Raw genomic sequence first — 57,671 nt, forward strand, 5'->3', positions numbered from 1 at the left:
TCCCGCCACAGCCGACGCCGCGTGTCCCGGTCCTGCAGCGAGGACAGCACCGACGGCACCGCGAACAGGTCCTGCACCAGCAGGTAGCTTCCCGGGTGCCCGGCCAGCTGCGCCGCTTCGGCGGCCTGGCGCACCCGATCCTCGGGCAGACCGGCCAGCTGCCTCTCGTCCTCCAGCAGCAGGCCCGCCTGCTCAGCCCCGGCCAGCAGCCCGGCGCCGAACCGGGCGGACAGCTGCGCCAGCTCCTGCTCGATCCGCGCCACCTCGTCCCGGGCGGTCTCCTCGAGGAAGGCCCCGCGGTCCTCGAAGTCCTCGCGCCAGCGCCGCAGCACATGCCGCCGCACCGGATCCAGCCCCTCCTCCTCGACGGCGGCCAGCCGCCGGGCCAGGCGGGGATCCCGGGCGGAGGCCGCCTCATGCTCGGCCAGGGGGCCGGCCCAGCGGCGGTGCAGCTCGAGGACCTCCTCGGTGCCCATCGCACTGATGAAGGTGTGGAAGATCCCGGTGACCCGGGCAAACTGCGCGGCCGCCGTCTCCAGCGGCTCGATCACCGTGGCGAAATCCGCCGGGGCGGGATCTGCGGCGATCCGCTCCCAGGCATCCCGCTGCGCGGCCATCCCGGACCGCAGCAGCTCCTCCAGATCCTCCGGGCCGACCCCGGACAGGTCCGGCAGACCGCCGGGCAGCTCGGACGGGGACAGCAGGGTCGAGGGCGCGGGGGGCTCAGGGGTCACAGGAGTCATGGACCACACCCTAGCGGCTCACCCGCACCCGGCCTCTCGGTAGGATGGTCCCCATGCCTCACCCCCTGCGACCTCGAACCCTCACGCGACTTCTCGGGCAGGGCATCCGCGCCGCCTCCCGCCTGCGCGGCGGCGGCTCCGCCTTCCCCGGGCTGTTCATGGAGAAGGCCGACCCCGGCTTCGTCGCCCGGGAGCTGGCCCGGCTGCCCCACGGCGTCGTCGTGATCTCCGGGACCAACGGCAAGACCACCACCACCAAGATGACCGTGCAGCTGCTGGAATCCCAGGGGCTGCGGGTGTTCACCAACCGCACCGGCTCCAACTTCGTGCGCGGGGTCGCCGCGGCCCTGCTCGGGGAGATGGACCTGCGCGGGCGCCTGGAGGCGGACATCGCCGTGCTGGAGCTGGACGAGGCCCACGCGGTGCACTTCGTGCGGGCCGTGAAGCCCCGCCACGCCCTGCTGCTCAACGTCATGCGCGACCAGCTGGACCGCTTCGGGGAGATCGACACGACCCGCAAGATGCTCACCCAGGTCGCCCAGGCCACCACCGAGGCCGTGGTCCTCAACCGGGAGGACCCCCGGATCCGCCGGATCGCCGCGGACCTGACCCCCGGCACCCGCGCCGTCTACTACGGCCTGTCCGAGCAGCTGCGCGCCCGCTTCCCCTCGGATGATGAGATGCGGGACAAGGCCCCGGCCCGCCAGGCCGCGGACCTGCCCGAGGCCGACGTCGTGCTGGAGGCCTTCGAGGGCACCCGCAGCGTGCTGTCCATCGCCGGGCGGGAGGTCACCGCGCAGATCACCCTCTACGGCATCTACAACATCTACAACGCCGCCGGCGCCCTGGCCCTGACCCGCCAGATCATGGGGGAGCGCACCGACGAGGCGGCGCTGCTGCGCGCCCTGTCCGAGGTCACCCCGGCCTTCGGGCGCGGGGAATCCGTGCGGATCGGGCAGAGCACCCTGCAGCTGCTGCTGGTGAAGAACCCCGCCGGCTTCCGCCTGTCCCTGGCCTCGGCCACCGGGGACGACTGGGCCACGATGATCACCATCAACGACGAGTACGCCGATGGGCGCGACGTCTCCTGGCTGTGGGACGTGGACTTCGACGTCCTGCGCGAGGGCGGCGTGGACGTGGTCGGCGGGACCCGCGCCTGGGATATGGCCCTGCGCCTGGAGCACGACGACGTCCCCGTGCGCGAGGTGCACCCGGAGCTTCCCGAGGCCCTGCGCGCCTTCCTGGACGGGGCCGGGGACCGCCCGATGCGCGTGTTCTGCACCTACACCTCCATGCTCGTGCTGCGCCGCGAGCTGGGGAGGATCACCGACGTGGAGGAGATCTGACCATGACCGAGCGCACCGCGCCCGCCGCGCAGTCCCACCAGCCCGACAAGGTAGCGGCCAAGGGCCACCTGCGGATCCTGCAGCTGTACCCCCGGGACATGAACATCTACGGGGACTGGGGCAACGTGCTGTCCCTGTCCCGGCGCGCCCAGAAGCACGGATACACCACCGAGATCATCGACTACAACCCCGAGGACGAGTTCCCCGAGGACGTGGACATCGTCATCGGCGGCGGCGGCCAGGACTCGGGGCAGTCCGTGATCCAGGAGGATCTGCACGCCATCGCCCCCCGGCTGCGCCGGATGGCCGAGAACGGCGTGCCCATGCTGGTGATCTGCGGGCTCTACCAGCTGTTCGGCCACGAGTTCACCACCGTGGATGGGGAGGTCCTGGAGGGCATCGGGATCTTCGACGCCCGCACCGTGGGGGGCAGGCAGCGGCTGATCGGCAACATCGTCCTGGACACCCCGGAGTTCGGGCAGGTCGTGGGCTACGAGAACCACTCCGGGCTGACCTACCTCGGCCAGGACGTCCAGCCCCTGGGCACCGTGACCCTGGGACAGGGCAACAACCTCGACGACGCCGGGGAGGGCGCCCGGGTGCACCACGTCATCGGCTCCTACCTGCACGGCTCCCTCCTGCCGAAGAACCCCCGGATCACCGACTACCTGATCGGCCAAGCCGCCCGGCGCCGCTGCGGCTCCTTCGACCCCGAGCCGATCGACGACACCCTGGCCGAGCGCGCCCGCGAGGTCGCCGCCTCCCGGCCCCGCTGAGCACCCGGTCCGGCCTCGCCTCGGCCCGGGGCTGGACAGGCGCACTAGACTCGAGGAAGCCGTGCCCGCGGGTCCGCGCCCACCGGCGCGCCCGCGGCACCCCGACGATCCCCGACGCACGAAGGAGACCCCGTGTCCGGTCACTCCAAATGGGCCACCACCAAGCACAAGAAGGCCGCGATCGACGCCAAGCGCGCCAAGGCCTTCGCCAAGTACATCAAGGGCATCGAGGTCGCCGCGCGCATGGGCGGGGCCGACGTCGCCGGCAACCCGGCCCTGGACCTGGCCGTGTCCAAGGCCAAGAAGAACTCCGTGCCCAACGACAACATCGACCGCGCGATCAAGCGCGGCGCCGGGCTGACCGGCGAGGTCGTGGACTACTCCGAGATCCTCTACGAGGCCCGCGGCCCCCAGGGCTCGGCTCTGTACATCGAGTGCCTGACCGACAACAAGAACCGCGCCGCCGCGGACGTGCGCACCGCGGTGACCCGCTCCGGTGGCACCATGGCCGATCCCGGCTCCGTGTCCTTCATGTTCGAGCGCAAGGGCGTGGCCGAGGTGGCCAAGAAGGACGGGCTGACCGAGGACGACGTCCTGATGGCCGTGCTCGACGCCGGGGCCGATGAGGTCAAGGAGGAGGACGAGGTCTTCGAGGTCATCTCCGAGGCCTCCGACCTGCCCGAGATCCGCAAGGCCTTGGACGCCGCCGAGCTGGAGTACAACAACGACGACCCGCAGTTCCGGCCCACCATGACCGTGGACCTGGACGCCGACGGGGCGAAGAAGTTCCTCAAGCTCGCCGACGCGATCGAGGCGCTGGACGACGTGCAGAACGTCTACTCCAACGTGGAGATCTCCCCGGAGGTCATGGCCCAGCTCGAGGATGCCGAGTAGCACCCGATCCCTGCGCATCCTCGGGGTGGACCCGGGGCTGACCCGCTGCGGGTTCGGCGTCGTGGACATGGACGCCACCCGGAAGGCGAGCCTCGTGCGGGTGGGGGTGGCCGGGACCCAAGCCGCCGACTCCCTGGACGCCCGGGTGCTGCACATCCAGGAGCACGCCCTGGCCTGGATGCGCGAGCTGCGCCCGGACGTCATGGCCATCGAGCGGGTCTTCGCCCAGGAATCCGTGAACACGGTCATCGGCACGGCCCACGCCTCCGGGGTGGTCATCGCCGCGGCCGCCTCCCTCGGCATCCCCGTGGCCTGGCACACCCCCTCCGAGGCCAAAGCCGCGGTGACCGGCGACGGCCGGGCGGACAAGGCCTCGGTCGGGCGGATGGTGACCCGCATCCTGGGCCTGGAGGCCATGCCGCGCCCGGCCGACGCCGCTGACGCGCTAGCCCTGGCGATCTGCCACGGCTGGCGCTCCGGCGGGCTGGGCACCGGCTACGACATGACCGCGGGCGTGCAGACCCACCAGGGCTCGATCCCCGCCCGGGCGACCCGCACCGGGCTGACCCCGGCCCAGCGCGCCTGGCGGGAGGCCGAGCGCTCCGGGCGCCGCGGCGCAGGATCCGGCGGGGTCGGCCGCCGCTGAGCCCGCGGCCGACGCCGAGGCTGGGATTCGCAGATGTGTTCGAATAGGATGGGTCCATGATCTCCACGCTGTCCGGAACCGTGGCCCACGTGGGCCTGCACGAGGCCGTCCTCGAGGTGGGCGGCGTCGGCCTGCTCGTGGCCGCGACCCCGGCCACCCTCGCCGGCCTGAACGTGGGGGAGACGGCCCGGGTGCAGACCCACCTGGTGGTCCGGGAGGACTCTCTGACCCTGTTCGCCTTCCGCACCGCGGAGGAGCGGGAGGTGTTCACCACGATGCTCGGGGTCTCCGGAATCGGCCCGCGCATCGCCTTGGCCGTGCTGGCCGTGCACTCACCGGTCGACGTCGCCCGCGCGGTGGCCGCCGGAGACGACAAGGCCTTCTCCCAGGTCCCCGGCATCGGCCCCAAGGGCGCCCGGCGGATCGTGCTGGAGCTGGCCGGCAAGCTCGTGCTGCCCGAGGAGGAGCCCGCCCCGCAGGGCGGGACCGGCTCCGCCGACGGGCCCGCCTGGGCCCCGCAGGTCACCGAGGCGCTGATCGGGCTGGGCTGGTCGGAGAAGGACGCCGCGACCGCCGTGGACGGCTATGTGCGCACCGACCCGCAGGCGGCGGACCTGACGGTGCCGGCCGCGCTGAAGGCCGTGCTCGCCGGACTCGGCGCGGCCCGCCGCTGACCCACCGCCACCCAGAGCCCTGCCGCCGCGAGGTGCGGCGCAGGATCGACCACGCGGCGGACCCGCCGGCCCGCCAGGAGGAGCACCCCGCATGAGCCAGCAGCCAGCAACCGGCGGCCCGGCGCCGCACGAGCGCCTCGTGGACGCCCAGGCCGAACCCGAGGACCAGGCCATCGAGGCGGCCCTGCGCCCGCGCACCCTGGACGACTTCGTGGGCCAGCAGCGGGTGCGCGAGCAGCTGTCCCTGGTGCTGCGGGCCTCCAAGCTGCGCGGGCGCAGCGCGGACCACGTCCTGCTCTCCGGCCCGCCGGGGCTGGGCAAGACCACCCTGTCGATGATCATCGCCGAGGAGATGGGCGCCCCGCTGCGCATCAGCTCCGGCCCGGCGATCCAGCACTCCGGGGACCTCGCCGCGATCCTGTCCTCCCTGACCCCTGGGGAGGTGCTGTTCCTGGATGAGATCCACCGGATGTCCCGCCCGGCCGAGGAGATGCTCTACATGGCCATGGAGGACTTCCGGGTGGACGTCGTCGTCGGCAAGGGCGCCGGGGCCACCTCCATCCCGCTGGAGCTGCCCGCCTTCACCCTGGTCGGGGCAACCACCAGGGCCGGGCTGCTGCCGGGGCCGCTGCGGGATCGCTTCGGCTTCACCGGGCACCTGGAGTTCTACGCCGTGGAGGAGCTGGAGCTGGTGCTGCGCCGCTCCGCAGGCCTGCTGGATCTGGACATCTCCGCGGAGGGCTACCGGGAGATCGCCTCCCGCTCCCGGGGCACCCCGCGCATCGCCAACCGCCTGCTGCGCCGGGTCCGGGACTGGGCCTTGGTGCACGACGTCGCCCGGATCGACGCCCGCGCCGCCGGGGCCGCCCTGGACATGTACGAGGTGGACTCCCGGGGGCTGGACCGGCTGGACCGCTCCGTGCTGCAGGCCCTGGTGGGCACCTTCGGCGGGGGACCGGTGGGCCTGTCCACCCTGGCCATCGCCGTGGGGGAGGAGACCGAGACCGTGGAGACCGTCGCCGAGCCGTACCTGGTGCGCGAGGGGCTGATGGGCCGCACCCCGCGCGGGCGCATCGCGCTGCCGGCGGCCTGGGAGCACCTGGGCCTGGACCGACCGGAGCAGTGAGCCCGCGCGATGCGCCCCGGAACGGGACGCATTCGGTGGGCACCCAGTTGCGTCCTCTAGGATGGGCGGGACCGTCCGCCACCTCCCCGATCCTCGAAGGAAGACATGCACCTGTTCGCTGACCCGTCCGCCGGCACCCTGCAAGCAGCCGAAGGAGGTGCCGCGGGAGGCAACCTGATGTTCCTGCTCATCGCGGTCGTGTTCATCGTGCTCTTCCTGGTGCTGCCGGCCCGCCGGCAGAAGAAGATGCGCCAGGAGATGCAGCGCAAGCAGGAGGCCATGGGCCCGGGCACCCCCGTGATGACCCAGTTCGGCCTCTACGGCACCATCGCCTCCGTGGACCGCGACAACGCCACCGCGATGCTCGAGGTCTCCCCGGGCACCACCGTGAAGGTGCACCTGCAGACCGTGACCACCATCCTCGATGAGAACGGCAACGTGCCGGGCTCCCCGCAGGCCGCGGCCGCCGGGGCCCGCCCCGAGCAGGAGGTCACCGGGCACAACGACGCCGAGGGCACCGGGCAGCAGCAGGTCCGCGGCGGCACCACCGTCAACGGCGAGACCGTCGACCCCGAGGACCCGCGCGGCACCGACCGCTGACCCGCCTCACCCCCTCCCACCCCGCCAGGTGCCGGATGACCGCCTCCGCGCGGCCCGGCACCTGCGCATGAGCACTTCAGGACCTCCCTCCATGGCAAGGAAGAACCGCACGGCCGGGGCGCGTCGCGCCCTGATCCTGCTGACCGCGATCATCGCGATCATGATCGGGGCGATCGGGCTGAGCGCCGCCAAGTTCGGCGGCAGCTGGACCCCCAAGCTCGCCCTGGACCTCTCCGGCGGCACCCAGATGATCCTCTCCCCGGAATCCACCGACGGCGGGAGCATCTCCTCCGATCAGCTGGACCAGGCCGTGGAGATCATCCGCCAGCGCGTGGACGGGGCCGGGGTCTCCGAAGCCGAGGTCACCACCCAGTCCGGGCGCAACGTCGTCGTGTCCATGCCCGGCGTGCCGGATCAGCAGACCCGCGACCTCATCCAGGCCTCCGCGCAGATGTCCTTCCGCGCGGTGCTGGCCTCCGGGGACGGCAAGCCCGTGCCCGAGGGGCAGCGCACCGACTACGCCAAGCTCAAGGAGCCCACCGAGAAGCCGAAGAACGGCTCCGACCAGAACTGGATCACCCCCGCGCTGCAGAAGGAGTACGAGCTCAAGGACTGCTCGGCCACATCCTCCCAGCAGGGCCAGCGGCAGCTGCCCGCGGACCGCGCCGTCGTCGCCTGCTCGGCCGACGGCTCGCAGAAGTACATCCTCGGGCCCGTGGAGCTGAAGGGTCAGGACATCAAGGACGCCTCCTTCTCCCAGGTCACCTCCGGCAACGGCATGACCACCACCGGGCAGTGGGGCGTGGACATCACCTTCGACGACGCCGCGAAGAGCACCTTCAAGGACGTCACCACCCGGCTGTACCAGATCTACGGCCAGGACCCGAACAACCCCCGCGCCTCCTTCGCGATCATGCTCGACGACGAGGTGCTCTCCGCCCCGCGCGCCGAGGCCGTGATCGCCGACGGGCAGGCGCAGATCACAGGGAACTTCACCGAGGAGACCGCGAAGAACCTCGCCGAGCAGCTGAAGTACGGGGCGCTGCCCATCAGCTTCCACATCGAATCCGAGCAGCAGATCTCCGCGACCCTGGGCACCGACCAGCTGGAGATGGGCATCATCGCCGGACTGATCGGCCTGGCCCTGGTCTGCGTGTACTCCCTGTTCCAGTACCGCCTGCTCGGCTTCGTGACTATCGCCTCCCTGGTGGTGGCCGGGGTGATCTCCTTCGCCGCGATCATCCTGCTCGGCTGGGGCATCAACTACCGGCTGTCCCTGGCCGGGGTGGCCGGGCTGATCGTGTCCATCGGGCAGACCGCGGACTCGTTCATCGTCTACTTCGAGCGCATCCGCGACGGCCTGCGCGATGGGCGCAGCGTGCCCTCCGCGGTGGATCACGGCTGGCTGCGGGCCCGGCGCACCGTGCTGGCCTCCAAGGGCGTGAACCTGCTGGCCGCCGTCGTGCTGTACTTCGTGGCCGTGGGCAACGTCCGCGGCTTCGCCTTCGCCCTGGGGCTGACCGCGGTCGCGGACCTCATGGTGATCTTCTGGTTCACCCACCCGGTCATGGTGCTGCTCTCGCGCACCCGCTACTTCGGGCAGGGCCGCAAGCACTCCGGGCTGGACGCCGAGGCCCTGGGTGCGGTGCCGCTGTACCGCGGGGCCGGGCGGCTGCGGGACCCGCAGGACGCCCCGCGGCGTCGGCGCCGGAGGAAGGGCGTCGCCTCGGAGGAGCCGGCGGCCCCGATGACCATCGCCGAGCGGCGTCGGGCCGAGGCGTGCGCGGCCGAGGACGCACCGGCGCAGGACGCGCAGGATGAGCAGGACGCGGCGGGCGAGAGCCCCCGCACCGAGCAGACCCCGGGCGCCGGGATCGACGCCGAGGACACGGAAGGAGCCCGCCGTGGCTAGATTCGCCGAGTTCGGCAGCAACCTCTACACCGGGAAGACCTCCATCCCCTTCGTGCCCAAGCGGCGCCTGTGGCTCAGCATCGCCGCGGCCCTGGTGGTCATCTCCGTGCTCATCCCCGTATTCGGGGGCGGGCTGAAGTTCGGCATCGACTTCCGCGGCGGCTCCGAGTTCACGGTCTCGGACGTGTCCAACACCGACGTGAAGATCGGGCAGCAGGCCGTGGCCGATAACGCCCAGGCCGAGCACACCGAGGTCACCAACATCGCCCCGGGCACCATCCGGGTCCAGACGGACCAGCTGGATGACGCCCAGACCCTCGCCGTCAAGCAGGCTCTGAAGGACGCCTACCACGTCACCGACGACGAAGTGACTTCCTCCTTCGTCGGACCCTCCTGGGGGGCCGGGGTCACCCGGCAGGCCACCTGGGGGCTGATCGCGTTCGTCGCCCTGGCCACCGTGGGCATGGCCCTGTACTTCCGCACGGTCAAGATGTCCCTGTCCGCGATCGCGGGCCTGCTGTTCACCGTGATCACCACGCTCGGGGTGTACGCCGCATGCGGCTTCGAAATCACCCCCTCGGCGATCATCGGCTTCCTCACGATCCTCTCCTACTCCCTCTATGACTCCGTGGTGGTCTTCGACAAGATCCGCGAGAACACCCAGGGCTGGCAGACCAACCGGCGGCGCACCTTCGCCGAGGAGGTCAACCTGGCCGTGAACCAGACGCTGGTGCGCTCTATCAACACCTCCGTGGTCGGGATCCTGCCGGTTGGCTCGATCCTGTTCATCGGCGCCATCCTGCTGGGGGCCGGGACCCTGCAGGACCTGTCCCTGTCCCTGTTCATCGGCATCATCATGGGCACCCTCGGGACGCTGTTCGTCTCCGCCCCGCTCTACGCGGTGCTGCGCGGGCACGAGGCCGGGATCCGCGAGCAGACCGCCGCGGTGCTCACGGCCCGTGAGAACGGGCAGAGCCCCGAGGAGGAGGCTCAGCCGGAGGCCTCCGAGGGCACCGGCAGCGGGTCCCACCGCGCCGGGGACCCGGAGACGGGGGAGGAGGAGCAGGCGCTGCCGGTGCCGCGCTTCGAGCCGCAGGCCAAGGGTCGGCCGGACAACGGCGCCGTCGTCTGAGCGGGCTTCCGCGGCCGACTACACTAGGTCCATCACACAGACGGGACCCGCCGCAGGCGGGCGCGAGGAGGCCGATGTGAGCACACAGCACGACGGCGAGGGCCACGGGACCCACCGGGTCATGTCCGCGTCCGCGCGCACCCCGGTGCGCCGATCCTTCCCGACCCTGAAGAAGCTCGAACCGGGGGCCGGCACCCTGACCAGCCAGCTGCCGGCCATCTCCCCGGTGCTCGTGCCCCTGCTGCGCACCGTGATGCAGCACAATCCGCAGGAGGACATCGGGCGCATCGAGAAGGCCTTCAAGGTCGCGGACCGGTGCCACACCGGGCAGAAGCGCAAGTCCGGGGACCCGTACATCACCCACCCGGTCGCGGTCACGACGATCCTCGCCGAGCTCGGGGCCTCCGGGGCCACGCTGATCGCGGGGCTGCTGCACGACACCGTGGAGGACACGGACTACACCCTGGAGCAGCTGACCGAGGACTTCGGGGCGGAGGTCGCCGAGCTGGTGGACGGGGTGACCAAGCTGGACAAGGTCACCTACGGCGAGCACGCCCAGGCGGAGACCGTGCGCAAGATGGTCATCGCCATGGCCAAGGACATCCGGGTGCTGGTCATCAAGCTCGCGGACCGGCTGCACAACGCGCGGACCTGGCGCTTCGTCTCCCCGGAGTCCGCGGCCAAGAAGGCCAAGGAGACCCTGGAGATCTTCGCCCCGCTGGCCCATCGCCTCGGCATCAACACCATCAAGTGGGAGCTGGAGGACCTCTCCTTCGCGGCCCTGGAGCCGCGGATCTACGACGAGATCGTGCGCATGGTGGGGGACCGGACCCCCCAGCGGGAGAAGCAGCTGCAGCAGATCCGCACCGGGGTGATCGAGGAGCTCGAGGCCGCCGGCATCGACTGCCAGGTCACCGGGCGGCCCAAGCACTACTACTCCATCTACCAGAAGATGATCCTGCGGGACAAGGAATTCGACGAGATCTACGATCTGCTGGCGATCCGCGTCCTGGTGGACAGCGTGCGGGACTGCTATGCCGCCCTCGGGGTGGTGCACGAGAAGTGGAAGCCCCTGCCCGGGCGCTTCAAGGACTACATCGCCGTGCCGAAGTTCAACACCTACCAGTCCCTGCACACCGCGGTGATCGGGCCCAGCGGACGCGCCGTGGAGGTGCAGATCCGCACCCACGACATGCACCAGAAGGCCGAATACGGCATCGCGGCGCACTGGAAGTACAAGGCCGCCGCCCGCGGGGAGGCCACGGGCCGCGATGCCCGCACGGAGGAGTCCGCCGAGGGCATGAAGTGGCTGCAGTCGCTGATGTCCTGGCAGTCCGAGACCCAGGACTCCTCCGAGTTCCTGGACTCCCTGCGCTACGAGGTCAACGCCCAGGAGGTCTTCGTCTTCACCCCCGCCGGGGACGTGCTCTCCCTGCCGGCCGGCTCCACCCCCGTGGACTTCGCCTACGCGATCCACACGCAGGTGGGGGACCACACCATCGGCGCGCGGGTCAACGGCAAGCTCGTGCCGCTGTCCTCCAAGCTGCAGCACGGGGACCGGGTGGAGGTGCTGACCACCAAGGCTGAGGACGCCGGACCCAGCGAGGACTGGCTGAAGTTCGTCGCCAGCCCCCGGGCCCGCACCAAGATCCGCCACTACCTGACCAAGGAGCGCCGCGAGGGGGCGATCGAGAAGGGCAAGGACAACCTGACCCGCTCGATGCGCCGGCACAGCCTGCCCCTGCAGAAGCTGCTGACCTCCCAGCTTCTGGTCTCGGTGGCCGAGGAGCACGGCAAGTCCGACGTCGCGGCCCTGTACGAAGCGGTCGGCGAGGGGCAGATCAAGGCCCAGGACGTCATCGACCGCCTGGTGGACCTGCTGGGCGGGCGCGCGGGCACCGAGGAGGACCTCGCCGAGGAGACCTCCATCACCACCCGCTCCCGCCCGCAGTTCGGGGACTCCGGGGTGATCGTGGAGGGCGCGGACAACGTGTTCACCAAACTCGCCCGCTGCTGCACCCCGGTGCCCCCGGACGAGATCATCGGGATCGTGACCCGGGGCAAGGGCATCTCCGTGCACCGGGTGGACTGCCCGAACATGCGGGGAGCCCAGGACGACCCGCGGCGGATCGTCGTGCGCTGGGCGCCGACCTCCTCCTCGGTGTTCCTCGTGGAGATCCAGGTGGAGGCCCTGGACCGGCGCTCCCTGCTCTCGGACGTCACCCGGGTGCTCTCCGAGTCCCAGGTCAACATCCTCTCCGCGACGGTGCACACCAACGTCTCCCGGCTGGCGATCTCCCGCTTCGCCTTCGAGATGGGGGACCCCCGCTACCTGGACCACGTGCTCACCGCGGTGCGCAACATCGACGGCGTCTACGACGTCTACCGCATCACCGGCTCCCGCCCCGCGCCGGACCAGTGATCACGGACCGATGAGTCCGGTTCGGTGATCCCGGCTCCGTGATCTCCGGCGCGGCGTCGGATCGGGCGGCGTCGGGCGGGGGCAGCGCGCCTGCGACCTCCCGCAGGGTCGCCAGGGCCCGGTCCCTCGCGCTGAGCCGGGGCTGGGCCCGCAGCGCCACCGCGATCGCCTCGGGGCTGACCCGCAGGCGCGGGTGCAGCATCAGGGTGGCCAGCGCCGAGCGCGCCGCGGGGCTCAGGGGACCCCGGGTCAGGTCCACCGCGGTGCGCAGCGGCGTGCTCACCCGCACGGGGCCGATGCGCTGATCCTCGTAGCGGGTGTGCCGCAGGTACCGCCGCTGCACGTGCAGCAGCTCCAGCGGGTGCAGGCGCCGGGCCCCGCGGGCCGCCGCGATCTCCAGGGTGCGCGGGGCCGCGGCCGCGCCGTGCACCCACGCGGCGGACAGCCCGCAGATGACCGCCTGCTCCCGTGTCCCCGGGCGCAGGTGCAGCCCCGCCGCCCAGGCACGCAGCAGCGGATCCGGGCAACGGGGGCTCCACAGGCCCGGCATGAGGGGGTGCAGCAGCCCCCGGGCGTCCAGGGCGGAGGCCTCCCCGGGGCTCAGATCCACCCCCTCGCACAGCAGCTGGCGGGGAGGCAGCAGCCCGGAGATCATCCAGAGGCGTCGGGGGTCCATGACGGTGGCGCTCATGCCACCATCGAACACGCCGTCGCGGCCCGCCCGCTGCCTCGGACCGGCCCCCTGTGGATAACGGGGCCGGTGCGGCTACCGGTCGGCGGCCTCCAGCTGCGCCAGCCAGGCCCGACGGGTTTCCAAGGCCTCCCGGGCCTGGCGGGCCCGGCGCTCGTCCCCGGCCTGCTCGGCCTCGGCCAGGGCGCGCTCCTCCTGCGCGATGGTCTCGCGCAGCTGACCCAGCATGGAATCGGCCCGGGCCCGGGTCTCCGGGTCCGAGCGCTCCCACTCGCGCTGCTCGGCCTCGGCCACGGCGTTCTGCACCTTCTGCAGCTCGGATTCGATGCGCCGGAAGTCCGTGCGCGGGACCATCCCGGTCTCGTCCCAGGCCTCCAGAATCGGGGCGAGCTGCGCCTTGGCCCGCTCCGGGTCCTGCACGGGCAGCACCGCCCGCGCCCGCTGAAGCAGCTCCTCCTTGACCCGCAGGTTCTCCCGGAACTCCTGCTCGGTTTGCTCGTTTGCGGCGGTGCGGGCGGCGAAGAACACGTCCTGGGCGGCCCGGAAGCGGGCCCACAGGGCGTCGTCCTCCCGGCGGGCCGCGTGCGGGGCCTGCTTCCACCGCTGCATCAGCTCCCGGTACCGCCCGGAGGTCTCGCCCCAGTCGGTGGACCCCTGCAGGGCCTCCGCCTCCGCGATCAGCCCCTCCTTGATGCGCACGGCCTGGGCGTTGCGCTGATCGAGGTCGGAGAAGTGCTCCTTGCGCATCCGCTCGAACCCGGAGCGGGCGGCCCGGAAGCGGGCCCACAGGGCGTCATCCTGCGACTTGGGCAGCCGCTGGGTGCGCTGGGCCTGCTTCCAGGCGTCGAACAGCTGGTTCAGCCGGGTGCTGGAATCCTTCCAGTGGAGGGTCTGCGGATCCTGGGCGGCCACCTCCTCGGCCGCGGCGACGATCCGCTCCCGCTCGGCCACGGCCTCCTCCCGGGCCCGCTGGGCGGTCTCCCGCTGCTCGGCCTCCAGGGCATCGATGCGCGTGTGCAGCTCCTCCAGCCGCGCGTCCAGGGCGGCGAGATCCCCGACGGTGCGCCGGGCCGCGGCCTGCTCGCGCAGGGTCGCCAGGGCGCGGCGGGCCTCCTGGGCGCCGGCCCCGCGCTGCACCCGCCCCTCCAGCAGGGCGATCTGGGCCAGCAGCTCCAGGTGCTTGCGGGCGAAGTAGCGCAGCGCCTCCTCGGGTCCGGCCTCCGGGTAGGCGCCCACCGGCACCTCCTCGCCGGCCACCACGACGACGACCTGCCCGTCCTCGCGGACCCTGCCGTGGGAGGCGGCCTCGGCCAGGGCCGCGGGATCCTCGGTGGAGGGCGCGTGCACCGGGGTCGTGGCGGCGGGGCGGGCACCCGGCGTCGCCGCGGGCCGCGGGGCGGAACCGCGACGCAGGGCCGAGGGCTTCGGCGCGGCCGGCTTCGGCGCAGCGGGTTTCGGAGCGGTGGACTCCGACGCAGAGGCGTTCGGCGCGGAGGAGTCGGGGGCCGCGGCGTCGCGCGGTGCGGAGGCGGGCTGCGAGTGATCATCGGTGGGGCGCATCCCTCCAATATATCTGTCGCGTGCATCACGCGGAGAATCCTCGAGGCCCCGTGACGGGTCCGGCGCCGTCGTGCCCGGTGCGCGCCGGCGGTACAGTGGTGGGGCGCGCGGCCCATCCGCGCGGTGTCGACCCCGAACCCCGTGGAGGAGAGGCCCATGGCCCGCAAGGCGTCCCTGTCAGGTTTCCCGGAGCTGCTGCCGGAGGAGCGGGTGGTGGAGAACCACGTGCTGGACACCCTGCGCCGGACCTTCGAGCTGCACGGCTTCTCCAACATCGAGACCCGCTCGATGGAGACCCAGGAGCAGCTGCTGCGCAAGGGCGAGATCGACAAGGAGGTCTACGCCGTCTCCCGGCTGCAGGAGGACGGACCCGCCCCGGAGCGCCGGGCCAAGGACCGCCTGGCCCTGCACTTCGACCTGACCGTGCCCTTCGCCCGCTACGTCGTGGAGAACGCCGGGCACCTGGACTTCCCCTTCCAGCGCTACCAGATCCAGAAGTCCTGGCGCGGGGAGCGGCCCCAGGAGGGCCGGTACCGGGAGTTCACCCAGGCCGATGTGGACGTCGTCGGCGACGGCGCCCTGCCCTTCCGCTACGACGTCGAGCTCGCCCTGGTCATCGTGGACGCCCTGTCCGCCCTGCCGCTGCCGGCCTTCCGGATGCGGGCCAACAACCGCAAGCTCTCCGAGGGCTTCTACCGCGGCATCGGGCTCACCGACACCGCCGGAGTGCTGCGCAGCATCGACAAGCTGGACAAGATCGGCCCGGAAGCCGTCGGGAACCTGCTGCGCGAGGAGCTCGGGGCCACCGAGGAGCAGGTCGGCAAGGCCCTGGCCCTGGCGGAGATCACCGCGGAGGATCTGTCCTTCGTGGACCGGGTGCGGGCCCTGGGCGTGCAGGACCCGCTGCTGGAGGAGGGCCTGGCGGAGCTGGCCGAGGTCATCGGCCAGGCCGCCAAGCGCGCCCCGGGCCAGGTCACCGCGGACCTGTCCATCGCCCGCGGCCTGGACTACTACACCGGCACCGTCTACGAGACCGTGCTGGTCGGACACGAGGAGCTCGGCTCCATCTGCTCCGGCGGGCGCTACGAATCCCTGGCCTCGGACGGCAAGCGCACCTTCCCCGGCGTCGGGCTGTCCATCGGGGTCACCCGCCTGGTGGCCCGCATCCTCTCCCAGCACCTGGCCGCGGCCAGCCGCAAGGTCCCCACCGCGGTCTACGTGGCGCTGACCGACGAGGACACCTGGTCCGCGGCGCAGGACGTCGCCCAGCAGCTGCGCGCCCGCGGAATCCCCACCGAGGTCTCCGCGCAGGCGGCGAAGTTCGGCAAGCAGATCCGCCACGCCGACCGCCGCGGCATCCCCTACGTCTGGTTCACCGGCAGCGACGAGCAGGGGAACCCGACCCACGAGGTCAAGGACATCCGCTCCGGCGAGCAGGTGCCGGCCGATCCCGCGACCTGGATGCCCCCGGCCACGGACCTCGCCCCCCAGGTCACCGCCCCCGCCGCAGACTGAGCCGAGCGCTGCCCCTCCCGGGCGGGGCGTGAGCCCGCGCGATAGACTCGATCACCAGAACCCGCCGTCCCGTACGCCGTCCCCCTCGGGGCCGGCGCGCGGTCCGGCACGCACCCCACCGAAAGGCCGTAACCCCCGTGCTGCGCACCCACACCCTCGGCGAGCTGACCGCCGAGAACATCGGAGAGACCGTGACCCTGGCCGGCTGGGTCGCCCGACGCCGCGACCACGGCGGGGTGGCCTTCGTGGACCTGCGGGACCGCACCGGCATCACCCAGTGCGTCTTCCACGACGAGGCCGACTTCGACGCGCTGCGCAACGAGTACGTCCTGCAGGTCACCGGCACCGTGCGCGCCCGCCCGGAGGGCAACGAGAACCCGAACCTGGTGACCGGGCAGATCGAGGTGGAGGTGGCCTCCACCGAGGTGCTCAACACCGCGGCCCCCCTGCCCTTCCAGATCGACGAGCACGTGGAGGTCGGTGAGGAGGCCCGGCTGCGCCACCGCTACCTGGACCTGCGCCGCCCGGAGCCGGCGAAGATCATGCGGCTGCGCTCCGAGGCCAACCGCACCGCCCGCGAGCTGCTGCACGAGGACGGCTACGTGGAGGTGGAGACCCCCACGATGACCCGCTCCACCCCGGAGGGCGCCCGCGACTTCGTCGTCCCGGCCCGCCTGGCCCCGGGCTCCTGGTACGCCCTGCCGCAGTCCCCGCAGCTGTTCAAGCAGCTGCTGCAGGTCGGCGGGATCGAGAAGTACTACCAGATCGCCCGCTGTTACCGGGACGAGGACTTCCGGGCGGACCGCCAGCCCGAGTTCACCCAGCTGGACATCGAGGCCTCCTTCGTGGAGGAGGACGACGTCATCGACCTCGGGGAGCGCATCGTCGCGGCCCTGTGGAAGCTGATCGACGTCGAGGTGCCCCGCCCCATCCGCCGGATGACCTACGCCGAAGCCATGGAGAAGTACGGCTCGGACAAGCCGGACCTGCGCTTCGGCCTGGAGCTGACCGAGCTGACCGAGTACTTCCAGGACACCACCTTCCGCGTGTTCAAGGCCCCGTACGTGGGGGCCGTGGTCATGCCGGGCGGGGCCTCCCAGCCGCGGCGCACCCTGGACGCCTGGCAGGAGTGGGCCAAGCAGCACGGGGCCAAGGGCCTGGCGTACGTGCTGGTCCAGGAGGACGGTACCCTGACCGGCCCGGTGGCCAAGAACATCACCGACGCCGAGCGCGAGGGCCTGGCCGCCGCGACGGGTGCCGAGCCCGGGGACTGCATCTTCTTCGCCGCGGGCGAGGCCAAGGCCTCCCGCGCCCTGCTGGGCGCGGCCCGCGTGGAGATCGGGCACCGCACCGGGCTGATCAAGGACGGCGACTGGGCCTTCGTGTGGGTCGTGGACGCCCCGCTGTTCGAGCCGGCCGCCGACGCCGAGGAGTCCGGCGACGTCGCCCTGGGCCACTCCGCGTGGACTGCAGTGCACCACGCCTTCACCTCGCCCAAGCCGGAGTTCCTGGACACCTTCGACCAGGACCCGGGTGCGGCCCTGGCCTACGCCTACGACATCGTGTGCAACGGCAACGAGATCGGCGGCGGCTCCATCCGCATCCACCGCCGGGACGTGCAGGAGCGGATCTTCCAGGTCATGGGCATCTCCGAGGAGGAGGCGCAGGAGAAGTTCGGCTTCCTGCTGGAGGCCTTCAAGTACGGCGCCCCCCCGCACGGCGGCATCGCCTTCGGGTGGGATCGCGTGGTGGCCCTGCTGGCCGGCACGGACTCCATCCGCGAGGTCATCGCCTTCCCGAAGACCGGCAACGGCTACGACCCGCTGACCGCGGCCCCCGCCCCGATCACCGCGCAGCAGCGCAAGGAGACCGGGGTGGACGCGAAGCCGGAGCCGGCGAAGGACTGACCGACGTCGGCGAACCCGCCGAGACCGCACATCATGGCCGAGACCGCGCCCGACGGGTGCGGTCTCGGCCGTTTCGTGCGGTCTCGACGGAGGTGAGCTCGGCGCCGTCGGCTACGGTGGGACCATGCGCATCGTCCTGCAGAGAGTCAGCACCGCCGAAGTCACGGTCGTCCCCGAGGACGGGGGAGAGCCCGAGGTCGTGAGCGCGATCGAGGGCCCGGGCCTGCTGGCCCTGGTGGGCGTGACCCACGGGGACGGACCCGACGAGGCAGCCAAGCTCGCGGAGAAGACCTGGCGCCTGCGGCTGCTGGACGGGGAGCGCTCCTGCGCGGACCTGGACGCCCCGATCCTGGCCGTCAGCCAGTTCACCCTCTACGGGGACGCCCGGAAGGGCCGGCGCCCCTCCTGGTCCGCGGCCGCCCCCGGGCCCGCCTCCGAGCCGATCGTCGACGCCTACGTGCAGGCCCTGCGGGATCTCGGGGCTACCGTGGCCACCGGGCGCTTCGGCACGCACATGCGGGTCCAGCTGACCAACGACGGGCCGGTCACCCTCATCCTGGACACCGCGGACCTGTGACCGGCGGGAAGGCCGAGCCCTCACCATGACCCAGTCCCTGTTCGGCGACGACGACGCCGCGGCCGCCCCCGCCCGCGGGCGTACCGGACGCGGCGGATCCCGCACGCCCGCCCCCGGCCCGGCGAACGGCCGGTCCGCCGGCGCCCGCAGCCCGCTGGCGGTGCGGATGCGCCCGCGCACCGTCGAGGAGATCGTGGGGCAGGCCCATGCTCTGAAGCCCGGCTCCCCGCTGCGGGTGCTCGCCGGGGAGGAGGCCGGCCCGGCCGGACCCAGCTCCGTGATCCTGTGGGGCCCGCCCGGCACCGGCAAGACCACCATCGCCCACGTCATCGCCCGCGGTTCCGGGAGGAAGTTCGTGGAGCTGTCCGCGATCACCGCCGGGGTCAAGGATGTGCGCGCGGTGATGGAGCAGGCCCTGGATGACCGGGACCTGCACGGCATCACCACCGTGCTGTTCCTGGATGAGATCCACCGCTTCACCAAGGCCCAGCAGGATGCCCTGCTGCCCGGGGTGGAGAACCGCTGGGTGGTGCTGGTGGCCGCGACCACCGAGAACCCGAGCTTCTCGGTGATCTCCCCGCTGCTCTCCCGCTCCCTGCTGGTCACCCTCACCCCGCTGGAGGACGCGGACATCGCCGCGCTGATCGACCGGGCCGTCGCCGATCCGCGCGGGCTCAACGGGACCGTGACGCTGGAGGAGGAGGCCCGGGATCACCTGGTGCAGCTGGCCTCCGGGGACGCCCGGCGGGCCCTGACCACCCTAGAGGCCGCCGCGGCCGTCGCCTTCGGCCACGCCGAGGCCGCACACGACCGGGCCGAACCGGTCGGCGAGGAGGCCGGGGACGAGGCCGCGGAGGCAACGCAGCCGGGGGCCGAACCCGCCGCCGTGGTGGTCACGGCGGCGCACGCCGAGGAGGCCACGGACCGGGCCGCGCTGCGCTACGACCGGGCGGGGGATCAGCACTACGACGTCATCAGCGCGTTCATCAAGTCCATCCGCGGCTCGGATCCGGACGCCGCCCTGCACTACCTGGCCCGGATGATCGAGGCGGGGGAGGACCCGCGGTTCATCGCCCGGCGCATCGTGGTCCACGCCAGCGAGGACATCGGCATGGCCGATCCCACCGCGCTGCAGACCGCGGTGGCCGCCGCCCAGGCGGTGCAGCTGATCGGGCTGCCCGAGGCCCGGATCAACCTCGCCCAGGCCGTGATCCACCTGGCCACCGCCCCGAAGTCCAACGCCGTCATCCGGGCGATCGACGCCGCGCAGGCCGACGTGCGCGCCGGGCGCTCCGGCGTCGTGCCCCCGCACCTGCGCGATGCCCACTACGGCGGGGCCGCCGCCCACGGACACGGAAAGGGGTACGTCTACCCGCACGACGTGCCCCACGCCGTGGCCCCCCAGCAGTACCTGCCGGACACCCTGCGCGACGCCCAGTACTACCGGCCCACTGAGTACGGGGCGGAGCGGACCGTGAAGCGGCGACTGGGGATCCTGCGCGACATCCTGCGCGGCCGCCGACCCCGAGCGGGCGGGGACGCGGGCGGGACGCCGTGACCAGAGGCACCCTCGCCCGGTCGGCCCGGTGACCTGACAGCCCGGCCCGCGTGCCGTAGAGTGGGGCGCTGTCTGGCACGCCGTGGACGAAACGCATCCCGACCCCCGGGATGATCACCGACCGCGGTGGCAGCAAGGGTAGCGGCTGACCCGCGCTCTCCGCCGCGCAAAACCGTGCGCGGATCCCGGAGGCCAGTTGACACCAGAACAAATGGGGCGGGCTCCCGCTGAGCCCGCGCCAACCGCATGAAAGGCAATCCTTGGCTACTACCACCAAGACCAAGCGGGCGCGCAACCTCGTCCGCAAGTCCCGCGCCCTCGGGATCCCGCTGACCCCGAAGGCCGAGAAGTACTTCGAGCGCCGCCCCTACGGCCCCGGCCAGCACGGGCGCGCCCGTCGTCGGCAGGACTCCGACTACGCCGTGCGTCTGCGCGAGAAGCAGCGTCTGCGCGCGCAGTACAACATCCGCGAGGCGCAGATGCGCCGCGCCTACGCCGAGGCCAAGCGCACCGAGGGCCAGACCGGTGAGAACCTGGTCGAGCAGCTCGAGACCCGCCTGGATGCCCTGGTGCTGCGCTCCGGCTTCGCCCGGACCATCACCCAGGCCCGCCAGATGGTCGTGCACCGTCACATCATGGTCGACGGTGTGCGCGTGGACCGCCCCTCCTTCCGCGTGAAGCCGGGCCAGCTGATTCACGTGCACCCGCGCTCGGAGAAGATGGACCCCTTCCAGGTGGCCGCCACCGGCGCCAACCAGGACGTGCTGCCCCCGACCCCGCCGTACCTGAACGTCGAGATCGACAAGCTGCACGCCAAGCTCGAGCGCGCCCCCAAGCGCCCCGAGATCCCCGTCACCTGCGAGGAGCAGCTGGTGGTCGAGTACTACGCCCGCATGGCGTAGCCCGATCCCCACGGGAGACGGCCCGCGACGCAGCCCGCGTCGCGGGCCGTCCCCGTTCCCGCCCCGTGCCGAGGACCGGGGGAGCGCGTCGGACCTGCTGATAACCTAGGCTGGAAACGGTCACGGTTCGGTCACGACGCCGGGACCCGGCGGTCCTGCCCGGACCGCCGCAGCACACCTTTGACCACCACCTGCGAGGAGACGGTTGCGCACATGACGGTCGGATCGATCGCGGGGCTCATCGCCGCCGGCGTCTTCGCCGTGCTGGTGGCCCTGCTGGCCCTGCCCATCGTCAAGCTCGGACGGGTCTTCGATGAGCTGCGCGTGACCGTGCGCCAGCTCAACGAGGGCACCGGCCCGCTGATCGACGAGGTCACCCGCACGGTGGCCACCACCAACACCCAGCTGGAGAAGGTGGACGGGATCACCGACAACGTCTCCGACGCCTCCGCGAACGTCTCCGCCCTGTCCAGCCTGGTCGCCTCCACGGTCGGCCAGCCCCTGATCAAGGTCGCCTCCTTCTCCTACGGCGTGCGCAAGGCCTTCCGCGGCCGCGACGGCGAGACCCAGGCCGCCGATCCCGCAGGCCCCACGGAGGAGAGCGCATGAGCTTCTGGTCCAAGGCCGCACTGACCCTGGCCGGTGCGGCCGCGGGATACTTCGCGGCCCGCCGCGGCCCCGCCGTCGTGCGCACCGGACGCGAGCTGGTGCTGCGCGGGCCCTCCGCGCTGTCCGAGCAGACCCCGAGCCCGGGAGGAAACGCCATGGCCCGCTTCTGGAGCTCCTCCGCCGCCGCCCCGCTGCGCGCCGGGGCCCTGAAGGCCGTGCGCTTCGCCGCGACCGTGAAGCAGGGCATGGCGGAGAAGGAATCCGAGCTGAACCGCCGCTACGCGGCCCAGCAGCGGGACCTGCGCCCCGGCTCCCTGGACAGCTGGGACCGGCCCCTGCCGCCGCAGCCGCCGCAGCACATCGCACCCCGAGACGTCAGCGCCGCGCCGCCCCCGCAGGCCCACGACGCCGAGACCACCACGAGCCCCACCGAGAAGGACGACCGCTGAGCATGCTCTCCCAGGAAATCTCCCAGCGCTGGACCGACTACTTCGCCGAACGAGGCCACACCGTGGTCCCCTCGGCCTCGCTGGTCTCCAACGCGCCCGGCTCGATGTTCACCATCGCCGGCATGGTCCCGTTCATCCCCTACTTCCTCGGCCAGGAGACCGCCCCGTACTCCCGCGCGGTCTCCGTGCAGAAGTGCATCCGCACCCTGGACATCGAGGAGGTCGGCAAGACCGCCCGGCACGGCACCTTCTTCCAGATGGCCGGGAACTTCTCCTTCGGCGACTACTTCAAGGCCGAGGTGATCCCGTGGGCCTGGAACCTGCTGACCTCCCCGGTCTCCGAGGGCGGCTACGGCCTGGACCCGGAGCGGCTGTGGGTCACCGTCTACGAGGGAGACCAGGAGGCCTACGACCTGTGGACCCGCGAGGTCGGGGTGCCCGCGGAGCGGGTGCAGCGGATGGACATGAAGGAGAACTACTGGTCCACCGGCCAGCCCGGCCCCGCCGGCCCGGACTCCGAGATCTTCTACGACCGCGGCCCCGCCTACGGCAAGGAGGGCGGGCCGGCGGCCGACGACGACCGCTACATCGAGATCTGGAACCTCGTGTTCATGCAGTTCCAGCGCGGCGAGGGCATCGGCAAGGACGACTTCGAGATCCTCGGGGAGCTGCCGAAGAAGAACATCGACACCGGCCTGGGCGTGGAGCGCCTGGCCATGCTCCTGCAGGGCGTGGAGAACTTCTACGAGACCGACCAGGTCCGCCCCGTCCTGGACGCCGCGGCCGAGCTCTCCGGCAAGCGCTACTCCGGCTCGGAGTCCGCGAAGGACCCCGGCTACGAGGACGACGTGCGCATGCGCGTGGTCGCCGACCACGTCCGCTCCTCCCTCATGCTGATCAGCGACGGGGTGACCCCCTCCAACGAGGGCCGCGGCTACATCCTGCGCCGCCTGCTGCGCCGCGCCATCCGCGCGATGCGCCTGCTCGGGGTCACCGAGGCCTGCCTGCCCGTGCTGCTGCCGGCCTCCCGCGACGCCATGAAGGGCGCGTTCCCCGAGGTCGAGCGGGACTTCGAGCGCATCTCCCGGGTCGCCTACGCCGAGGAGAAGGCGTTCCTGCGCACCATCGAGTCCGGGACCAGCCGGCTCAACGAGGCCGTCACCGCGGCCAAGGCCGAAGGCCACGCCGTGACCGGCGAGGACGCCTTCACCCTGCATGACACCTACGGCTTCCCCATCGACCTGACCCTGGAGATGGCCGCCGAGGCCGGGGTCTCGGTGGATGAGGCCTCCTTCCGCGAGCTCATGGAGGAGCAGCGTCACCGCGCCCAGGCCGATGCCCGGGCCAAGAAGGGCGGGCACGCGGACCTGCACGTGCTGCGCCAGCTGGCCGACGAGCGCGGCTCCGTGTTCACCGGCTACACCCAGCTGCGCACCGAATCCGCGATCCGCGCGATCCTGGTCGGCGGGGCCACCGTTCCGGCCGCCTCGGCCGGGCAGGAGATCGACCTGGTGCTGGATGAGACCCCGTTCTACGCCGAGGCCGGCGGTCAGGCCGCCGACACCGGCACGATCTCCGGCAACGGCTTCTCGATCCGCGTCAAGGACGTGCAGCAGCCGGTTAAGGGCCTGAGCGTTCACCGCGGCGTCGTCACCGAGGGCGAGGTCCCCGCGGGTGCCGCGGCGGTCGCCCAGGTGGACGTGCAGCGGCGCAAGGACGCCGAGAAGGCCCACTCCGGCACGCACATCGTGCACGCGGCCCTGCACCGGGTGCTGGGTCCCGAGGCCGTGCAGCGCGGCTCCTTCAACAAGGAGGGCTACCTGCGCTTCGACTTCGCGTGGAACGAGGGGCTGTCCGAATCCGTGCAGGCGGAGGTCGAGGAGGTCTCCAACACCGCGATCCGCGACAACTACGAGGTCATCACCCGCGAGATGCCGCTGGCCGAGGCCAAGGCCATGGGCGCGATGAGCCTGTTCGGGGAGAAGTACGGGGACATCGTGCGCGTGGTGGAGATCAACGGGGACTTCTCCCGCGAGCTGTGTGGGGGGACCCACGTCGGGTCCTCCGCGGAGATCGGCTCCCTGTCCCTGCTCTCGGAGGCCTCCGTGGGCTCCGGTAACCGGCGCGTGGAGGCCCTGGTGGGCCTGGACTCCTTCAACCACCTGGCCGCCGAGCGCACCCTCGTCAACCAGCTCACCTCCCTGATGCGGGTCCAGTCCTCCGCCGAGCTGCCCGAGCGCATCGGTCAGACCCTGGAGAAGCTGAAGTCCGCGGAGAAGGAGCTGGAGAAGCTGCGCCGGGAGAAGCTGCAGGCCGAGGCCGGCAAGCTCACCGAGTCCGCCGAGCTGATCTCCGGGATCCGCGTGCTCACCCACGACGCCGGGCAGATCCCCGCCGACGACGCCCGGGGCCTGGCCACGGATCTGCGCCACCGGCTCGGGGAGGACCCGGCCGTGGTGGCGGTGGCCGCCGAGGCCAAGGGCCATCCCGTGATCGTCGTGGCCACCAACCAGGGCGCCCGCGACGCCGGGATCAAGGCCGGTCAGCTGGTGCGCACCGCCGCCGGGATCCTCGGCGGCGGGGGCGGCGGCAAGGATGATCTGGCCCAGGGCGGCGGTCAGAACCCGGCCAAGATCGCCGAGGCCCTGGAGGCCGTCGCCGGCCAGATCGCGACCGCGGCGAAGTAGCCGCCGCACCACGGGCCGGGAGGACACGGGAATGGGATTCAGCCGAGGCGTGCGGATGGGCGTCGACGTGGGCAACGCCCGCGTCGGCCTGGCGCTGTCCGATCCGGACGGCATCCTCGCGACCCCGTTGAAGACCCTCAAGCGCAACCTCAACACGGATTCCGATCGGCGGGTACTGCGCCGCCTGCTGGAGATCCACGAGGTCGCCGAGGTCTACGTCGGGCTGCCCCGCACCCTGTCAGGGGGCTCCTCGGCCTCCACCCAGATGGCCGAGGACTACGCCTCCGGCCTGGTGGCGGAGCTTGCCGCCGAGGGACGCGAGATCCCCGTCTGGTTGGTCGATGAGCGGCTGAGCACCGTCTCGGCCCAGCGGTCCCTGCACGAGGCGGGGGTCTCCTCCCGCCGGTTCAAGACGATGGTGGACCAGGTCGCGGCCGTGGCCATCCTGCAGCAGAGCCTGGACGCCCTGAAGGCCGATCGCGCCGTGGCCGGGTATCGTGTGGAAGCGCCCACCGTGCCGCGCGAGGACGCCCGGTCCCAGCACCTCGATCCGACCTCGGAGCCGAGGCCCGAGCAGAACGGAGATCCCGCGTGAGCGACGACTCGACACGCCGACGCCCCACCTCGTCCGAGGACGAGGCCGGGTTGCACGACATCCTCGCGCCCAGCGACGCGGACCGACGCGATGGGGTCCTCGGGCTGCGGGTGGAGGACGAGGACATCACTCCGGAGCAGGCCCGGCGACGCCGGAAACGGCGCCAGCAGTCCCTGGTGGCCGCGGTGCTGGTCTTCGTCCTGGCCCTGGTGGTCTCCGGGGCGATCGTGGGGCCCAAGCTCGGATTGTTCCAGGCCAAGGACTACGACGGGGACGGCAACGGCACGGCCGTGACCTTCACCGTCAGCTCCGGGGAGACCAACCAGCAGATCGCCCAGGGCCTGGAGGACAAGGGCGTGGTGGCCGACGCGGGCCGCTTCGTGGACGTCTACGAGGAGAAGTCCGACGGCTCCTTCATCCAGCCCGGCACCTTCCAGCTGCAGGAGCGGATGAGCTCCGAGGCCGCCGTGGACGCCCTGCTGGGCACCGGTGAGGAAGCGGTGCACTACGTCGCGATCAACCAGACCCTGCGCAAGGACGAGGCCTTCAAGGCCCTCGCCGACGGCACCGGCATCCCCGTCTCGGAATTCGAGCAACTGGACAAGGACCCGGCGAAGTTCGGCATCCCCTCGCAGTTCCCCTCCCTCGAGGGCTACCTGCACCCGGGGGAGTATCGCTTCAAGACCGACGCGACCGCCGAGGACATCATCCGCGAGATGGTGGATAAGACCAAAGCGGATCTGAAGAGCGCCGGGGTCACCGGGGACCAGCACACCTTCGACGTGCTGACCATCGCCTCGATCCTCGAGTTCGAGGCCACCCCGCAGGACTACCGCGCCGTGGCCGGGGCGATCCACAACCGCATCGACAACCCCGGCGGGGAGACCAACGGGTACCTGCAGTCCGACGCGACCGTGGCCTACGGGCTGGGGGAGAAGACCTACCAGATCACCGCGGAGCAGAAGCAGGACGCCTCCAACAAGTACAACACCTTCGCCAACAAGGGCCTGCCCGAGGGGCCCATCGGCTCGCCGGGACTGAAGGCCATCCAGGCCGCGCAGAACCCCCAGAAGAACGACTACTACTACTGGGTCACGGTCAACCTGGACACCGGCGAGACCAAGTTCGCCAAGACCTACGCGGAGCATCAGAAGAACGTGGAGGAGTACCAGAGCTGGTGCTCGGATCACGAGGGCAAGTGCTCGTGAGCCCGGAGCCCCCGAAGGAACCGGACCCAGCCGCATGGGCGGCGGTGCTGGGCAGTCCGGTCGGGCACAGCCTCTCCCCGGACCTGCATGCGGCCGCCTACCGCGAGCTCGGCGCAGCCGTGCGGTACCGGCGTCTCGAGACGCCTCGGTCCGAGCTGGGGGCCCGGCTGGCCGCCGCGGCCGAGCCCGGCTGGCGCGGCTACTCCGTGACCATGCCCCTGAAGGCCGATGCGGCCCGGGCGGTCTCCGCGCTGACCCCGTTCGCCCGCGCCGTCGGGGTGGTCAACACGGTCGCGGCCGCGTCGCGGGGCGCCGACGGGGCGGCCCGGGGCCTGCTCGGGCACAACACCGACGTCGCCGGCATCGTCAACGCCCTGCGCGACCTCGGGCCCGCTGACCCGGAACCGGTCGCCCCCGCGGCCGTCATCGGCGGCGGCGGGACCGCGACGGCCGCCGCGGCCGCGCTGCGGCTGATGGGCTGGGAGGAGACCTTCGTGTACGTGCGCGACGCCTCCCGCACCCGCGAGCTGCGCGCGGCGGCCGAGCGGCTCGGGCTGCGGCTGCGGATGCGTCCCCTGGAAGACTGCCCGGCGGAGCTGGACGGGATCGGCACGGCCGTGTGCACCCTGCCGGCCCGCGCCTTCGACCCGCACGCCCGGCGGCTGAGCGGGGACCTGTCCGGGCTGCGCCTGCTGGACGTCTCCTACGATCCCTGGCCCTCCGTCCTGGCCGAGCGCGCGCAGCAGCGGGGGGCGCGGGTGGCCTCCGGGGCGCACATGCTGCTGCACCAGGCGGTGGACCAGGTCAAGCTGTTCCTCGGCCTGCCCCTGGACCGCCCGCTTCCGCACCAGCAGACCGTCCTGGAGGCCATGGCTGCGGCGATCGGGCTGCCCGCTCCCGTCCGGGAGCCCGTGCCGGTGCATACTCTGGATGGGCTGACCGAGACCGCGCCCTCCGAGGACGGGTGAGCGCCGCACCGAGAGGACCCGCACCGGCAGGCGCTTGCGGCCGGAGCCCGCGCCCGCGGAGAATGGGACGACCCCCGATGACGCCGCCCGGCACCGTGCCCCATGCACGGCCGGGCGGGTTCGCCGAGACGAGACGAAGGAACGTGACCAGGTGACCCTACGCTGGCTGACCGCAGGAGAATCCCACGGCGAGGCGCTCGTCGGCATCATCGAGGGGGTGCCCGCCGGCGTGGAGCTGACCACCGGGCAGCTGCGCGAGGCCTTGGCCCGGCGCCGTCTGGGCTACGGGCGCGGGGCGCGGATGAAGTTCGAGGAGGACCGGGTCCGCATCCTCGGCGGCGTGCGCCATGGGCTGACCCAGGGCGGGCCCGTGGCCGTGGAAATCGCCAACACTGAGTGGCCCAAGTGGACCGAGGTCATGTCCGCGGACCCCGTTAACCCGGCGGTGCTGGAGGGCAGGGCCCGCAACGCGCCCCTGACCCGTCCCCGGCCCGGCCACGCCGATCTCACCGGCATGCAGAAATACGGCTTCGACGAGGCCCGCCCGGTGCTGGAGCGGGCCTCCGCGCGCGAGACCGCGACCCGCGTGGCCCTGGGCGTGGTCGCCGCGCAGATCCTGGACAGCCTCGGCGCGCAGCTGGTCAGCCACACCGTCGCCCTGGGCGGGGTGAGTCTGCCGGAGGGCCACCCGGCCCCGGTGCCGGCGGACACGCCGACCCTGGACGCGGATCCCCTGCGCTGTGCCGACCCGCAGACCTCCGAGGCGATGGTCCGGGAGGTCGACGCCGCGCACAAGGACGGGGAGACCCTCGGCGGCATCGTCGAGGTCCTGGCCTACGGGCTGGTGCCCGGGCTGGGCTCCTACGTGCACTGGGACCGGCGCCTGGACGCGCGCCTGGCCGGAGCGCTGATGGGCATCCAGGCGATCAAGGGGGTCGAGGTCGGCGACGGCTTCCGCACCGCCGCCCGGCGCGGCTCCGCCGCCCACGACGAGATCGTCCCGGACGCCGAGGGCGCCGCGCACCGGACCTCCAACCGGGCCGGGGGCATCGAAGGCGGGATGAGCATCGGGGACGTGCTGCGGGTGCGCGCGGCGATGAAGCCGATCGCGACCGTGCCCAAGGCCCTGCGCACCGTGGACACCACCACGGGCGAACCCACCCGGGCCCACCACCAGCGCTCCGACGTCGCCGCCGTGCCGGCCGCCGGGGTCGTCGCGGAGGCCATGACCGCCCTGGTGCTGGCCGACGCGTACCTGGAGAAGTTCGGCGGGGACTCCATCGCGGAGACCGCGTGCAACAAGGACGCCTACCTGGCAGCGATCCCGGCCTCCCTGCGCACCGTGGGCGACGGGCGGGACCCCCGCGCATGAGCGAGGTCCCGACCGCACCCGACGCCGCCGTGCACCCCCGGCCCGTCGTGCTGATCGGGCCGATGGCCGCCGGCAAATCCGCCGTCGGACAGACGCTGCGCACCCGCCACGGCTACCGGCTCATCGACTCCGACGCGCGCATCGTCGCCGCCCAGGGCACGATCCCGGAGATCTTCGCCCACCACGACGAGGCCCACTTCCGGCGCCTGGAGGCCGCCGCGATCGGCGAGATCCTCGCGGATCCCGACAGCGTCGGCGCGATCGTCTCCGTGGGCGGGGGCGCGCCGATGACCCCGGCGGTGGCCCGCCTGCTGGCCGAGACCACCGTGGTCTACCTGCTGGTGGACGAGCAGACCGTCGCGGAGCGGATCCGGACGGAGGGGGACCGGCCGCTGCTGGCCGGACACCCCCTGCAGCGCTGGCGGCAGATGTACGCCCAGCGCCACGCGACCTACGAGCGGCTGGCGGACCTGGTCGTGGACGCCCGCGGGCACCGGGACCTGGTCACCCTGGCCGATGAGATCCACGAGCACCTGGCCCGCGCGGCCGGGAAGGAGCAGCGATGAGCAGCCAGCCCAGCGGCGAACCCGAGCCGATCACCCGGATCCCCGTGACCGGTCAGCGTCCCGGCGAGAGCTACGAGGTGCTCATCGGCCATGACCTGCTGCGCGAGCTGCCCGGGATCCTGGGCCCCCGGGTGCGCCGGGCCCTGATCGTGCACCCGCGGGCCCTGCGCTCCACCGGCGAGCTGGTCATGAGCGATCTGCGCGCCGCCGGATACGAGGCCTTCTCCGCGGAGATCCCCGACGCCGAGGAGGGCAAGCACGCGCAGGTCGCGGCCTTCTGCTGGCAGGTGCTCGGGCAGAACGACTTCACCCGCTCCGACGTCGTGATCTCGGTGGGCGGGGGAGCGGTCTCCGACCTCGCCGGCTTCGTCGCCGCGACCTGGCTGCGCGGGGTGCGGGTCGTGCACCTGCCCACGACGCTGCTGGGCATGGTCGACGCCGCGGTGGGCGGGAAGACCGGGATCAACACCGCCGAGGGTAAGAACCTCGTCGGGGCCTTCCATCCGCCGGCGGCCGTGCTGTGCGACCTGGGCACCCTGCGCACCCTGCCCGTCAACGAGCTGCTCACCGGGCTGGCCGAGGTCGTCAAGTGCGGGTTCATCGCCGACCCGAAGATCCTCGAGCTCCTGGAGGCCCACCCGCAGCAGCTGCGCGACTCCCAGTCCGCGGTGATCCGGGAGCTGATCGAGCGGGCCGTGCGGGTCAAAGCCGAGATCGTCTCCGAGGACCTGCGCGAGACCGGGCGGCGGGAGTTCCTCAACTACGGCCACACGCTGGGGCACGCGATCGAGCTGGCCGAGCGGTATCAGTGGCGCCACGGGGCGGCGGTCGCGGTGGGCATGGTCTTCGCCGCGGAGCTGTCCGCCGCGGCCGGCAGCCTGGACCCGGCCGTCGTGCAGCGCACCCGCGCGATCCTGGAATCCCTGGGCCTGCCCACCGGATACCGGGCGGATCGCTGGGCGCGGCTGCTGGAGGCCATGCACCGGGACAAGAAGACCCGCGGCAATCTGCTGCGCTTCGTCGTCCTCGACGGGATCGCCCGCCCGCGGATCATGGAGGTCCCGGACGAGACCCTGCTGTTCGCCACCTACCAGGAGATCGCCGAGGCCTGAGGAGGCCCCCGCCGACCGCGCCACGGGGGAAGCGGGCCGGGGAGGCGATACAATGGCACCTGATCCGCCGCCGCACGGATGCGCCCTCCCGCGCGTCCCCGGATGCGGCGAGAGCAGTACGAACCGAGAAGGAGTGTCCGTGGCAACGACCAACGACATCAAGAACGGGACCATCCTCAACCTGGACGGGAACCTCTGGGGCGTCATCGAGTTCCAGCACGTCAAGCCGGGCAAGGGCGGGGCGTTCGTGCGCACCAAGCTGCGCAACGTCAACACGGGCAAGGTCGTGGACAAGACCTTCAACGCCGGCGCCAAGGTGGACGTCACCACGGTGGACCGCTCCGAGTACCAGTACCTGTACCAGGACGGCGAGGACTACGTCTTCATGGACAACAAGACCTACGACCAGGTCACCGTCCCCGCCGCCATCGTGGGCGATGCCGCGAACTACATGCTGGAGAACCAGAACGCCACGCTGGCCTTCCACGAGGGCACGCCGCTGTACATCGAGCTGCCGCCGTCGGTGGTCCTGGAGATCACCTACACCGAGCCCGGCCTGCAGGGCGACCGCTCCACCGGCGGCACCAAGCCCGCGACCCTGGAGACCGGCGCGCAGATCCAGGTGCCGCTGTTCGTGGAGCAGGGCACCCGCGTCAAGGTCGACACCCGCAGCGGCGACTACCTGGGCCGCGTCAACGAGTGAACTCCCGGACGAAGGCGCGCGTGCGCGCCCTGGAAGTGCTGTTCGAAGCCGATTCGCGCGGCGAGGACACCCTCGAGGTGCTGCGTCGGCGCCGCGCCCACACCTCGGCCCTGATCTCCGACTACTCCGAGCGGATCGTGCGCGGGGTCCTCGAGCACGACGAGGAGATCGCCGAGGCCCTGGAGACCTACTCCAAGGGCTGGACGCTGGACCGGATGCCGGCCGTGGACCGGGCGATTCTGCGCATCGGGGCCTGGGAGCTGCTGTACAACGACGACGTCCCCGACGCCGTCGCCGTCTCCGAGGCGGCGGGCCTGGCCCGCACCCACTCCACGGATGACTCCCCGCGGTTCGTCAACGGGCTGCTGGGCCGGCTGCAGAAGGTCAAGCCGACCCTGCTGGCCTGAGCACCCGCCGAGGCCGCCCGGACCGATCGCGTCCGGGCGGCCTCGGCGCGTCCAGGCTCCTGTGGTAGGTTCGAGCCCAGCAGAGCACCCTTTAAGCTCCCGTCCGGTGAGGCGGGGAAGGAGGCGGACGCCATGACCGATCAGCAGAACCGAGAGGACCCCCCGAGGGTCTCGCCGCGAGCCCGGGTGATCCAGGACGCGGCCGACATCGACCGGGCCCTGACCCGGATCGCCCACGAGATCCTGGAGGCCAACAAGGGCGCCGAGGACCTCGTGCTGCTCGGCATCCCCCGCCGCGGGTATCCGCTGGCCCGGCGCCTGGCCGAGCGCCTGCACCGCATCGATCCCGCCTTCGACCCGGCCGCGGCCCTGGGGCAGCTGGACGTGACCATGTACCGGGATGACCTGCGCACCGGCACCTCCCGCACCCCCGAAGCCACCCGCCTGCCGGGCCTGGGGATCGACGGACGCCGCGTCGTTCTCGTGGATGACGTCCTGTACTCCGGGCGCACCGTGCGCGCCGCCTTGGACGCCCTGGCCGACTACGGCCGCCCCGCCCTGGTACGCCTGGCCGTGCTCGCCGACCGCGGCCACCGGCAACTGCCGATCCGCGCGGACCACGTGGGCAAGAACCTGCCCACCGCCGCCGCCGAATCCGTGCGGGTCTTCCTCGCCGAGACCGACGCCGCCCCCGCGCTGAGCGGGAAGGACGAGCGGGATCTCAGCGACTGCGTGCTGCTGGACCCGGCCCCGCCGCGCCCGGGCCCGCAGACGGCGCCGAGCGCGGGGGAGGCCCGGGCATGAGGCACCTGCTGGACACCCGCTCCCTGACCCGCGAGCAGGCCATCGCCCTGCTGGACACCGCGGACCGGATGGGGGAGGTCGGCTCCCGCGAGGTCAAGAAGCTGCCCGCCCTGCGCGGGCGCACCGTAGTCAACCTGTTCTTCGAGGACTCCACCCGCACCCGCATCTCCTTCGAGACCGCGGAGAAGCGGCTCTCCGCCGACGTCATCAACTTCGCGGCCAAGGGCTCCTCCGTGTCCAAGGGCGAATCCCTGAAGGACACGGCCCAGACCCTGGAGGCCATCAACGCCGACGCCGTCGTGATCCGCCATCCCGCCTCCGGCGCCCCGGCCCGCCTGGCGACCAGCGGGTGGATCCAGGCCCCGGTGGTCAACGCCGGGGACGGCACCCACGCCCACCCCACCCAGGCGCTGCTGGATGCGATGACCCTGCGCCAGCGTCGCGCCGAGCTGACCGGCACCGGCGCCCAGGGCACGGACCTGGCCGGGATGCGCATCGTGATCGTGGGCGACATCCTGCACTCCCGGGTGGCCCGCTCCGATGTGTGGCTGCTGAGCACCCTGGGCGCGCAGGTCACCCTCGTCGCCCCGCCGACCCTGCTGCCGGTGGGCATCGACGACTGGCCGGTGCGGGTCAGCTACGACCTCGACGAGGCCCTGGCCCAGGACCCGGACGCCGTGATGCTGCTGCGCATTCAGCGCGAGCGCATGCACGCGGCCTTCTTCCCCAGCTCCGAGGAGTACGCGAGGCTCTGGGGACTCAGCCCCGAGCGCCTGGCCGGCCTCAGCGCCCGCGGGGCGCAGACCGCGATCCTGCACCCGGGGCCGATGAATCGGGGCCTGGAGATCAGCGCCGACGCCGCGGACTCCCCGCGCTCCCTGGTCCTGCGCCAGGTGGCCAACGGGGTCTCCGTGCGCATGGCCGTGCTCTACCACCTGCTCACCGGCGCCCCGGACCCCGCCGGGGCCACCGGGGACCCGGAGGCCGATCGTGCCTGAGGGCACCGGAAAGGACACCATGACCGACGCCGCGATCCTCATCCGAGACGCCCGCCTGCTGGGCGAGCAGACCGTGGACGTGCTGGTGCGCGAGGGGCGCATCGCCGAGCTCGGCGAGAACCTGACCGCCCCCGAGTCCGCCCGGGTGATCGAGGCCGAGGGCCTCGTGCTGCTGCCCGGGCTGGTGGATGTGCACACCCACCTGCGCGAACCCGGCCGGGAGGACGCCGAGACCGTGCAGACCGGGACCCGGGCGGCCGCCGCCGGCGGCTACACCGCGGTCTGCGCGATGGCCAACTCCGATCCCGTCGCGGACACCGCCGGGGTCGTGGAGCAGGTCCAGCGGCTGGGCCAGGACGCCGGCTGGGTCGAGGTTCGACCGGTCGGGGCGGTGACCGTGGGTCTGCAGGGTGAGCGCCTGTCCGAGATCGGCGCGATGGCGGACTCCCGGGCGCAGGTGCGGATGTTCTCCGATGACGGCAGGTGCGTACACAACCCGGTGCTGATGCGCCGGGCCCTGGAGTATGTCAAGGCCTTCGACGGGGTGATCGCCCAGCACGCCCAGGAGCCGCTGCTGACCGACGGGGCCCAGATGAACGAGGGTGCGGTCTCCGCGGAGCTCGGCTTGGCCGGCTGGCCCGCGGTGGCCGAGGAGTCCATCATCGCCCGGGACGTGCTGCTCGCCCAGCACGTCGGCTCCCGGGTGCACATCTGCCACCTGTCCACCAAGGGCTCGGTGGAGATCGTGCGCTGGGCCAAGCAGCGCGGCATCGCCGTCACGGCCGAGGCCACCCCGCACCACCTGCTGCTCACCGACGAGCTGGCCCGCACCTACGACCCCGTGTACAAGGTCAACCCCCCGCTGCGCACTGCCGAGGACGTCCAGGCCCTGCGCGCGGCCGTGGCCGACGGGACCATCGACGTGATCGGCACCGACCATGCCCCGCACCCGGTGCAGGACAAGGAGTGCGAGTGGGCGTGTGCGGCGATGGGCATGACGGGTCTGGAGACCGCTCTGTCCGTGGTCCAGCAGACCCTGGTGGACACCGGGCTGATCACCTGGGCCGACGTCGCCCGCATCATGTCCGCCGACCCCGCGCGTATCGCCCGCATCCCGGGACAGGGCCGTCCGATCGCGGTGGGGGAGCCGGCCAACCTCGTGCTGGTGGACCCGCAGGCCCGGCGCATCGTCGTCCCGGAGGAGCACCAGAGCAAGGGCCGCAACTCGCCCTACCGCGGCCTGGAGCTGCCCGGGCGGGTCATGGCCACCGTCTGGGAGGGCCACCCGACCGTCCTGGACGGGCGCATGGCGACCCCCCGCACCCCGGAGGCTGAGGGGGCGCGCGCATGACCTTCCATCACCTGCTGACCCTGCTCTCCTCGTTGCTGCTGGCCGGGATCGTGCTCGGGCTGATCGGACTGGGCTGGCGCCACCGCCGGGACCGGCAGTCCGGGATCGCCCGGCCCGCCCCGGTGCCCGAGCGCCTCGACGGGGCGCAGGCCTCCTTCGCCTGCCCCGCCCAGTACGTCAGCACCACCCGCGCGGGGGACTGGTTGGATCGGATCGCGGTCCACGGGCTGGGCGCCCGCGCCGACGGGCAGGCCCTCGTCCTGACCGAGGGCCTGATCATCGTGCGCGACGGCGCCGAGGACCTGTGGGTGCCCGCCGAGGCGATCCGGGTGTTGCGCCGAGAATCCGGGATGGCCGGGAAGTTCGTGGAGAAGGACGGGCTGGCCGTGATCACCTGGGACCTGGGCGGACTGCTCGTGGACACCGGGCTGCGCACCCGCCGCGCCGCGGACACCCCCGCCCTGCTGCAGGCCCTGCGCGCCATCGCCCCGCACGCCGCGGACCGCCTGCCCGAGCCCGCCCCGCCGGCACCAGCCGCCCCCGCCGATCAGACCACCGCCGCGACCTCGAGGAAGTAGCACACACCATGACCACCCACGCCACCCCCGCCCCCACACCGGCGGTCCTCGTCCTGGAGGACGGCTCCGCCTGGGAGGGCAGCGCCTACGGCGCCGTCGGCTCCACCCTCGGCGAGGCGGTGTTCTCCACCGGCATGACCGGCTACCAGGAGACCCTCACCGACCCGTCCTACGCCGGGCAGATCGTCATCCAGACCGCCCCGCACATCGGCAACACGGGTGTCAACGACGAGGACGCCGAATCCCGGCGCATCTGGGTCGCCGGCTACGCGGTGCGCGAGGCCGCCCGCATCCCCTCGAACTGGCGCTCCCAGCGCAGCCTTGACGAGGAGCTCACGGCCCAGGGCATCGTCGGCATCCGCGGCATCGACACCCGCGCGCTGACCCGGCGGCTGCGCGAGGTCGGCGCGATGCGCGCCGGCATCTTCTCCGGAGACCAGGCCGATCGACCCCGCGCCGAGCTGCTGGCCGAGGTCCGGGACTCCGCCGGGATGCTCGGGCGCCGGCTGGCCGAGGAGGTCAGCATCGCCGAGGAGCAGATCGTCGAGCCCTCGGAGTGGGGCTGGGAGGGCGAGCCCCGGGGCACCGTGGTCGCGGTGGACCTGGGCGTCAAGTCCATGACCCCGCGCCGCTTCGCCGAGCGCGGGCTGCGCACCGTGATCGTCCCGGCCGACACCGGATTCCAGCGGATCCGCGAGCTCGGGGCGGACGGGGTGTTCTTCTCCAACGGCCCCGGGGACCCCGAGACCGCGGATGAGCAGGTCCAGCTGCTGCGCGAGGTGCTGCGGGCCAAGATCCCGTTCTTCGGGATCTGCTTCGGCAACCAGCTGCTGGGCCGGGCCCTGGGTTTCGGGACCTACAAGCTCCCCTTCGGCCACCGCGGGATCAACCAGCCCGTGCTGGACCGGGCCACCGGCACGGTGGAGATCACCGCCCAGAACCACGGCTTCGCGGTGGACGCCCCGCTGGATGGACCCGTCACCGCCCCGCAGGAGGAGTTCGGGCGGGTCGAGGTCTCCCACGTGTGCCTGAACGACGACGTCGTGGAGGGCCTGCGCTGCCTGGACCTGCCGGCCTTCTCCGTGCAGTACCACCCCGAGGCCGCCGCCGGACCGCACGACGCCGCCTACCTCTTCGACCGCTTCATCGACTCCCTCCCGGCCGCCGGATCCGCCGCCGCAACCGCGCAGAAAGCAGGAAAGTAACCCCATGCCCCGTCGCACCGATCTGCACTCCGTCCTGGTCATCGGCTCCGGTCCCATCGTCATCGGGCAGGCCGCGGAGTTCGACTACTCCGGCACGCAGGCCCTGCGCGTGCTCAAGGACGAGGGCATCCGCGTCATCCTGGTCAACTCCAACCCGGCCACGATCATGACCGACCCCGAGTTCGCCGACGCGACCTACATCGAGCCGATCACCCCGGAGACGGTCGAGAAGATCATCGCCAAGGAGCGCCCCGACGCGATCCTGCCGACCCTGGGCGGACAGACCGCCCTGAACACCGCGATCGCCCTGGACGAGCGCGGCGCGCTGGAGCGCTACGGCGTCGAGCTGATCGGGGCGAACATCGCCGCGATCAACCTCGGCGAGGACCGCGAGGCCTTCAAGGGCGTGGTCGAGCGCTGCGGGGCCGAATCCGCCCGCTCCGAGATCGTGCACTCGATGGACGAGGCCCTGGCCGCCGCCGAGCGGCTGGGCTACCCCATGGTCGTGCGGCCCTCCTTCACGATGGGCGGGCTGGGCTCCGGGATGGCCTACGACGAGGCCGACCTGCACCGGATCGCCGGGGCCGGGATCCAGTACAGCCCCACCAGCGAGGTGCTCCTGGAGGAGTCCATCCTCGGGTGGAAGGAGTACGAGCTGGAGATGATGCGCGACCGCAACGACAACGTCGTCGTGGTCTGCTCGATCGAGAACTTCGACCCCGTGGGGGTGCACACCGGGGACTCCATCACGGTCGCCCCGGCCCTGACGCTCACGGACCGGGAGTACCAGAAGATGCGCGACGTCGCGATCGCCGTGATCCGCGAGGTCGGGGTGGACACCGGCGGGTGCAACATCCAGTTCGCCGTGGATCCCGCCACCGGGCGCGTCGTCGTCATCGAGATGAACCCGCGGGTCTCCCGCTCCTCGGCCCTGGCCTCCAAGGCCACCGGCTTCCCGATCGCCAAGATCGCCACCAAGCTCTCCCTGGGCTACACCCTGGACGAGATCCCCAACGACATCACCCGCAAGACCCCGGCCTCCTTCGAGCCCACCCTGGACTACGTCGTGGTCAAGGTCCCGCGCTTCGCCTTCGAGAAGTTCCCGGCCGCGGACCCCACCCTGACCACCACCATGAAGTCCGTGGGCGAGGCCATGGCCCTGGGCCACAGCTTCACCGAGGCCCTGCAGAAGGCCATGCGCTCCCTCGAGCAGAAGGACGGCGCCTTCGACTTCGCCGCCGAGACCCCGGACCGGGACGCCCTGGACGAGCTCGTGGAGGCCACCCGCACCCCCACCACCCAGCGGATCCACCAGGTCCGCCGGGCCCTGGCCGCCGGGGCCGGCGTGGAGCGGATGTACGAGGCCACCGGCATCGACCCCTGGTTCCTGGATCAGCTGCAGCTGCTCAATGAGGTGGCCGAGCGGGTCCGGGCGGATCCGAACCTGACCCCGGACACCCTGCGCGAGGCCAAGCGCCACGGCTTCTCCGACGCCCAGATCGCCGCCATCGCCCACACCCGCGAGGACGTGGTCCGGGGGGTGCGCCACGCGCTGGGCATCCGCCCGGTGTTCAAGACCGTGGACACCTGCGCGGCCGAGTTCGAGGCCTTCACCCCGTACCACTACTCCGCCTACGACCAGGAGGACGAGGTCGCCCCGCACGAGGGGGAGTCCATCATGATCCTGGGCTCCGGGCCCAACCGGATCGGGCAGGGCATCGAGTTCGACTACTCCTGCGTGCACGCCTCGATGGTGCTGCGCGAGGCCGGCTACGAGACGGTCATGGTCAACTGCAACCCGGAGACCGTCTCCACCGACTACGACGTCTCCACCCGCCTGTACTTCGAGCCGCTGACCCTGGAGGACGTCCTGGAGGTCATCGAGGAGGAGCGGCGCACCGGCGGGCTGAAGGGCGTGTACGTGCAGCTGGGCGGGCAGACCCCGCTGAAGCTGGCCGCGCAGCTGCAGGAGGCCGGGGTGCCGATCCTCGGGACCACCCCCGAGGCCATCGACCTGGCCGAGGATCGCGGGGAGTTCGCCCAGGTCCTGGAGCGGGCCGGGCTGATCTCCCCGAAGAACGGCACCGCCTCCACCTTCGCCGAGGCCAAGCGCATCGCCGACGGCATCGGCTACCCGGTGCTGGTGCGTCCCTCCTACGTGCTCGGCGGGCGCGGCATGGAGATCGTCTACGACGAGGCGAGCCTGGCGGCCTACCTCGAGCACGCCACCGAGGTCTCCCCGTCCCAGCCGGCCCTGATCGACAAGTTCCTCGAGGATGCGATCGAGATCGACGTCGACGCCCTGTTCGACGGCACCGACCTGTACATGGGCGGGGTCATGGAGCACATCGAGGAGGCCGGCATCCACTCCGGGGACTCCGCGTGCACCCTGCCGCCGGTGACCCTCGGCCCGGACGTCATCGACCGGGTCTGCGCCGCGACCCGCGGGATCGCCGAGGGGGTCGGGGTGCGCGGACTGATCAACATCCAGTTCGCCGTGGCCTCGGACATCCTCTACGTCATCGAGGCCAATCCGCGCGCCTCGCGCACCGTGCCCTTCGTCTCCAAGGCCACCGGGGTGCAGCTGGCCAAGGCCGCCGCGCTGATCGGGGTGGGCCGGAGCATCCGCGAGCTGACCGAGCATGGCGTGCTGCCCTCGCACATGGACGGGGCCCGCATCCCGGAGGGCACGGCGATCGCCGTCAAGGAGGCCGTGCTGCCCTTCAGCCGCTTCCGCACCCCCGAGGGCGTGGTGGTGGACGCGCTGCTGTCCCCCGAGATGCGCTCCACCGGCGAGGTCATGGGCCTGGACCCCTACTTCGACACCGCCTTCGCCAAAGGCCAGGCCGCCGTGGGCAGCCCGCTGCCCACCGAGGGCCGGGTCTTCGTGTCCGTGGCCAACCGGGATAAGCGCTCCGCGGTCGTCTACGTGAAGATGCTCCAGGACCTCGGCTTCGAGATCGTCACGACCGGCGGCACGGCCCAGGTGCTGCGGCGCAACGGGATCCCCTGCACCGTCGTGCCCAAGCTCGGCGACGTCGCCGAGGGGGAGCGCTCCGTGGTGGACATGATCCGCGAGGGGCAGATCGACCTGATCTTCAACACCCCCTCCGGCGGCTCGGCCCGCGGGGACGGCTACGAGATCCGCGCGGCGGCGACCTCGGTCGGGGTCCCGCTGATGACGACGCTGTCCCAGTTCGGGGCCTCCATCCAGTCCATCGCGGCCCAGCGGGAGCACTCCTGGGACGTGCTGAGCCTGCAGGAGCACGAGGCCACCCTGGCCCAGCGGGCCCAGGAGGCCCCGGCAGCTGAGGGGGACCGGGCGTGAGCGCGGCCCCGGTGACGGCCCGGAGCCCGCGCGGCGAGGCCGGTGACCGGCTGGTGCGGGCCATGGCCGAGCACGGCCCCCTGTGCGTGGGCATCGACCCCCACCCGGGGCTGCTGCGCGACTGGGGGCTGGCCGATGACGCCGACGGGGCCCGGACCTTCGGCCTGCGCGTGGTGGAGGCCGCCGCGGGGGCCGCGGCCGTCGTGAAGCCGCAGGTCGCCCTGTTCGAGCGCCACGGCGCGGCGGGCCTGGCCGCCCTCGAGCAGGTGCTCACCGCCGCCGCCGATGGCGGTCTGGAGGTCATCGCCGACGCCAAGCGCGGGGACATCGGCTCGACCATGGCCGCCTACGCCGACGCCTGGCTGCGCGAGGGCTCCCCGCTGGCCGCCGACTGGGTCACGCTCAGCCCCTACCTGGGCTTCGGCTCCCTGGACCCGGCCCTGGAGCTGGCCGCCGAAACCGGGCGCGGCGCCTTCGTCCTGGCCCTGACCTCCAACCCGGAGGGCGCCTCGGTGCAGCACGTCGGCGGCCCCGAGGCCTCGGTGGCTCGGGGGATCGTGGCCGCAGCCCACCGGCTCAACGACCGCCTGCGCGAGGCCGGCCCCGAGGGCACCGGCGGGTGGGAGCTGGCCGGCCCGTGCGGCCTGGTCGTGGGGGCCACCGTCGGTGCGGCGCTGACCCGCCTGGGCATCGACTTAGCGGACTTCCCCGGCCCGATCCTCGCCCCCGGCTACGGGGCGCAGGGCGCCACCGAGGAGGATCTCGCCCGCGTGTTCGCCGGGACCGATCGGCGCCTGGTCGTCTCCTCCTCACGGGCGATCTTGCGCCACGGACCGGAGGTCGCGGCGCTGCGCAGGGAGATCCTCGGGACCAACCGGCGGCTGGCCGCGGGACTGGCACCCTCCTGAGCCGAGGACGGGTGCGGGTCCGGCCGGGGTCCGCTGCGTCACGATTGGTCGCCGCGGGCCCTTTTTCGGTAATTTGATCTGCGTACCCGTCGTCGGCCGACCCCGGATCCCGCGAACCGAGGCGGGCCCACCCAGGCCACGAACGAGAGGATGGCTCCATGGTTCTGCAACCCCTCACCGACGAGCAGCGCGCGGCCGCCCGGGAGAAGGCCAAGCACTCCCGGCAGGTGCGCGCCGAGGCGAAGCAGGCCCTGCGCCGCAGGGAGATCACCGTGGCCGAGTTCCTGGAGCGGGCCGACGGGGACGAGGCCCTCGAGCGGATCCGGGTCGAGGACATGCTGAAGTCCATCCCCAGCATCGGCGACGTCCGGGCCCGCGCGATCATGCGGGACCTGAAGATCGCCTCCAGCCGCCGCCTGCGCGGACTGGGCACGCACCAGCGCAACAGCCTGATCTCCTATCTCGAAGGGTGAGTCCATGTCCGAGGGGAACCACCGCACGCTGACCGTCCTGGCCGGTCCCACCGCCGTCGGGAAGGGCACCGTCTCCGCCTACATCCGAGACCACTACCCCCAGGTGTGGTTCTCGGTCTCCGCGACCACCCGCGGGCCGCGCCCGGGGGAGCAGGACGGGGTGCACTACTGGTTCGTCTCCGACGAGGAGTTCGACTCGATGGTCGAGCACGACCAGCTGCTGGAATGGGCCACGGTGCACAACAGCCACCGCTACGGCACGATGCGCGCCAAGGTGGAGGAGGCCCTGGCCGCGGGTCGTCCCGTGCTGCTGGAGATCGATCTGCAGGGCGCCCGGCAGGTGCGCAACGCGATGCCGGACTCCCGGCTGATCTTCCTGGCTCCGCCCAGCTGGGACGAGCTGGTGCGGCGCCTGCGCGGCCGGGGCACCGAGTCCCCGGAGGAGCAGCGCCAGCGCCTGGAGACCGCCAAGGAGGAGCTGGCCGCGGAGCCGGAGTTCGACGTCACCGTGACCAACGACGAGGTGCGGCGCGCGGCCGAGGAGATCGTCTCCCTCATGGGGCTGGACCCCGCCGCACACCGCGACTGAGCCGCACCCCCGGCACCCGGGGGTACCCTGCCGACGCACCACGCGGTATGATGGCCGTTCGGTCCCCGCACCAGGCGGCGGCAGGGCCGATCCACACCCGACCAACGGAGCTAAACCCTTGTCACTTTCCGAACACGAAGGCATCATCGACCCGTCCGTGGATGAGCTGCTCGGCAAGGCCGAGTCCAAGTACGGCCTGGTGATCTTCGGAGCCCGCCGGGCCCGGCAGATCAACGCCTACTACTCCCAGCTGCAGGAGGGCCTGTTCGAGCATGTCGGGCCGCTGGTGGACACGGACATCAACGAGAAGTCCCTGTCCATCGCGATGCGCGAGATCGACGAGGGGACCATCGAGGCCCACCACGTCGAGGGCGGGAAGTTCAACGAGAACGGCCAGCTGGTCCACGACGACGCCCCCGCGGACTTCTTCGGCGCCGACTTCTTCCCCGAGGACGTCGAGATCAACGGCGACGCCTCCGTCGACTTCAGCTCCGGGCAGACCCCCGAGGTCATCGACCGGACCAGCCAGAGCGCCGAGCAGGAGCAGGCCGCCGAGGATCCCTCCGGCGAGCAGGCCTGATCCCGGCCGCGGCTCGCCCAGGGCCGCGGCGCGATCGCCACGGGCCGCCCTTCCCATCCTCACCGGTGGGCGGGGCGGCCCGTTCGCGTCCGCGATCGCCTGCTCCGCACCGGCGGGGGGCGGCCAGCGGTGCTCCCGCGTCGAACCCCGGTGCCCGGTAGCATGGGCCGGGTGCGCATCGTCTTAGGAATCGGCGGGGGCATCGCGGCCTACAAGGCCGCCATCCTGCTCCGCCTGCTCAAGGAATCCGGTCACGACGTCGTCCCCCTGCCCACGGACACCGCCCTGAGGTTCGTCGGCGCCCCCACCTGGGAGGCGCTGTCCGGGCATCCGGTGAACACCAGCGTGTTCGACGAGGTCCAGGCCGTCAACCACGTCCGCCAGGCCGAGGATGCCGACCTCGTCCTGATCGCCCCGGCCACCGCGGACCTGCTGGCCCGGATCGCCGCCGGCCGGGCCGATGACCTGCTCAGCGCGACCGTGCTCACCGCGACCTGCCCCGTGGTGCTCGCCCCGGCGATGCACACGCAGATGTGGACCAACCCCGCGACGCGGGACAACGTCGCCCTGCTGCGCTCCCGCGGTCTGCGCGTGATCGAGCCGGCCGTGGGGCGCCTGACCGGGGCTGACTCCGGCCCCGGGCGCCTGCCGGAGCCGGCGGACATCGCTCGCCAGGCCCTGGCCGCCGTGTCCGCCGCGGGCCTCACCCCGAAGGAGGCGACCCGGCTGGCGCGGCTGCGCGTGCTGGTCACCGCCGGCGGCACCCGGGAGGCCCTGGACCCGGTGCGCTACCTCGGCAACCGCTCCTCCGGCAAGCAGGGCATCGCCGTCGCCCGGGCCGTCGCCGACGCCGGGGCCGTTGCGCACCTGGTGCTGGCCCACGCGGAGGTGCCCGCCCCGCAGCCCACCACGACGCTGAGCCTGTCCCGGGTCTCCTCCGCGCTGCAGCTGCGCGAGCGGGTGGGGGAGCTGATCCGGCAGGAGGCGCCCGACGTCGTCGTGATGGCCGCGGCCGTCGCGGATTTCCGCCCCGCCGCCTACGCCGAGACCAAGATCAAGAAGGACCCGGGCACCCAGGACGCCCCCGGCATCGAGCTGGTGCGCAACCCGGACATCCTGCGCGGCATCGTCACCGATCGCGAGAGCGACCGCACCCCGGAGCAGCCCGGGCCGGTGATCGTGGGCTTCGCCGCGGAGACCGGCTCCGCGCAGGCCAGTGTGGCCGAGCTCGGCCGCGCCAAGCTGGAATCCAAGGGGTGCGACGTGCTCGTGGTCAACGAGGTCGGCGCGCAGAAGGTCTTCGGCCGCGACGAGACCGCCGCGACCATCCTCACCCGCCGCCCCGACGGGGAGGTGGAGGAGCAGGAGGTCGCCGGGACCAAGGACGAGCTGGCCGCCGCCCTGTGGCGGGCCGTGCTGCGGCTGATCGATGACCAGTCGCGTCGCACGGCGTCATCCGCCTCAGCGTGAGGACTCCGCGCCCGGCGGGGGAGGAGACGACGCGGACCAGCGAGTACAGTGGTCGCGTGACTTCCGACCAGCGAGACCACCTGCGCCTGTTCACCTCCGAATCCGTCACGGAGGGGCACCCGGACAAGATCTGCGACCAGATCTCCGACTCCATCCTGGACGCCCTCCTGGACCAGGACCCCCTGGCCAACGTGGCCGTGGAGACCATGGTCACCACCGGGCAGGTGCACGTGGCCGGGGAGGTCACCACCAGCGCCTACGTGGAGATCCCCAAGATCGTGCGCGAGACGATCCTGGACATCGGCTACAACTCCTCGACCCACGGCTTCGACGGCGAGTTCTGCGGCGTCTCCGTGTCCATCGGGGAGCAGTCCCCGGACATCAACGCCGGGGTCTACACCTCCCTGGAGCAGCGCAGCGGCACCGCCCGGGACGAGCTGGACCACCAGGGGGCCGGGGACCAGGGGCTGATGTTCGGCTACGCCTCCAACGAGAACGCCGCCCTGATGCCCACCCCGATCTGGCTGGCTCACCGCCTGTCCGAGCGGCTGACCGCGGTGCGCAAGGACGACACCCTCGCGGATCTGCGCCCGGACGGCAAGACCCAGGTGACCCTCGGGTACGACGGCACGACCCCCGTCTCGGTGGACACCGTGGTGGTCTCCACCCAGCACGACCGCGGCTACGCCCTGGAGGACCTGCGCCGCGACGTCGATGAGCACGTGATCCGCCCGGTCCTGGCCGAGCAGGACCTCGACGCCGCGCAGGCGAAGCTGATCATCAACCCCGCCGGGCAGTTCGTGCAGGGCGGGCCCGTGGGCGACGCCGGGCTGACCGGACGCAAGATCATCGTGGACACCTACGGCGGGATGGCCCGCCACGGCGGCGGCGCCTTCTCCGGCAAGGACCCCTCCAAGGTGGACCGCTCCGCGGCCTACGCGATGCGGTGGGTCGCCAAGAACGTCGTCGCCGCGGGGCTGGCCGACCGCGCCGAGGTGCAGGTGGCCTACGCGATCGGGCAGGCCAACCCCGTGGGCCTGTACGTGGAGACCTTCGGCACCGAGCACGTGGACCCGGTGCGCATCGAGAAGGCCATCCGCGAGGTCTTCGACCTGCGTCCGGCCGCGATCATCCGGGATCTGGAGCTGCGCCGCCCGATCTACGCCAAGACCGCCGCCCACGGGCACTTCGGCCGCTCCGAGCCCGAGTTCACCTGGGAGCGCACCGGCCGGGTGGACGCCCTGCGGGCCGCCGTCTAGGTGAGCCCGGCCGAAGATCCCGGGGTGCTGCCCGGGATGGAGGAGCTGGGGGCACCCGAGCCGACGGCGCCCGGGACCTCCCCGGCGGCCGAACACCGACCGGTGGCCCGGGTGGCCATCGACACCCGGGTGCCCCACCTGGATCGGCTCTTCGACTACGAGGTGCCCGCCGAGCTGGACGAGCAGGCCCAGCCGGGCGTGCGCGTGCGGGTCAGCTTCCACGGCCGGGTGCAGGTGGCGTGGCTGGTGGAGCGGGTGGACACCACGGCCGCCGAGACCTCGCTGCGCCGGATCCTCGAGGTGGTCTCCCCGCTGCGCCTGCTCACCGAGCAGACCTGGGAGCTGGTCCGGGCGGTGGCCGCGCGCATGGCCGGTCTGGATGCCGATGTGCTGCGTCTGGCCGTGCCCCCGCGGGCCGCCCGCACCGAGCAGGCCTTCCTGCGCGAACACCCCGGGCTGCTCACCGGCCCCCAGCCGCCGCCCGCCCCGCCGGTGGCCGAACTCGACCCTGAACTCCACTCCGACCCCGGTCCCGCCTCGACGGGTCCCTGGGTCCTGTACCGCGGGGGAGCGGCCTTCCTCGCCGCCCTGGGCGCCGAGCGCGACCCCGGACAGCCGACGCCGCGGGCCGTGGCCGCCCTGGCGCCGTCCGCCGAGGCCGACTGGGCCCGGCTGCTGGCCGCGGCCTGCCGCGCGGCGGTGAGCGCCGGGCGCCGGGCGCTGGTCATCGTCCCGGACGCCACCGCGCTGGACCGCCTCACCGCGGCCCTGGCCCCGCTGTTCGACGCCGAGCGCATCGCCCGGCTGAGCAACGACGAAGGCCTCAGCGAGCGCGCCGGGGCCCACCTGCGCGCCCGCGCCGGCCTGGCCGACGTCGTGATCGGCACCCGCTCGGCCGCCTTCGCCCCCGTCCCGGAGCTGGGCCTGCTGGCCTGCTTCGACGACGGGGACCCCAACCTCACCGAACGCCAGGCCCCCTACGCCCACGCCCGAGACGTGCTGCTGCTGCGCAGCGCCCGGCAGGAGGTGCCCCTGCTGCTGAGCGGGTACGCGGTCTCCGCGGAGGCCCAGCGCCTGGTGGACACCGGCTGGGCCGTGCCGCTGAGCCCGGATCGGGAGGACCTGCGGCGCGCCAGCCCCCTGGTGGTGGCCACCTCCGACTCCTACCAGCGGGCCCGGGACCCCCTGGCCGCCCTGGCCCGGATCCCACAGCGGGCCCACCAGGCCGCCCGCCGCGCCCTGGAGCACGGGCCCGTGCTGGTGCAGGTGGCCCGCACCGGGTACGCCCCGACCCTGGCCTGTCAGCGCTGCCGCACCCCGGCCCGCTGCCCGCACTGCCACGGCCCCCTCGGACTGACCCGGGACTCCCGCTCCCACGCCGAGTGCCGCTGGTGCGGGCGGGCCGCGGCCGACTGGGCCTGCCCGAGCTGCGGCAACCGGACCTGGCGGCTGAGCACCGTCGGGGCGCTGCGCACCGCGGAGGAGCTGGGGCGGGCCTTCCCCCGGGTCCCGGTGATCTCCTCCTCCGGGGAGCACGTGCGCGCGCAGGTCCCGGATCGGCCCGCCCTCGTCGTGGCCACCCCGGGGGCCGAGCCGCGCGTGCCCGGCGGGTACCGGGCGGCCCTGCTGCTGGACGGGGACCGGATGCTGCAGCGGGACGCGCTGCGCAGCACCGAGGACGTGCTGCGCCGGTGGGCCAACGCCTGCGCGCTGGTGCGCTCCCGGCAGGAGGGCGGGGAGGTCGTGGTCACCGCGGAGCAGTCCTCGGTGCTGGCGGCACTGGTGCGCTGGGATCCCTCCGGATGGGCCCGGCGGGAGCTGGCCGAGCGGCGGGAGCTGGGCCTGCCCCCGGCGGTGCGCACGGCGGCGATCACCGGGCCCCGCACGGGCGTCGAGGCCTTCCTCCGCGCCCTGGACCCGCCCTCCCTCGGGCAGGCCCCGGCCCTGCGCGTGATCGACCCCATCCCGCTGGAGCCGGACGGAGAGGACCAGGAGCTCTACCGGGCACTGGTGTTCATGTCCTACGGCATCGCACCGCAGGTCACGGCGGCCCTGCGGCGGGTGCGCGCGGCGTCGTCGGCGGCGCGTGAGCACGCCCCCGTGCAGGTGCGCTGCGACGGCTCCGACGTGCTCTGAGATCCCCGACCCCCTGACGCGGCCCCGAGGGCCCGCTACAATCTCATGCGGTGCCCGGGCCGAGGCGTCGACGCCGGGCGGGCACCCGGCAGCTCCCGCCGCGTCCGCTCGCTCCCGATCCCTTCCGGAAGAGGTCCCCGCATGTCCGTGAAGCGCACCGCGCGCATCTCCCTGTCCTTCGTCGGCCTGCTGGTCGGCGCGGGCTTCGCCACCGGACAGGAGGTGATCCAGTACTTCATCTCCTTCGGGTCCTGGGGCATCGCCGGGGCCGTGCTGGCCGGCATCGTCATGGCCGCCGCAGGCGCCGTGATCCTGCAGCTGGGCAGCTACTTCCTGGCCGATGAGCACAACCGCGTCTTCCGCTCCGTGTCCTACCCCGTGATCGCCAAGCTGCTGGACGCCTCCGTGACCATCACCCTGTTCGCCATCGGGTTCGTGATGCTCGCCGGGGCCGGCTCCAACCTGCAGCAGCAGTTCGGGCTGCCCGCCTGGATCGGCTCGGCCATCATGCTGGTGCTGGTCATGGTCACCGGCCTGCTGGACGTGGACCGGGTCTCCAACATCATCTCCGCGGTGACCCCGCTGATCATCATCGCCGTGTGCGCGGCCTTCCTCTGGACCCTGTTCCATCTGCCCTCGGACCTCTCGGCCCTGGACCATCTGGCCGCCGCCCAGGAGTCCCCGGTCTCGCCGTGGTGGGTCTCGGCCCTGAACTACAACGGCCTGGCGCTGATCCTGGGTGTGTCCATGTGCCTGGTCATCGGCGGGAACAACACCGACCCGCGGGAGGCCGGCTGGGGCGGTCTGGCCGGGGGCATCCTCTATACGGTCATGCTGATCATGGCCGCGGTGACCCTGTACGCCAACATCGCGGTGGTCGGGGACTCCTCCGTGCCGATGCTGAAGCTGTTCGAGCACATCCACCCCGTGCTCGCGCAGATCATGGTCTGGATCATCTTCCTGATGATCTACAACACCGCGATCGGCATGTTCTACGCGCTGGGTCGGCGCCTGAGCGCCGGACGCGAGCAGCGCTACCGCCCGATCTTCCTCGTCGTGTGCCTGCTGGGCTTCGCGGTGAGCTTCGTCGGCTTCGAGACGCTGATGACCTACGTCTACCCCGTGATCGGGTGGATCGGTGCCGCGATGGTGTTGGTCCTGCTGGGCTGGTGGGTGCTCAACCGCCGCGACATCCTCGCCGAGGGGGACCGACGCCGCAACCTGCGCGCCCTGCTGTACCTGCGCGATCACCCCGAGCGGGAGTACAGCGACGCCCACGCCGCCCGGGCCGAGCGCATCGCCGAGGACTCGGTGATCGAGGCCCCGCAGGTCACGGCCGCGATCGGCGTCGAGGTCCTGCGCGACCTGGACCGGGACGAGGACGTGGACTCCGAGCGGATCCACCGGGAGCAGGACCGATGAGCGCGCGCCGCACGATGCGCATCGCCCTGGCCTTCGTCGGGCTGGTCGTGGCCGCCGGCTTCGCCACCGGCCAGGAGCTGATCCAGTACTTCCTGTCCTTCGGGGCGATCGGGATCCTGGGGGCGCTGATCTCCGGGGTCGTGATGACGGTGGCCGGGGCCGTGGTGCTGCAGGCCGGCTCCTACTTCCTGGCCAAGGACCACCGGAAGGTGTTCCGCAGCGTCTCCCACCCGGTGGTCTCCGTGTTCCTGGACGTCGCGGTGACCCTGACCCTGTTCTCGGTGGGCTTCGTGATGCTCGCCGGCTCCGGGGCGACCCTGGAGCAGCAGTTCGGGCTTCCGGCCTGGGTCGGCTCCCTGATCATGGTGGCGCTGGTGATGCTCACCGGCCTGCTGGACGTGGACAAGGTCTCGCGCATCATCTCCTCGGTGGCCCCGGTGATCATCCTGGCGGTCCTGGTGGCCTTCATCTGGTCCCTGGCGCACGTGCCCGGGGACCTGGGGGCGCTGTCGCAGCTGGGCCGGACCCAGGAGTCCCCGGTGCACCCGTGGTGGGTCTCCGCCCTGAACTACACCGGGATGAATCTCATGGTCGGGGTCTCCATGTCCCTGGTGATCGGCGGTGCCGAACCCAGCCCGAAGGAGGCCGGCTGGGGTGGGCTGATCGGCGGGCTGATCTTCACTGCCCTGCTGCTGATGAACGCGACCACGCTGTTCTTCACCCTCGACGAGGTCGGGGACGCCCAGGTGCCGGTGCTGAAGGTCTTCGACCACATCAGCCCCGTCTTCTCCACGATCATGGTGTGGATCATCTTCCTGATGGTCTACAACACCGCGATCGGGATGTTCTACGCCCTGGGTCGTCGGCTCACCGCGGCCCACCCGCGGCGCTACCCCTGGGTGTTCCTCACGGTGTGCGCGATCGGCTACGCCGTGAGCTTCGTCGGCTTCGGCACCCTGATGTCCAGCGTCTACCCGGTGATCGGCTACGTCGGGCTCGTGCTGATCGCGGTGCTGGTGCTGTGGTGGTGGCCGCGTCGGCAACGGATCGGCAGCGAGGACTCCCGGCGTCGGCGCATCGGCGCCCTGCTGCGGGTCAAGCAGGATCGCCGACGCCGATTCTCCCGGGGTCAGCAGGATCGGCTGGAGGCCCTGCTGGAGGAGTCCGAGACGGAGCCCGCGGCCGTCACGTCCGCGCTGGAGATCCAGAACCGCCAGCACGACGAGCGCGGCTGACCCGCTCGGCCAACTCCACCAGGGTGCGCGCCGAGGCCTCCCAGGAGTACCGGGCGGCGTCGGCGACGCCCCGTGCCGCGAGCTCGGTGCGCACCCGGGGATCCTCCAGGCGGCGCACCGCGGCAGGGAAGGCCTGCGGGTCCTCGAAGTCCACGTGCAGCCCGTGCGGGGCGACCTCCCGGAAGATCGGGATGTCGCTGAGCACCACGGGCACCCCCTGCGCCTGCGCCTCGACCACGGGCAGGCCGAAGCCCTCGGCCCGGGAGGCGCTGACCAGCGCCCGGGCCGTGCGCAGCAGCTCCCGGTACTCCGGCTCGGCGATCCCGTCGTGGAAGACCACCCGGTCCGGATGTCGGATCAGCGCGGCCAGCTCGCGTCGTCGGGCCTCGGGGTAGCGGGAGAGCAGGTGCAGCCGGTACCCGGGCAGCCGGTCCACGCCCGCGATCAGCCGCTCGACCCCCTTGTACGGCATCGCCGATCCCATGTAGAGCAGGTCCGTGACGCGCCCGCGCGCCCGGGTCCGGGCCTCGAGCGGGTCCAGCAGCACCCCGTCCGGGGCGGCATTGGGCACCACCGTGACGGGGCGGCGGGTCAGCCGGTGCTCGTCCATCAGCCCGGCGGTGGTGTCGCTGACCGTCACGACGGCGTCGGCCCGGTTCAGCAGCCACCGCTGCGGGGCGTAGCTGCGGTGGAACAGCCGCCAGCCCAGGCGCACCGGGGCCGGCAGGAACCCCGGCGGCTGCGGGTGGGCGTAGTAGATCAGGTCGTGCAGGGTGAGGATCTGGGCGTAGTCCCGGCCCCAGGTGCCGATGGTCTGCATCGGGGAGAAGACCACGTCCGGGCGCAGCCGGTTGATCCGCAGGGCGCTCAGCGGCTCCAGAGGACCGGTGGGGGAGAACCCGCGCACCGTCGGCAGCTCCGGCAGCTGCTTCCGCTGGGCCGGGTCGCTGATGAGCATCGCGACCCGCAGCCCCGGGGTCTGCCCGGTGCGGATCAGCGCATCCACCGCGTGCAGCAGCCCGGCCGTGTACCGGCTGATGCCATCGTGCACAGGCCGGACGTAGCGGGCATCCACCAGCAGCCTCACGCCGCACCCCCGTTCCCGTCGGACCGAGCGGGTCCGGCCGCCGGGCGCGATGACGACGCCGCCGGCGCGGCCCCGGTCTCCGGGAGGGCCTCGGTGAGGAAGTCCCCGACCACCCGGGCCGCCCGGCGGGGCGTCTCGTAGTGGATCAGGTGCCCGACCTCGGGCAGCACTTCCAGGCGCGCCTGCGCCTGCGGTGGGAAGGTCTCGCGCAGCCGCCGCTGCCCGGCCACCGAACCGAGGTCGTCCCGCTCGGCGGCCACCAGCAGCGTGCGCACCGTGACCTGCCCGGACCAGTCGCCCACGGTGGCCCGGGTCGAATCGGCGTAGGCCTGAATGACCACCCGACGGGAGGCGAAGGCCCCGAAGTACGCGGCGTGCTGACCGTTGATGAACCGGCGCAGGTGCGCATCGCGGGTCTTCATCATCAGCTCCGAGGAGATCCGGGTGATCGCCGCCGAGCGCACCAGCCGATCTCCCAGCGCCTCGGGCAGCACCGCGCACACCCTGTAGAACAGGGCGGCCCCCAGGGCCGGCAGGCGCTGGGCCGAGGCCAGGGCCGGTTCGCAGATGGGGTTGAGCAGGGCCAGCGCCGCCACCGCGTCCGGGTGCTGCGCCGCCAGGGCCGCGGCGACGACGGAGCCGTAGGAGTGCCCGAGCACCGCCAGGGGCAGCCCGTCCTGCGGCAGGGCTTCGAGCAGCTGCCCCAGGATCTCGGCGTAGCCGGCGACGTCGTGGGCGCGGGCTGGGAAGGCCGGGGAGCGGCCGAAGCCGGGCAGGTCCGGGACCACCGTCTCGACGTCGTCCGGCAGGGCGCGGGCCACCAGGTCCAGACCGTGGTGGTCCCCGCGGAAGCCGTGCACCGCGACCAGGCGCACCCGGGGCGAGGTGCGTGCCGGGTAGGTCCAGGTGCGCAGGACGCCGGCGGGCAGATCCCACCGGGTCTCGGCGGGCAGGTAGGCGCCGATGGGGGCGGATTCCAGGATCGAGCTCACGCCCTCCACTCTACGGTTCCTCCCCGGGCCGGGCGCCGTCGTCGGGGCCCGGCACCGCGTAGACTGGGACGGTTCCCGCGCTCACGCGCGGGCGCCCGCACCCCGATGCCGAGAACCGAAGGAATGATGGTGGCCCAGGTGAGTGACGCAGCCCGCGAGCAGGCGGCCGAGGAGAGGACCTACGACGCCGCGGCCCTGGAGGGCCGCTGGCAGGAGTACTGGGAGACCGAGCGGGTCTTCGTCCCCCTCGACGACGGCTCCAAGCCCCGCCGCTACGTCCTGGACATGTTCCCCTACCCCTCCGGGGACCTGCACATGGGCCACGCCGAGGCCTTCGCGATGGGCGACGTCGTCGCCCGCTACTGGATGCAGCGCGGCTACGACGTGATGCACCCGATCGGCTGGGACTCCTTCGGCCTGCCCGCGGAGAACGCCGCCATCAAGAACGGCACGCACCCGGCCGAGTGGACCTACCGCAACATCGAGACCCAGGCGGCCTCCTTCAAGCGCTACGGGATCGCCGTGGACTGGTCCCGGCGCCTGCACACCTCGGACCCCGAGTACTACCGCTGGACCCAGTGGCTGTTCCAGCGGTTCCACGCCAAAGGCCTGGCCTACCGCAAGGACTCCCCGGTCAACTGGTGCCCCAAGGACCAGACGGTGCTGGCCAACGAGCAGGTCGTCAACGGCGCCTGCGAGCGCTGCGGCACCCCGGTGACCAAGAAGTCCCTGAACCAGTGGTACTTCCGCATCACCGAGTACGCGGACCAGCTGCTGGAGGACATGGATCAGCTGGAGGGGCACTGGCCGGAGCGGGTCCTGGCGATGCAGCGCAACTGGATCGGGCGCTCCTCGGGTGCGCGGGTGGACTTCCGGATCCCGGCCGAAGGCGGCCGGTCGGAGCGGGAGGTCTCCGTGTTCACCACCCGCCCGGACACCCTGTACGGCAACACGTTCCTGGTGGTGGCCGCGGATGCGGACCTGGCCCTGGAGCTGGTCACGGACGAGCAGCGGGCGGCCCTGGAGGAGTACCGGGAGCGGGTCAAGGCCTTCTCGGACATCGAGCGGCAGGCCACCGACCGGGAGAAGACCGGCGTGTTCACCGGTCGTCACGCGCTGAACCCGCTGACGGGGGAGTCCGTGCCCGTGTGGGCCGCGGACTACGTGCTGGCCGACTACGGGACCGGGGCGGTCATGGCCGTGCCGGCCCACGACCAGCGGGATCTGGACTTCGCCCGCGCCTTCGACCTGCCGGTGCGCACCGTCGTGGACACCGGGGAGGAGGACCCCGCGGTCAGCGGCGTGGCCACCACCGGGGACGGCGTGCTCACCGGCTCCGGGCCGCTGGACGGACTGGACAAGTCCGCCGCGATCGCCCGCGCCGTGCAGCTGCTGGAGGACAAGGGCGCAGGGGCCGGCCAGACCATCTACCGGCTGCGGGACTGGCTGCTGTCCCGCCAGCGCTTCTGGGGCGCGCCGATCCCCATCATCCACTGCCCGGACTGCGGTGAGGTCCCGGTCCCGGAGGATCAGCTGCCGGTGCGCCTGCCGGAGAACCTGAAGGGCGAGCAATTGGCGCCCAAGGGCCAGTCCCCGCTGGCCGCGGCCGAGGACTGGGTCAACGTCGCCTGCCCGTCCTGCGGCGAGCCCGCCCGGCGGGACACGGACACGATGGACACCTTCGTGGACTCCTCCTGGTACTTCCTGCGCTTCGCCAACCCCCACCTGGACACCGCCGCCCTGGACCCGCAGGCGCTGCGCGACTGGGCGCCGGTGGATCAGTACGTGGGCGGTGTGGAGCACGCGATCCTGCACCTGCTCTACGCCCGGTTCTTCGTCAAGGTGATCCGGGACCTCGGGTGGGTCGACTTCGATGAGCCCTTCCGGGCCCTGCTGAACCAGGGTCAGGTGCTCAACGGGGGCAAGGCCATGTCCAAGTCCCTGGGCAACGGCGTGAACCTCGGCGAGCAGCTGGACCTGTACGGGGTGGATGCGGTGCGCACCACGATGGTCTTCGCCTCCCCGCCGGAGGACGACGTCGACTGGGCCGACGTCTCCCCGGGCGGGTCCCTGAAGTTCCTGGCCCGGGCCTGGCGGCTGGGACAGGATCTGACGGCCCCGCTGGGGGCGGATCCGGCCGACGGGGACCAGGCGCTGCGACGGGTCACCCACCGGATGCTGCACGAGGCCGAGCAGGCCCTGGAGTCGGGCAAGTTCAACGTGGTGGTCGCCAAGACCATGGAGCTGGTCAACGCGACCCGCAAGGCCATCGACGCCGGGCCCGGCGGGGCCGATCCGGCCGTGCGCGAGGCGGTGGAGGCCGTGGCGGTGCTGCTGAGCCTGTACGCCCCGTACACCGCGGAGGACCTGTGGCACCAGGTCGGACACGATGAGCCGGTGCTGCGCGCGGGCTGGCCGCAGGTCCGGGAGGAGCTGCTGGTCCAGGACACGGTCACCGCCGTCGTGCAGATCCGCGGCAAGGTCCGGGACCGCCTGGAGGTGCCCGCGGACATCGACGCCGAGCAGCTGCGCGAGCGCGCCCTGGCCTCGGATGCCGTGCAGCGGTTCCTGGACGGGTCCGAGATCCGCAAGGTCATCGTGCGCGAGCCGAAGCTCGTGAACATCGTCGCCTAGGCGCACGCGGGCAGCGGCCATGACCGAGACGCGGGATCCGGCAGGCACAACCGGGCGGGAGGAGACCGGCCCGGACGTTCCCGGGGCGGTCCTTCCCGAGACGGGCGCGGCGCGGTCGCGGCCGTGTCGGGTCGGGGTGCTCACCGACGCCGCGGCTGGCCTGCCCCGCACCCTGCTGGAGCGAGCACGCGCGGCCGGGGAGCTGATCTGCCTGGATCTGCCCCTGATGATCGAGGGCCAGATCTTCCCCGAGGCCGCGGACCCGCGCGTGCGGGAACACCTGGTGCTCGCCGCCGCCGAAGGCCGCAGCATGAGCACCTCCCGCCCTTCCCCGGGCGCCGTCTCCCGGGCTCTGGCGGCCCTGGCGGCGGCCGGGTGCACCGAGGTGGTGGCCCTGACCATCTCCGGGGAGCTGTCCGGGACGGTCCAGACCCTGCGCACCGCCGCCCGGGAATCCCCGATCCCGGTGCGCGTGCTGGACACCCGGACGGTCGCCGCAGCCCAGGCCGCCGGGGTGGCCGCCGCGCTGGCCGCCGCGCGCACCGGCGCGGATGCCGACCGGGTGCTCGAGGCGGCCCAGGCGGCCCTCGAGGCGACGCAGCTGCTGTTCTGGGTGCCCTCCCTGGAGCAGCTGGGCCGCAGCGGCCGGGTGCCCCGGGCCCTGGCCCGCGTCGGGCAGATGCTGCACGTCAAACCCATCGCGACCGTCGAGCAGGGGCGCCTGCGCTACCTGGAGCGGCCCCGGCAGACGGGTCCGGCGGTCCAGCGCTTCGCCGAGCTGGTCGCGCAGCGCGCCACCCGGGCGGTCCTCGCCGACGCCGCGGCCCGCGGCGTGCCCGACGATCACGGGCGGGCGGTGTGCCTGATCCAGGACTTCTGGGGCCGAGAGGTACCCGAGCGGCTGCACCACCGGATCGAGGAGCAGCTGGGGGGCCGGGTACGCGTGGTGCGGGCGGACCTGCCCGCTGCCCTGGCCGTGCACACCGGCCTCGGACCGACGGCCGCGGCGAGCATCCCCGGGCACCTGGCAGGGGCTCTGGCGGATCCGGCGCCCGACGTCGCGGGGGACTGAGCGCCCTACGGCTCCGCGCCGATGGGGGATGGACGCGGTGTCTTGGCCCCGTCATCCACCGAGGGGTCCTCCGGCCGGGTCGGATGTGCGGAGGCGGATCGCGGGTCCTTCTACGGTGAGGCCCATGAACCAGCGCATCGAGGAAACCGAGGACCCGTGGGAGGTCCCGGAGGATCACCGCGTCACCCGCCGCACGGTCCCGTCCCCGCGCCGGGCGGGTCCCACGGCCTCCCGGCAGCGGCTGACCGCGATGATCGAGGGCCTGGCCCCGGACGAACGGGGACCGGCCGCCGTCCCGACGCCGGGGGTCGGGTGGCTGCGCTTCTCCCCGTCACCAAGGGCGGTGCTGGGCCTGCTGGCCGTGGCGGCCCTGGCTGTGCTCGCGCTCGTGCTGTTCGTCCCCCGCGGGGAGCAGCAGGCCCCGAGGATCGCCGTGGCCGCCTCCGGAAGCGCCTCCCCGTTGGAGCTCGGTTCGCCCGACCCGGGTTCCGACGCCGCCCCGGCGACCGGTGCCCCAGGGACTCCGGGTGCCACGGCGGCGTCGGGCGGGGAGGTCGCCGTGCACGTGGTCGGCGCGGTGAAGTCCCCGGGGCTGCAGCGGCTTCCGGCCGGGGCCCTGACGGCCGAGGTGATCCAGGCCGCCGGCGGGCCCACCGAGGAGGCCGGGCTGGAAGGGATCAACCTCGCGGCCCCGGTGCAGTCCGGACAGCAGATCCGGGTGCCCACCCGAGAGGAGGCGGCCGCCCAGGCCGCGGCACCGCCCAACCCCTCCGGGACCGCCGCTGCGGGAGCCGGGGATACCGGGACGGGTCCGGGAACGGCCGGCAGTGGTGCCGCGAGCGGGGAGCGGATCAACCTGAACACGGCCACCGCCGAACAGCTGGAGACCCTGCCGCGGGTGGGCCCCAAGCTGGCCCAGCGGATCCTGGACTATCGGCAGGCCCACGGGGCCTTCGCCTCGGTGGCCGAGCTGGATGCCGTTCCCGGGATCGGGGAGGCCATGCTCGCCGCCCTCGAGCCGCTGGTCATGGTGTGAGATGCCCGCGCCCGGGCTCGGCACCCAACCCGTGCGAGCCGTGGATCTGCGGCTGCTCAGCGCGGCGGCCGCGGCCTGGACGGCCGCACTCCTCGCCCCCGGCCACCAGCCCCGGGCCCTGCTGGCTGCCGCCGGGATCTGTGCTGCGGGCGCCCTGGTCGGCGCCGGACTGCTCATCCCGGCGGCCATCGGGCACCGTCGCGGTCCCCGGACCCGAGGTGCGGTCCCGGAGGATCCCGGGGATGGGGGACGGGCGGGTCGGTCCCCGAGATCCGGTCCCCGCGGGCTGCTCCCGCGGGCTCGCGCCGTCCTCGGTGCCCTGGTGATCGCGGCGGTTGGGGCGGGCCTGGTGCTGACCAGCGCCGGCCTGCAGGCGAGGGACCCGGTGGCCCTCGCTCTGGCGGAAGCCGCCCGCGCGAGCACCGACGGCGAATCGGGCACCGACGCCGAGTCATCGGTCGACGGCGCCGCCACCGGGGCGGGGCAGACCCCGGCCTCGTCCGCCGAGACGAACCCCGCGGAGACCGCCGTCCGCCTGGTCGCGCGCGTCGCGGAGGACCCCAGGGAGGTGGAGGGCCGCTTCGGCTCCCGGTGGGCCGTGCCCACCACGGTCCTGGCCGTGCAGCGCGGGCCCACCGGGGAGACGGCGGCGGGCTCGGCGGCGGTGACGCTGTGGTTCGGCGCCGATCCGACGGCGCGCCTGGCCGAGGCCGGCACCGCACCGGTCCTGCTGGCCGGCGTCGTGAGCGCCGGGCGCGGTGGGGAGCCGCAGATCTCGGTGGCCGCCGTGATCGGCCCGGCGGACCCGGACCACGCCGGATCGGGCGGTGCGTCGTCGGGCTCCGCCGACAGGACCG

General features: G+C 72.6%; 50 protein-coding genes (2 of these 50 only partly in view). 45 read left to right on the forward strand and 5 right to left on the reverse strand.

The genetic code is table 11. The annotated features are described in order from the left end of the window. A protein-coding gene (locus I6G21_RS08815) for a M3 family metallopeptidase (protein WP_129357539.1) crosses the window boundary here: on the reverse strand, nt 1-743 show its start. The gene continues 1,399 nt to the left of window position 1, outside the view; the window shows 743 of its 2,142 coding nt (coding positions 1-743); the start codon lies at nt 741-743; the stop codon falls past the left edge of the window. A 44-nt stretch (nt 744-787) separates the two neighbouring features. Here I6G21_RS08815 and I6G21_RS08820 point away from each other — a divergent pair, with 44 nt between their 5' ends. The 10 genes from I6G21_RS08820 to I6G21_RS08865 all read left to right on the forward strand — a co-directional run bounded on the left by I6G21_RS08820 (nt 788) and on the right by I6G21_RS08865 (nt 12,271). Then, a complete protein-coding gene (locus tag I6G21_RS08820) occupies nt 788-2,089 on the forward strand; it encodes a Mur ligase family protein (RefSeq protein WP_408015179.1) in 1,302 nt (433 codons plus the stop codon). Between the two features lie 2 nt (nt 2,090-2,091). Next, complete coding sequence (locus I6G21_RS08825) at nt 2,092-2,865, forward strand: type 1 glutamine amidotransferase (RefSeq protein WP_129357537.1); 774 nt, start codon at nt 2,092-2,094, stop codon at nt 2,863-2,865. 132 nt (nt 2,866-2,997) lie between these two features. Next, nucleotides 2,998-3,759: a YebC/PmpR family DNA-binding transcriptional regulator gene (locus I6G21_RS08830; RefSeq protein WP_058731447.1), complete on the forward strand. Its 762-nt coding sequence runs from the start codon at nt 2,998-3,000 to the stop codon at nt 3,757-3,759. Continuing rightward, nucleotides 3,749-4,405, forward strand: coding sequence for a crossover junction endodeoxyribonuclease RuvC (locus I6G21_RS08835; RefSeq protein WP_058731446.1), 657 nt, complete (start codon nt 3,749-3,751; stop codon nt 4,403-4,405). Before I6G21_RS08830 ends, I6G21_RS08835 begins: the two co-directional genes overlap by 11 nt. 56 nt (nt 4,406-4,461) lie before the next feature. After that, nucleotides 4,462-5,079, forward strand: a complete 618-nt coding sequence (gene ruvA / locus I6G21_RS08840; protein WP_129357536.1) for a Holliday junction branch migration protein RuvA — start codon at nt 4,462-4,464, stop codon at nt 5,077-5,079. 91 nt (nt 5,080-5,170) lie between these two features. Beyond that, nucleotides 5,171-6,205, forward strand: coding sequence for a Holliday junction branch migration DNA helicase RuvB (gene ruvB, locus I6G21_RS08845; RefSeq protein ID WP_129357535.1), 1,035 nt, complete (start codon nt 5,171-5,173; stop codon nt 6,203-6,205). Nucleotides 6,206-6,310: 105 nt separating this feature from the next. Then, a complete protein-coding gene (locus I6G21_RS08850; RefSeq protein ID WP_058731443.1) occupies nt 6,311-6,805 on the forward strand; it encodes a preprotein translocase subunit YajC in 495 nt (164 codons plus the stop codon). 91 nt (nt 6,806-6,896) lie between these two features. After that, nucleotides 6,897-8,717 carry a protein translocase subunit SecD gene (secD, locus tag I6G21_RS08855; RefSeq protein WP_129357534.1) on the forward strand — a complete coding sequence of 607 codons (1,821 nt, stop codon included), beginning with the start codon at nt 6,897-6,899 and terminating at the stop codon, nt 8,715-8,717. Continuing rightward, nucleotides 8,710-9,849: a protein translocase subunit SecF gene (secF, locus tag I6G21_RS08860; RefSeq protein WP_058731442.1), complete on the forward strand. Its 1,140-nt coding sequence runs from the start codon at nt 8,710-8,712 to the stop codon at nt 9,847-9,849. The genes secD and secF overlap by 8 nt, the downstream gene beginning before the upstream one ends. A 121-nt stretch (nt 9,850-9,970) precedes the next feature. Then, nucleotides 9,971-12,271 carry a RelA/SpoT family protein gene (locus I6G21_RS08865; RefSeq protein ID WP_081101597.1) on the forward strand — a complete coding sequence of 767 codons (2,301 nt, stop codon included), beginning with the start codon at nt 9,971-9,973 and terminating at the stop codon, nt 12,269-12,271. Here I6G21_RS08865 and I6G21_RS08870 read toward each other — a convergent pair. Together I6G21_RS08870 and I6G21_RS08875 are read right to left on the reverse strand one after the other, a co-directional pair. Next, entirely contained in the window at nt 12,240-12,962 is a 723-nt protein-coding gene (locus tag I6G21_RS08870) for a hypothetical protein (RefSeq protein WP_058743458.1), read from the reverse strand. The two genes, I6G21_RS08865 and I6G21_RS08870, sit on opposite strands and share 32 nt — an antisense overlap. 75 nt (nt 12,963-13,037) lie before the next feature. After that, complete coding sequence (locus tag I6G21_RS08875) at nt 13,038-14,522, reverse strand: DUF349 domain-containing protein (RefSeq protein ID WP_129357532.1); 1,485 nt, start codon at nt 14,520-14,522, stop codon at nt 13,038-13,040. Nucleotides 14,523-14,678: 156 nt separating this feature from the next. On the opposite strand from I6G21_RS08875, the gene hisS reads away from it, so the two are divergent. The 31 genes from hisS to I6G21_RS09030 all read left to right on the forward strand — a co-directional run bounded on the left by hisS (nt 14,679) and on the right by I6G21_RS09030 (nt 49,993). Continuing rightward, nucleotides 14,679-16,037: a histidine--tRNA ligase gene (gene hisS, locus I6G21_RS08880; RefSeq protein WP_129357531.1), complete on the forward strand. Its 1,359-nt coding sequence runs from the start codon at nt 14,679-14,681 to the stop codon at nt 16,035-16,037. Between the two features lie 137 nt (nt 16,038-16,174). After that, nucleotides 16,175-17,944: an aspartate--tRNA ligase gene (aspS, locus tag I6G21_RS08885; protein WP_129357530.1), complete on the forward strand. Its 1,770-nt coding sequence runs from the start codon at nt 16,175-16,177 to the stop codon at nt 17,942-17,944. A 124-nt stretch (nt 17,945-18,068) separates the two neighbouring features. Further along, nucleotides 18,069-18,521: a D-aminoacyl-tRNA deacylase gene (gene dtd, locus I6G21_RS08890; RefSeq protein ID WP_129357529.1), complete on the forward strand. Its 453-nt coding sequence runs from the start codon at nt 18,069-18,071 to the stop codon at nt 18,519-18,521. A 25-nt stretch (nt 18,522-18,546) separates the two neighbouring features. Next, on the forward strand, nt 18,547-20,079 hold the full coding sequence (locus I6G21_RS08895; RefSeq protein ID WP_129357528.1) for a replication-associated recombination protein A: 1,533 nt from the start codon (nt 18,547-18,549) through the stop codon (nt 20,077-20,079). A gap of 260 nt (nt 20,080-20,339) precedes the next feature. Beyond that, a complete protein-coding gene (gene rpsD, locus I6G21_RS08900) occupies nt 20,340-20,981 on the forward strand; it encodes a 30S ribosomal protein S4 (RefSeq protein ID WP_058731434.1) in 642 nt (213 codons plus the stop codon). A 213-nt stretch (nt 20,982-21,194) separates the two neighbouring features. Further along, nucleotides 21,195-21,590, forward strand: a complete 396-nt coding sequence (locus I6G21_RS08905; RefSeq protein ID WP_058731433.1) for a DUF948 domain-containing protein — start codon at nt 21,195-21,197, stop codon at nt 21,588-21,590. After that, entirely contained in the window at nt 21,587-22,039 is a 453-nt protein-coding gene (locus I6G21_RS08910) for a hypothetical protein (RefSeq protein ID WP_058731432.1), read from the forward strand. The genes I6G21_RS08905 and I6G21_RS08910 overlap by 4 nt, the downstream gene beginning before the upstream one ends. A gap of 2 nt (nt 22,040-22,041) precedes the next feature. Further along, nucleotides 22,042-24,726 (forward strand): alanine--tRNA ligase, encoded by a 2,685-nt coding sequence (alaS, locus tag I6G21_RS08915; protein ID WP_058731431.1) that lies wholly within the window; start codon nt 22,042-22,044, stop codon nt 24,724-24,726. A gap of 31 nt (nt 24,727-24,757) precedes the next feature. Continuing rightward, nucleotides 24,758-25,321 (forward strand): Holliday junction resolvase RuvX, encoded by a 564-nt coding sequence (gene ruvX, locus I6G21_RS08920; RefSeq protein WP_058731430.1) that lies wholly within the window; start codon nt 24,758-24,760, stop codon nt 25,319-25,321. After that, nucleotides 25,318-26,529 carry an endolytic transglycosylase MltG gene (mltG, locus tag I6G21_RS08925; RefSeq protein WP_129357527.1) on the forward strand — a complete coding sequence of 404 codons (1,212 nt, stop codon included), beginning with the start codon at nt 25,318-25,320 and terminating at the stop codon, nt 26,527-26,529. Before ruvX ends, mltG begins: the two co-directional genes overlap by 4 nt. Beyond that, nucleotides 26,526-27,497 (forward strand): shikimate dehydrogenase family protein, encoded by a 972-nt coding sequence (locus I6G21_RS08930; RefSeq protein ID WP_064725379.1) that lies wholly within the window; start codon nt 26,526-26,528, stop codon nt 27,495-27,497. Before mltG ends, I6G21_RS08930 begins: the two co-directional genes overlap by 4 nt. A 151-nt stretch (nt 27,498-27,648) precedes the next feature. Further along, nucleotides 27,649-28,869, forward strand: coding sequence for a chorismate synthase (gene aroC / locus I6G21_RS08935; RefSeq protein WP_100463636.1), 1,221 nt, complete (start codon nt 27,649-27,651; stop codon nt 28,867-28,869). Next, entirely contained in the window at nt 28,866-29,435 is a 570-nt protein-coding gene (locus I6G21_RS08940) for a shikimate kinase (RefSeq protein ID WP_129357526.1), read from the forward strand. Before aroC ends, I6G21_RS08940 begins: the two co-directional genes overlap by 4 nt. Further along, complete coding sequence (gene aroB / locus I6G21_RS08945; RefSeq protein WP_058731425.1) at nt 29,432-30,547, forward strand: 3-dehydroquinate synthase; 1,116 nt, start codon at nt 29,432-29,434, stop codon at nt 30,545-30,547. Before I6G21_RS08940 ends, aroB begins: the two co-directional genes overlap by 4 nt. 139 nt (nt 30,548-30,686) lie before the next feature. Beyond that, complete coding sequence (gene efp, locus I6G21_RS08950; protein WP_129357525.1) at nt 30,687-31,250, forward strand: elongation factor P; 564 nt, start codon at nt 30,687-30,689, stop codon at nt 31,248-31,250. Further along, on the forward strand, nt 31,247-31,657 hold the full coding sequence (gene nusB / locus I6G21_RS08955; protein ID WP_058731423.1) for a transcription antitermination factor NusB: 411 nt from the start codon (nt 31,247-31,249) through the stop codon (nt 31,655-31,657). Before efp ends, nusB begins: the two co-directional genes overlap by 4 nt. 132 nt (nt 31,658-31,789) lie before the next feature. After that, the gene (pyrR, locus tag I6G21_RS08960) at nt 31,790-32,461 is read left to right on the forward strand and encodes a bifunctional pyr operon transcriptional regulator/uracil phosphoribosyltransferase PyrR (RefSeq protein WP_129357524.1); all 672 of its coding nucleotides are present in this window, start codon (nt 31,790-31,792) and stop codon (nt 32,459-32,461) included. Then, nucleotides 32,458-33,459 carry an aspartate carbamoyltransferase catalytic subunit gene (locus tag I6G21_RS08965; protein WP_061225531.1) on the forward strand — a complete coding sequence of 334 codons (1,002 nt, stop codon included), beginning with the start codon at nt 32,458-32,460 and terminating at the stop codon, nt 33,457-33,459. The genes pyrR and I6G21_RS08965 overlap by 4 nt, the downstream gene beginning before the upstream one ends. A 19-nt stretch (nt 33,460-33,478) precedes the next feature. Further along, complete coding sequence (locus tag I6G21_RS08970; protein ID WP_058731420.1) at nt 33,479-34,810, forward strand: dihydroorotase; 1,332 nt, start codon at nt 33,479-33,481, stop codon at nt 34,808-34,810. After that, nucleotides 34,807-35,388 (forward strand): PH-like domain-containing protein, encoded by a 582-nt coding sequence (locus I6G21_RS08975; protein WP_064725354.1) that lies wholly within the window; start codon nt 34,807-34,809, stop codon nt 35,386-35,388. The genes I6G21_RS08970 and I6G21_RS08975 overlap by 4 nt, the downstream gene beginning before the upstream one ends. Nucleotides 35,389-35,396: 8 nt before the next feature. Further along, the gene (gene carA, locus I6G21_RS08980) at nt 35,397-36,593 is read left to right on the forward strand and encodes a glutamine-hydrolyzing carbamoyl-phosphate synthase small subunit (RefSeq protein WP_129357523.1); all 1,197 of its coding nucleotides are present in this window, start codon (nt 35,397-35,399) and stop codon (nt 36,591-36,593) included. 4 nt (nt 36,594-36,597) lie between these two features. Beyond that, nucleotides 36,598-39,921 (forward strand): carbamoyl-phosphate synthase large subunit, encoded by a 3,324-nt coding sequence (gene carB / locus I6G21_RS08985; RefSeq protein ID WP_129357522.1) that lies wholly within the window; start codon nt 36,598-36,600, stop codon nt 39,919-39,921. Beyond that, nucleotides 39,918-40,829 (forward strand): orotidine-5'-phosphate decarboxylase, encoded by a 912-nt coding sequence (pyrF, locus tag I6G21_RS08990; RefSeq protein WP_269148337.1) that lies wholly within the window; start codon nt 39,918-39,920, stop codon nt 40,827-40,829. Before carB ends, pyrF begins: the two co-directional genes overlap by 4 nt. 158 nt (nt 40,830-40,987) lie before the next feature. Continuing rightward, a complete protein-coding gene (mihF, locus tag I6G21_RS08995; RefSeq protein ID WP_058731701.1) occupies nt 40,988-41,302 on the forward strand; it encodes an integration host factor, actinobacterial type in 315 nt (104 codons plus the stop codon). Nucleotides 41,303-41,306: 4 nt separating this feature from the next. Next, complete coding sequence (gmk, locus tag I6G21_RS09000) at nt 41,307-41,891, forward strand: guanylate kinase (RefSeq protein ID WP_058731700.1); 585 nt, start codon at nt 41,307-41,309, stop codon at nt 41,889-41,891. 118 nt (nt 41,892-42,009) lie between these two features. Then, complete coding sequence (rpoZ, locus tag I6G21_RS09005) at nt 42,010-42,471, forward strand: DNA-directed RNA polymerase subunit omega (protein ID WP_058731699.1); 462 nt, start codon at nt 42,010-42,012, stop codon at nt 42,469-42,471. Between the two features lie 171 nt (nt 42,472-42,642). Next, the gene (coaBC, locus tag I6G21_RS09010) at nt 42,643-43,941 is read left to right on the forward strand and encodes a bifunctional phosphopantothenoylcysteine decarboxylase/phosphopantothenate--cysteine ligase CoaBC (RefSeq protein WP_129357521.1); all 1,299 of its coding nucleotides are present in this window, start codon (nt 42,643-42,645) and stop codon (nt 43,939-43,941) included. Nucleotides 43,942-43,997: 56 nt separating this feature from the next. Next, complete coding sequence (metK, locus tag I6G21_RS09015) at nt 43,998-45,200, forward strand: methionine adenosyltransferase (protein WP_129357520.1); 1,203 nt, start codon at nt 43,998-44,000, stop codon at nt 45,198-45,200. Further along, nucleotides 45,201-47,336 (forward strand): primosomal protein N' family DNA-binding protein, encoded by a 2,136-nt coding sequence (locus I6G21_RS09020; protein WP_232238439.1) that lies wholly within the window; start codon nt 45,201-45,203, stop codon nt 47,334-47,336. 141 nt (nt 47,337-47,477) lie between these two features. After that, a complete protein-coding gene (locus I6G21_RS09025; protein WP_129357519.1) occupies nt 47,478-48,758 on the forward strand; it encodes a YkvI family membrane protein in 1,281 nt (426 codons plus the stop codon). Next, on the forward strand, nt 48,755-49,993 hold the full coding sequence (locus I6G21_RS09030) for a YkvI family membrane protein (RefSeq protein ID WP_099049735.1): 1,239 nt from the start codon (nt 48,755-48,757) through the stop codon (nt 49,991-49,993). Before I6G21_RS09025 ends, I6G21_RS09030 begins: the two co-directional genes overlap by 4 nt. On the opposite strand, the gene I6G21_RS09035 is transcribed toward I6G21_RS09030, so the two are convergent. Continuing rightward, nucleotides 49,944-51,080: a glycosyltransferase family 4 protein gene (locus tag I6G21_RS09035; RefSeq protein ID WP_129357518.1), complete on the reverse strand. Its 1,137-nt coding sequence runs from the start codon at nt 51,078-51,080 to the stop codon at nt 49,944-49,946. The two genes, I6G21_RS09030 and I6G21_RS09035, sit on opposite strands and share 50 nt — an antisense overlap. After that, nucleotides 51,077-52,072 carry an alpha/beta fold hydrolase gene (locus I6G21_RS09040; protein ID WP_165869968.1) on the reverse strand — a complete coding sequence of 332 codons (996 nt, stop codon included), beginning with the start codon at nt 52,070-52,072 and terminating at the stop codon, nt 51,077-51,079. Before I6G21_RS09040 ends, I6G21_RS09035 begins: the two co-directional genes overlap by 4 nt. Before the next feature lie 123 nt (nt 52,073-52,195). On the opposite strand from I6G21_RS09040, the gene leuS reads away from it, so the two are divergent. The 4 genes from leuS to I6G21_RS09060 form a co-directional block, all read left to right on the forward strand. Then, nucleotides 52,196-54,706 (forward strand): leucine--tRNA ligase, encoded by a 2,511-nt coding sequence (gene leuS, locus I6G21_RS09045; protein ID WP_408015180.1) that lies wholly within the window; start codon nt 52,196-52,198, stop codon nt 54,704-54,706. Nucleotides 54,707-54,725: 19 nt separating this feature from the next. Beyond that, on the forward strand, nt 54,726-55,778 hold the full coding sequence (locus I6G21_RS09050) for a DegV family protein (protein ID WP_129357516.1): 1,053 nt from the start codon (nt 54,726-54,728) through the stop codon (nt 55,776-55,778). A gap of 124 nt (nt 55,779-55,902) precedes the next feature. Next, nucleotides 55,903-56,814, forward strand: coding sequence for a ComEA family DNA-binding protein (locus I6G21_RS09055; RefSeq protein ID WP_165869966.1), 912 nt, complete (start codon nt 55,903-55,905; stop codon nt 56,812-56,814). Nucleotide 56,815: 1 nt separating this feature from the next. After that, a protein-coding gene (locus tag I6G21_RS09060) for a ComEC/Rec2 family competence protein (RefSeq protein WP_129357514.1) crosses the window boundary here: on the forward strand, nt 56,816-57,671 show its beginning. 1,040 nt of this gene lie beyond the right edge of the window; 856 of the gene's 1,896 nt are visible here — the first part of the coding sequence; it begins with the start codon at nt 56,816-56,818; its stop codon lies off the right edge, out of view.

The sequence above is a fragment of the Rothia kristinae genome (genome assembly GCF_016028855.1).
GTDB lineage: Bacteria > Actinomycetota > Actinomycetes > Actinomycetales > Micrococcaceae > Rothia > Rothia kristinae.

Coding starts and splice junctions, on each gene's coding strand:
- ruvB (WP_129357535.1), top strand. CDS start 5,171: ATGAGCCAGCAGCCAGCAACCGGCGGCCCGGCGCCGCACGAGCGCCTC.
- I6G21_RS08895 (WP_129357528.1), top strand. CDS start 18,547: ATGACCCAGTCCCTGTTCGGCGACGACGACGCCGCGGCCGCCCCCGCC.
- aroB (WP_058731425.1), top strand. CDS start 29,432: ATGAGCAGCCAGCCCAGCGGCGAACCCGAGCCGATCACCCGGATCCCC.
- I6G21_RS08940 (WP_129357526.1), top strand. CDS start 28,866: ATGAGCGAGGTCCCGACCGCACCCGACGCCGCCGTGCACCCCCGGCCC.
- I6G21_RS09050 (WP_129357516.1), top strand. CDS start 54,726: ATGACCGAGACGCGGGATCCGGCAGGCACAACCGGGCGGGAGGAGACC.
- I6G21_RS08975 (WP_064725354.1), top strand. CDS start 34,807: ATGACCTTCCATCACCTGCTGACCCTGCTCTCCTCGTTGCTGCTGGCC.
- alaS (WP_058731431.1), top strand. CDS start 22,042: ATGCTCTCCCAGGAAATCTCCCAGCGCTGGACCGACTACTTCGCCGAA.
- I6G21_RS08910 (WP_058731432.1), top strand. CDS start 21,587: ATGAGCTTCTGGTCCAAGGCCGCACTGACCCTGGCCGGTGCGGCCGCG.
- I6G21_RS08820 (WP_408015179.1), top strand. CDS start 788: ATGGTCCCCATGCCTCACCCCCTGCGACCTCGAACCCTCACGCGACTT.
- I6G21_RS08850 (WP_058731443.1), top strand. CDS start 6,311: ATGCACCTGTTCGCTGACCCGTCCGCCGGCACCCTGCAAGCAGCCGAA.
- pyrR (WP_129357524.1), top strand. CDS start 31,790: ATGACCGATCAGCAGAACCGAGAGGACCCCCCGAGGGTCTCGCCGCGA.
- I6G21_RS08870 (WP_058743458.1), bottom strand. CDS start 12,962: ATGAGCGCCACCGTCATGGACCCCCGACGCCTCTGGATGATCTCCGGG.
- gmk (WP_058731700.1), top strand. CDS start 41,307: ATGTCCGAGGGGAACCACCGCACGCTGACCGTCCTGGCCGGTCCCACC.
- carB (WP_129357522.1), top strand. CDS start 36,598: ATGCCCCGTCGCACCGATCTGCACTCCGTCCTGGTCATCGGCTCCGGT.
- I6G21_RS08865 (WP_081101597.1), top strand. CDS start 9,971: ATGTCCGCGTCCGCGCGCACCCCGGTGCGCCGATCCTTCCCGACCCTG.
- I6G21_RS08875 (WP_129357532.1), bottom strand. CDS start 14,522: ATGCGCCCCACCGATGATCACTCGCAGCCCGCCTCCGCACCGCGCGAC.
- I6G21_RS08825 (WP_129357537.1), top strand. CDS start 2,092: ATGACCGAGCGCACCGCGCCCGCCGCGCAGTCCCACCAGCCCGACAAG.
- carA (WP_129357523.1), top strand. CDS start 35,397: ATGACCACCCACGCCACCCCCGCCCCCACACCGGCGGTCCTCGTCCTG.
- hisS (WP_129357531.1), top strand. CDS start 14,679: ATGGCCCGCAAGGCGTCCCTGTCAGGTTTCCCGGAGCTGCTGCCGGAG.
- I6G21_RS09025 (WP_129357519.1), top strand. CDS start 47,478: ATGTCCGTGAAGCGCACCGCGCGCATCTCCCTGTCCTTCGTCGGCCTG.
- mihF (WP_058731701.1), top strand. CDS start 40,988: ATGGTTCTGCAACCCCTCACCGACGAGCAGCGCGCGGCCGCCCGGGAG.
- ruvA (WP_129357536.1), top strand. CDS start 4,462: ATGATCTCCACGCTGTCCGGAACCGTGGCCCACGTGGGCCTGCACGAG.
- I6G21_RS08965 (WP_061225531.1), top strand. CDS start 32,458: ATGAGGCACCTGCTGGACACCCGCTCCCTGACCCGCGAGCAGGCCATC.
- I6G21_RS08970 (WP_058731420.1), top strand. CDS start 33,479: ATGACCGACGCCGCGATCCTCATCCGAGACGCCCGCCTGCTGGGCGAG.
- I6G21_RS08905 (WP_058731433.1), top strand. CDS start 21,195: ATGACGGTCGGATCGATCGCGGGGCTCATCGCCGCCGGCGTCTTCGCC.
- I6G21_RS08835 (WP_058731446.1), top strand. CDS start 3,749: ATGCCGAGTAGCACCCGATCCCTGCGCATCCTCGGGGTGGACCCGGGG.
- I6G21_RS09055 (WP_165869966.1), top strand. CDS start 55,903: ATGAACCAGCGCATCGAGGAAACCGAGGACCCGTGGGAGGTCCCGGAG.
- secD (WP_129357534.1), top strand. CDS start 6,897: ATGGCAAGGAAGAACCGCACGGCCGGGGCGCGTCGCGCCCTGATCCTG.
- ruvX (WP_058731430.1), top strand. CDS start 24,758: ATGGGATTCAGCCGAGGCGTGCGGATGGGCGTCGACGTGGGCAACGCC.
- I6G21_RS09030 (WP_099049735.1), top strand. CDS start 48,755: ATGAGCGCGCGCCGCACGATGCGCATCGCCCTGGCCTTCGTCGGGCTG.
- dtd (WP_129357529.1), top strand. CDS start 18,069: ATGCGCATCGTCCTGCAGAGAGTCAGCACCGCCGAAGTCACGGTCGTC.
- leuS (WP_408015180.1), top strand. CDS start 52,196: ATGATGGTGGCCCAGGTGAGTGACGCAGCCCGCGAGCAGGCGGCCGAG.